This window comes from Polaromonas sp. AER18D-145, assembly GCF_002379095.1.
In the GTDB taxonomy this organism is placed as follows: domain Bacteria; phylum Pseudomonadota; class Gammaproteobacteria; order Burkholderiales; family Burkholderiaceae_C; genus Polaromonas.
Genome location: NZ_NBZV01000024.1, coordinates 1 through 55038, shown reverse-complemented (window position 1 = coordinate 55038; position 55038 = coordinate 1). Strand labels below are relative to the sequence as shown.

General features: G+C 63.5%; 58 protein-coding genes, 1 tRNA gene and 2 pseudogenes. 39 read left to right on the top strand and 22 right to left on the bottom strand.

Annotation, left to right across the window (positions count from 1 at the left end; genetic code table 11):
• Window positions 1-9: 9 nt before the first annotated feature.
• The 6 genes from hsdR to B7G52_RS13220 all read right to left on the bottom strand — a co-directional run bounded on the left by hsdR (window position 10) and on the right by B7G52_RS13220 (window position 7074).
• Window positions 10-2436 (bottom strand): EcoAI/FtnUII family type I restriction enzme subunit R, encoded by a 2427-nt coding sequence (gene hsdR / locus B7G52_RS13245; RefSeq protein WP_096698041.1) that lies wholly within the window; start codon window positions 2434-2436, stop codon window positions 10-12.
• The gene (gene fic, locus B7G52_RS13240) at window positions 2433-3554 is read right to left on the bottom strand and encodes a protein adenylyltransferase Fic (RefSeq protein ID WP_096698040.1); all 1122 of its coding nucleotides are present in this window, start codon (window positions 3552-3554) and stop codon (window positions 2433-2435) included. The genes hsdR and fic overlap by 4 nt, the downstream gene beginning before the upstream one ends.
• Window positions 3555-3827: 273 nt before the next feature.
• Window positions 3828-4145: a type II toxin-antitoxin system RelE/ParE family toxin gene (locus B7G52_RS13235; protein ID WP_096698039.1), complete on the bottom strand. Its 318-nt coding sequence runs from the start codon at window positions 4143-4145 to the stop codon at window positions 3828-3830.
• Window positions 4142-4423, bottom strand: a complete 282-nt coding sequence (locus B7G52_RS13230; RefSeq protein WP_096698038.1) for a YlcI/YnfO family protein — start codon at window positions 4421-4423, stop codon at window positions 4142-4144. Before B7G52_RS13230 ends, B7G52_RS13235 begins: the two co-directional genes overlap by 4 nt.
• 81 nt (window positions 4424-4504) lie before the next feature.
• Complete coding sequence (locus B7G52_RS24135) at window positions 4505-5605, bottom strand: restriction endonuclease subunit S (protein ID WP_240523447.1); 1101 nt, start codon at window positions 5603-5605, stop codon at window positions 4505-4507.
• Window positions 5606-5616: 11 nt separating this feature from the next.
• Window positions 5617-7074: an N-6 DNA methylase gene (locus B7G52_RS13220; RefSeq protein ID WP_096698056.1), complete on the bottom strand. Its 1458-nt coding sequence runs from the start codon at window positions 7072-7074 to the stop codon at window positions 5617-5619.
• A gap of 416 nt (window positions 7075-7490) precedes the next feature.
• On the opposite strand from B7G52_RS13220, the gene B7G52_RS13215 reads away from it, so the two are divergent.
• Window positions 7491-7566: transfer RNA gene (locus tag B7G52_RS13215), tRNA-Arg, on the top strand.
• A gap of 55 nt (window positions 7567-7621) precedes the next feature.
• Here the strand turns inward: B7G52_RS13215 and B7G52_RS13210 are convergent.
• The 6 genes from B7G52_RS13210 to B7G52_RS13185 form a co-directional block, all read right to left on the bottom strand.
• Window positions 7622-8863, bottom strand: coding sequence for a VWA domain-containing protein (locus tag B7G52_RS13210; RefSeq protein WP_096698036.1), 1242 nt, complete (start codon window positions 8861-8863; stop codon window positions 7622-7624).
• Window positions 8864-8865: 2 nt separating this feature from the next.
• The gene (locus B7G52_RS13205; protein ID WP_170954767.1) at window positions 8866-9159 is read right to left on the bottom strand and encodes a type II toxin-antitoxin system RelE/ParE family toxin; all 294 of its coding nucleotides are present in this window, start codon (window positions 9157-9159) and stop codon (window positions 8866-8868) included.
• Window positions 9156-9371, bottom strand: a complete 216-nt coding sequence (locus B7G52_RS13200; protein ID WP_096698034.1) for an addiction module protein — start codon at window positions 9369-9371, stop codon at window positions 9156-9158. Before B7G52_RS13200 ends, B7G52_RS13205 begins: the two co-directional genes overlap by 4 nt.
• A gap of 95 nt (window positions 9372-9466) precedes the next feature.
• Complete coding sequence (locus B7G52_RS13195; RefSeq protein ID WP_096698033.1) at window positions 9467-10063, bottom strand: GNAT family N-acetyltransferase; 597 nt, start codon at window positions 10061-10063, stop codon at window positions 9467-9469.
• Window positions 10060-10299, bottom strand: a complete 240-nt coding sequence (locus tag B7G52_RS13190) for a hypothetical protein (RefSeq protein WP_096666585.1) — start codon at window positions 10297-10299, stop codon at window positions 10060-10062. The genes B7G52_RS13195 and B7G52_RS13190 overlap by 4 nt, the downstream gene beginning before the upstream one ends.
• A gap of 7 nt (window positions 10300-10306) precedes the next feature.
• Complete coding sequence (locus B7G52_RS13185; RefSeq protein WP_096698032.1) at window positions 10307-11149, bottom strand: MoxR family ATPase; 843 nt, start codon at window positions 11147-11149, stop codon at window positions 10307-10309.
• 135 nt (window positions 11150-11284) lie between these two features.
• Between B7G52_RS13185 and B7G52_RS13180 the strand changes: the two genes are divergently transcribed.
• Window positions 11285-11950: a cytochrome c gene (locus tag B7G52_RS13180; RefSeq protein ID WP_096698031.1), complete on the top strand. Its 666-nt coding sequence runs from the start codon at window positions 11285-11287 to the stop codon at window positions 11948-11950.
• Between the two features lie 313 nt (window positions 11951-12263).
• Here the strand turns inward: B7G52_RS13180 and B7G52_RS13175 are convergent, their stop codons facing one another.
• On the bottom strand, window positions 12264-12698 hold the full coding sequence (locus tag B7G52_RS13175) for a DUF1841 family protein (RefSeq protein ID WP_096698030.1): 435 nt from the start codon (window positions 12696-12698) through the stop codon (window positions 12264-12266).
• Between the two features lie 178 nt (window positions 12699-12876).
• On the opposite strand from B7G52_RS13175, the gene B7G52_RS13170 reads away from it, so the two are divergent.
• Window positions 12877-13098 (top strand): hypothetical protein, encoded by a 222-nt coding sequence (locus B7G52_RS13170; protein ID WP_096698029.1) that lies wholly within the window; start codon window positions 12877-12879, stop codon window positions 13096-13098.
• 235 nt (window positions 13099-13333) lie between these two features.
• On the opposite strand, the gene B7G52_RS13165 is transcribed toward B7G52_RS13170, so the two are convergent.
• Complete coding sequence (locus tag B7G52_RS13165) at window positions 13334-14152, bottom strand: IclR family transcriptional regulator (protein WP_096698028.1); 819 nt, start codon at window positions 14150-14152, stop codon at window positions 13334-13336.
• A gap of 93 nt (window positions 14153-14245) precedes the next feature.
• On the opposite strand from B7G52_RS13165, the gene B7G52_RS13160 reads away from it, so the two are divergent.
• The 3 genes from B7G52_RS13160 to pcaF all read left to right on the top strand — a co-directional run bounded on the left by B7G52_RS13160 (window position 14246) and on the right by pcaF (window position 16937).
• A complete protein-coding gene (locus B7G52_RS13160) occupies window positions 14246-14962 on the top strand; it encodes a 3-oxoacid CoA-transferase subunit A (RefSeq protein ID WP_096698027.1) in 717 nt (238 codons plus the stop codon).
• Between the two features lies 1 nt (window position 14963).
• The gene (locus tag B7G52_RS13155; RefSeq protein ID WP_096698026.1) at window positions 14964-15611 is read left to right on the top strand and encodes a 3-oxoacid CoA-transferase subunit B; all 648 of its coding nucleotides are present in this window, start codon (window positions 14964-14966) and stop codon (window positions 15609-15611) included.
• Between the two features lie 120 nt (window positions 15612-15731).
• Window positions 15732-16937, top strand: a complete 1206-nt coding sequence (pcaF, locus tag B7G52_RS13150; RefSeq protein WP_096698025.1) for a 3-oxoadipyl-CoA thiolase — start codon at window positions 15732-15734, stop codon at window positions 16935-16937.
• Between the two features lie 89 nt (window positions 16938-17026).
• On the opposite strand, the gene B7G52_RS13145 is transcribed toward pcaF, so the two are convergent.
• Window positions 17027-17671, bottom strand: a complete 645-nt coding sequence (locus B7G52_RS13145; RefSeq protein WP_096698024.1) for a trimeric intracellular cation channel family protein — start codon at window positions 17669-17671, stop codon at window positions 17027-17029.
• 98 nt (window positions 17672-17769) lie between these two features.
• Here B7G52_RS13145 and B7G52_RS13140 point away from each other — a divergent pair, with 98 nt between their 5' ends.
• The 12 genes from B7G52_RS13140 (at window position 17770) to B7G52_RS13085 (ending at window position 30425) form a co-directional block, all read left to right on the top strand.
• Window positions 17770-18738, top strand: coding sequence for an NAD(P)-dependent oxidoreductase (locus B7G52_RS13140; RefSeq protein ID WP_256387728.1), 969 nt, complete (start codon window positions 17770-17772; stop codon window positions 18736-18738).
• 112 nt (window positions 18739-18850) lie between these two features.
• Complete coding sequence (locus tag B7G52_RS13135) at window positions 18851-20197, top strand: amidohydrolase family protein (protein WP_096698022.1); 1347 nt, start codon at window positions 18851-18853, stop codon at window positions 20195-20197.
• Between the two features lie 65 nt (window positions 20198-20262).
• Window positions 20263-21243, top strand: coding sequence for a tripartite tricarboxylate transporter substrate binding protein (locus B7G52_RS13130; protein WP_240523446.1), 981 nt, complete (start codon window positions 20263-20265; stop codon window positions 21241-21243).
• A complete protein-coding gene (locus tag B7G52_RS13125; protein ID WP_096698021.1) occupies window positions 21243-22130 on the top strand; it encodes an NAD(P)-dependent oxidoreductase in 888 nt (295 codons plus the stop codon). Before B7G52_RS13130 ends, B7G52_RS13125 begins: the two co-directional genes overlap by 1 nt.
• Window positions 22127-23188, top strand: a complete 1062-nt coding sequence (locus tag B7G52_RS13120) for a maleylacetate reductase (RefSeq protein ID WP_096698020.1) — start codon at window positions 22127-22129, stop codon at window positions 23186-23188. Before B7G52_RS13125 ends, B7G52_RS13120 begins: the two co-directional genes overlap by 4 nt.
• 228 nt (window positions 23189-23416) lie before the next feature.
• Window positions 23417-24379: a LysR family transcriptional regulator gene (locus tag B7G52_RS13115; protein WP_096698019.1), complete on the top strand. Its 963-nt coding sequence runs from the start codon at window positions 23417-23419 to the stop codon at window positions 24377-24379.
• A 105-nt stretch (window positions 24380-24484) separates the two neighbouring features.
• Entirely contained in the window at window positions 24485-25132 is a 648-nt protein-coding gene (locus tag B7G52_RS13110; protein ID WP_096698018.1) for a DUF4286 family protein, read from the top strand.
• A 19-nt stretch (window positions 25133-25151) separates the two neighbouring features.
• Entirely contained in the window at window positions 25152-26129 is a 978-nt protein-coding gene (locus B7G52_RS13105) for a TRAP transporter substrate-binding protein (RefSeq protein ID WP_096698017.1), read from the top strand.
• A gap of 6 nt (window positions 26130-26135) precedes the next feature.
• Entirely contained in the window at window positions 26136-26639 is a 504-nt protein-coding gene (locus B7G52_RS13100; protein WP_096698016.1) for a TRAP transporter small permease, read from the top strand.
• Between the two features lies 1 nt (window position 26640).
• Window positions 26641-27939 carry a TRAP transporter large permease gene (locus tag B7G52_RS13095; protein ID WP_096698015.1) on the top strand — a complete coding sequence of 433 codons (1299 nt, stop codon included), beginning with the start codon at window positions 26641-26643 and terminating at the stop codon, window positions 27937-27939.
• Window positions 27940-27960: 21 nt separating this feature from the next.
• Entirely contained in the window at window positions 27961-29325 is a 1365-nt protein-coding gene (locus B7G52_RS13090; protein ID WP_096698014.1) for an amidase, read from the top strand.
• Window positions 29326-29375: 50 nt separating this feature from the next.
• Window positions 29376-30425, top strand: a complete 1050-nt coding sequence (locus tag B7G52_RS13085) for an SDR family oxidoreductase (RefSeq protein ID WP_096698013.1) — start codon at window positions 29376-29378, stop codon at window positions 30423-30425.
• A gap of 126 nt (window positions 30426-30551) precedes the next feature.
• On the opposite strand, the pseudogene B7G52_RS13080 reads toward B7G52_RS13085, so the two are convergent.
• Window positions 30552-30716: pseudogene (locus tag B7G52_RS13080) on the bottom strand (LysR family transcriptional regulator); the annotation flags it as partial.
• An 11-nt stretch (window positions 30717-30727) separates the two neighbouring features.
• Here B7G52_RS13080 and B7G52_RS13075 point away from each other — a divergent pair.
• Complete coding sequence (locus B7G52_RS13075; protein WP_096698012.1) at window positions 30728-31069, top strand: hypothetical protein; 342 nt, start codon at window positions 30728-30730, stop codon at window positions 31067-31069.
• 104 nt (window positions 31070-31173) lie between these two features.
• Here B7G52_RS13075 and B7G52_RS13070 read toward each other — a convergent pair whose 3' ends face one another.
• Both B7G52_RS13070 and B7G52_RS13065 read right to left on the bottom strand, forming a co-directional pair.
• The gene (locus B7G52_RS13070) at window positions 31174-32844 is read right to left on the bottom strand and encodes an FAD-dependent oxidoreductase (protein WP_096698011.1); all 1671 of its coding nucleotides are present in this window, start codon (window positions 32842-32844) and stop codon (window positions 31174-31176) included.
• Window position 32845: 1 nt separating this feature from the next.
• Complete coding sequence (locus B7G52_RS13065; RefSeq protein ID WP_096698054.1) at window positions 32846-33775, bottom strand: LysR family transcriptional regulator; 930 nt, start codon at window positions 33773-33775, stop codon at window positions 32846-32848.
• Window positions 33776-33981: 206 nt separating this feature from the next.
• Between B7G52_RS13065 and B7G52_RS13060 the strand changes: the two genes are divergently transcribed.
• Genes B7G52_RS13060 through B7G52_RS13035 form a run of 6 tightly spaced genes read left to right on the top strand, consistent with a single transcriptional unit; the run spans window position 33982 to window position 37725 of the window.
• Window positions 33982-34812 (top strand): intradiol ring-cleavage dioxygenase, encoded by an 831-nt coding sequence (locus tag B7G52_RS13060; protein WP_096698010.1) that lies wholly within the window; start codon window positions 33982-33984, stop codon window positions 34810-34812.
• A 1-nt stretch (window position 34813) separates the two neighbouring features.
• Entirely contained in the window at window positions 34814-35113 is a 300-nt protein-coding gene (locus tag B7G52_RS13055; RefSeq protein WP_096698009.1) for a YciI family protein, read from the top strand.
• Window positions 35110-35463 carry a Dabb family protein gene (locus tag B7G52_RS13050; RefSeq protein ID WP_096698008.1) on the top strand — a complete coding sequence of 118 codons (354 nt, stop codon included), beginning with the start codon at window positions 35110-35112 and terminating at the stop codon, window positions 35461-35463. The genes B7G52_RS13055 and B7G52_RS13050 overlap by 4 nt, the downstream gene beginning before the upstream one ends.
• Window positions 35456-36085, top strand: a complete 630-nt coding sequence (locus tag B7G52_RS13045) for a nuclear transport factor 2 family protein (RefSeq protein ID WP_096698007.1) — start codon at window positions 35456-35458, stop codon at window positions 36083-36085. The genes B7G52_RS13050 and B7G52_RS13045 overlap by 8 nt, the downstream gene beginning before the upstream one ends.
• Window positions 36086-36089: 4 nt before the next feature.
• Window positions 36090-37106 (top strand): tripartite tricarboxylate transporter substrate binding protein, encoded by a 1017-nt coding sequence (locus B7G52_RS13040; protein ID WP_170954766.1) that lies wholly within the window; start codon window positions 36090-36092, stop codon window positions 37104-37106.
• Between the two features lie 34 nt (window positions 37107-37140).
• Window positions 37141-37725, top strand: a complete 585-nt coding sequence (locus B7G52_RS13035; RefSeq protein ID WP_096698005.1) for a malonic semialdehyde reductase — start codon at window positions 37141-37143, stop codon at window positions 37723-37725.
• 16 nt (window positions 37726-37741) lie between these two features.
• On the opposite strand, the gene B7G52_RS13030 is transcribed toward B7G52_RS13035, so the two are convergent.
• Window positions 37742-38623, bottom strand: a complete 882-nt coding sequence (locus B7G52_RS13030) for a LysR substrate-binding domain-containing protein (RefSeq protein ID WP_096698004.1) — start codon at window positions 38621-38623, stop codon at window positions 37742-37744.
• Window positions 38624-38778: 155 nt separating this feature from the next.
• Here B7G52_RS13030 and B7G52_RS13025 point away from each other — a divergent pair, with 155 nt between their 5' ends.
• From B7G52_RS13025 to B7G52_RS12965, 13 genes are all read left to right on the top strand, one after another.
• Window positions 38779-39672 carry a dioxygenase gene (locus tag B7G52_RS13025; RefSeq protein ID WP_096698003.1) on the top strand — a complete coding sequence of 298 codons (894 nt, stop codon included), beginning with the start codon at window positions 38779-38781 and terminating at the stop codon, window positions 39670-39672.
• 33 nt (window positions 39673-39705) lie between these two features.
• Entirely contained in the window at window positions 39706-40509 is an 804-nt protein-coding gene (locus B7G52_RS13020) for a citryl-CoA lyase (protein WP_096698002.1), read from the top strand.
• Window positions 40506-41675: a CaiB/BaiF CoA-transferase family protein gene (locus B7G52_RS13015; protein WP_096698001.1), complete on the top strand. Its 1170-nt coding sequence runs from the start codon at window positions 40506-40508 to the stop codon at window positions 41673-41675. Before B7G52_RS13020 ends, B7G52_RS13015 begins: the two co-directional genes overlap by 4 nt.
• A complete protein-coding gene (locus B7G52_RS13010) occupies window positions 41672-42688 on the top strand; it encodes a tripartite tricarboxylate transporter substrate binding protein (protein ID WP_096698000.1) in 1017 nt (338 codons plus the stop codon). The genes B7G52_RS13015 and B7G52_RS13010 overlap by 4 nt, the downstream gene beginning before the upstream one ends.
• A gap of 49 nt (window positions 42689-42737) precedes the next feature.
• Window positions 42738-43940: an amino acid ABC transporter substrate-binding protein gene (locus B7G52_RS13005; RefSeq protein ID WP_096697999.1), complete on the top strand. Its 1203-nt coding sequence runs from the start codon at window positions 42738-42740 to the stop codon at window positions 43938-43940.
• A gap of 15 nt (window positions 43941-43955) precedes the next feature.
• Window positions 43956-44813 (top strand): branched-chain amino acid ABC transporter permease, encoded by an 858-nt coding sequence (locus tag B7G52_RS13000; protein WP_096697998.1) that lies wholly within the window; start codon window positions 43956-43958, stop codon window positions 44811-44813.
• Window positions 44814-44904: 91 nt separating this feature from the next.
• Complete coding sequence (locus tag B7G52_RS12995) at window positions 44905-46641, top strand: branched-chain amino acid ABC transporter ATP-binding protein/permease (protein ID WP_096697997.1); 1737 nt, start codon at window positions 44905-44907, stop codon at window positions 46639-46641.
• Window positions 46634-47350: an ABC transporter ATP-binding protein gene (locus tag B7G52_RS12990; RefSeq protein ID WP_096697996.1), complete on the top strand. Its 717-nt coding sequence runs from the start codon at window positions 46634-46636 to the stop codon at window positions 47348-47350. The genes B7G52_RS12995 and B7G52_RS12990 overlap by 8 nt, the downstream gene beginning before the upstream one ends.
• A gap of 180 nt (window positions 47351-47530) precedes the next feature.
• Entirely contained in the window at window positions 47531-48286 is a 756-nt protein-coding gene (locus tag B7G52_RS12985) for a sulfite exporter TauE/SafE family protein (protein WP_096697995.1), read from the top strand.
• 173 nt (window positions 48287-48459) lie between these two features.
• The gene (locus tag B7G52_RS12980) at window positions 48460-49347 is read left to right on the top strand and encodes an adenylate/guanylate cyclase domain-containing protein (protein ID WP_096698053.1); all 888 of its coding nucleotides are present in this window, start codon (window positions 48460-48462) and stop codon (window positions 49345-49347) included.
• A 61-nt stretch (window positions 49348-49408) separates the two neighbouring features.
• Window positions 49409-51346 carry a serine/threonine-protein kinase gene (locus tag B7G52_RS24385; RefSeq protein ID WP_096697994.1) on the top strand — a complete coding sequence of 646 codons (1938 nt, stop codon included), beginning with the start codon at window positions 49409-49411 and terminating at the stop codon, window positions 51344-51346.
• Between the two features lie 250 nt (window positions 51347-51596).
• A complete protein-coding gene (locus B7G52_RS12970) occupies window positions 51597-52214 on the top strand; it encodes a ParA family protein (protein WP_096697993.1) in 618 nt (205 codons plus the stop codon).
• A gap of 73 nt (window positions 52215-52287) precedes the next feature.
• Window positions 52288-52743, top strand: a complete 456-nt coding sequence (locus tag B7G52_RS12965; protein WP_096666684.1) for a MaoC family dehydratase — start codon at window positions 52288-52290, stop codon at window positions 52741-52743.
• A gap of 101 nt (window positions 52744-52844) precedes the next feature.
• On the opposite strand, the gene B7G52_RS12960 is transcribed toward B7G52_RS12965, so the two are convergent.
• The gene (locus B7G52_RS12960; protein WP_240523445.1) at window positions 52845-53129 is read right to left on the bottom strand and encodes a DUF4148 domain-containing protein; all 285 of its coding nucleotides are present in this window, start codon (window positions 53127-53129) and stop codon (window positions 52845-52847) included.
• A gap of 203 nt (window positions 53130-53332) precedes the next feature.
• Between B7G52_RS12960 and B7G52_RS12955 the strand changes: the two genes are divergently transcribed.
• The gene (locus B7G52_RS12955; RefSeq protein WP_096697992.1) at window positions 53333-54262 is read left to right on the top strand and encodes a LysR family transcriptional regulator; all 930 of its coding nucleotides are present in this window, start codon (window positions 53333-53335) and stop codon (window positions 54260-54262) included.
• Here the strand turns inward: B7G52_RS12955 and B7G52_RS12950 are convergent.
• Window positions 54249-54560: a hypothetical protein gene (locus B7G52_RS12950; protein WP_096697991.1), complete on the bottom strand. Its 312-nt coding sequence runs from the start codon at window positions 54558-54560 to the stop codon at window positions 54249-54251. The genes B7G52_RS12955 and B7G52_RS12950 overlap by 14 nt on opposite strands.
• 292 nt (window positions 54561-54852) lie before the next feature.
• Window positions 54853-55038: pseudogene (locus B7G52_RS12945) on the bottom strand (DUF4148 domain-containing protein); the annotation flags it as partial.

Genomic DNA, 55038 nt, shown 5'->3' with positions numbered 1-55038 from the left:
AGTAGCGACTCACTGGCTGGCGCTGTCTCGCTGGTACAGGTGCTTTTGAAACCCCACAAAAACCTGCCTGATCTGCTCCGGGTTGCCTAGGTCTTTGACTGCATCTGCGATCGCGTTGTTGTAGCGCAGCCGCAGCAGCGGTGAGAGTTTTTCGGTGTCCAGTTCGTCCACACCCTGTTGCACATATTGGGTCAACACAAAATCCACAAAGGCCTGTTGCCTGGTATTGAACTGCTTGTGGGTTGCCACCGTTGCCCTGTTGGCGCGCACCGTTCGGGTTTCCGTCGCCGTGGCAAAGGCGACATAGGCGAGCACATCGAACAAATCGCTCTTGTCCGCTTCGATGATTTTTTGCATCTCGGCCAATGGCGCGCGGCTGAAACCTTTATCTGCCAGGCCCTCCAGAAGCGCCTTGCGGGTGCCTGGGTCACTCCAGATGGCGCGCAGCTCGTCTTCATCCTTGAAAAAATCCGGCAACACGCCGAACAGGCTTTCCATGAACTGCGCGGCCGACAGCGGTATGCCGTCCGGTCCCCAGAAGCTGGTGGCCACCATGCTCTGGATGTTGCGCACCTTGCCGTCCGCCAGCTTGACCTTGATCTTCTGGGGGCGCGGCGGCGGCGGTGAGCCGGGCGGAGGCGGTTCGCCAACGCCGTTGTTGCCTGGCTCGCGAGGCAACTTCGGCGGCGGCGCGGTGGGCTCAATCGGTTCCCCATCCCACTCCGGGTCAGAGAACAACTGGTGCGCCTTCACGAAGTCGTAAATCGTGAAGTAGTCCTTGCCTTCGTACAGGCGCGTGCCACGACCGATGATCTGCTTGAACTCAATCATGGAGTTGACGGGCCGCATCAGCACGATGTTGCGCACATTGCGTGCGTCCACGCCGGTCGAAAGTTTTTGCGAGGTTGTCAGGACGGTCGGAATCGTCTTTTCGTTGTCCTGAAACTCGCGCAGGTGCTGCTCGCCCAGCGCGCCGTCGTTGGCGGTCACGCGCTGGCAGTAATTGGGGTTGCCACTGGTGTTGTTCTGGTTGATCAGGTCGCGCACCGCCAGCGCATGGTCTTGCGTGGCACAAAACACAAGGGTCTTTTCGCGCTGGTCAATCATGCCCATCAGCTTCTTGACGCGGTACTCCTCGCGCTGCCGGATCTCGATGATGCGGTTGAAGTCCGTCTCCATGTAACGCTTGCCGGATTCGATCTGGCCTTCCACCAGCGTGTCGTCGGCGGTGTACACATATTCATCCAGCGTGGTCGCAATCTGCACCACCTTGAAAGGCGTCAGGAAACCATCGTTCACGCCTTCCTTGAGCGAATACACATACACCGGCTCACCGAAGTAGGCATAGGTGTCCACGTTGTCCCGCCGCTTGGGCGTGGCCGTCAGCCCCAGTTGCACGGCGGGAGAAAAGTACTCCAAAATGGCGCGCCAGTTGCCCTCATCTTTGGCGCCGCCCCGGTGGCATTCGTCAATGATGATCAGGTCAAAGAAGTCGGGCGGGTAGTCGCCAAAGTAAAACCCCCGTTCGGGCTGAGCTTGTCGAAGCCCCCCATCAGGCGACCCTTCGACTCCTTCGGCGACGCTCAGGACAGTCTCGGGGCGGCCCGAGGCAGAAGCACCGCTCATGAAAGTCTGGAAGATGGTGAAGAAGATGCTGCCGTTCTTCGGCACCTTGCCCTTTTTGCGGATGTCTGCCGGGTCAATGCGCACCAGCGCGTCGTCATCAAAGGCTGAAAACGAGTTGTAGGCCTGGTCGGCCAGGATGTTGCGGTCGGCCAGAAACAGGATGCGCGGCCGGCGGGTGGGTTCTGCATCGCTCTTCCAGTCCTTGAGGTTCCAGCGGCTGTGAAACAGCTTCCAGGCCAGCTGGAAGGCAATGAAGGTTTTGCCCGTGCCGGTCGCCAACGTCAGCAGGATGCGCTCCTGCCCCTTGGCTATCGCCTCCAGCACATTGTGGATGGCGTTGTCCTGGTAGTAGCGTGCGCCCCAGGTGCCGCCCCTGTCTTCAAACGGCACGGCGGCAAAGCGGTTGCGCCAGGCGTTCTGCTCGGCAAAGGTCAAAGCCCACAGCGCATCGGGCGCAGGGTAAGCCGCCACGTCGCCCTCTTTGCCGGTGGCCATGTCGATGCCGTAAATGACCTGCCCGTTGGTCGCGTAGCTGTGCCGCACCGCCAGCTTGCCGGCATAACTCTTGGCCTGCGCCACGCCTTCGGTGTGCGGCTTGCCCCAGGCCTTGGCTTCAATCACCGCGAGTTTGGTGTTGCGGTAAACCAGCACATAGTCGGCAATCTCGGGCTTGGCGCGCACGCCGCCGCCCTGCAGCCGCCCCTCGGTGATGCGAAACTCGCGCCGCACCACGCTGCCCTCGACCACGCCCCAACCCGCGGCAGTCAGCGCAGGGTCGATGTGCTCGGCGCGGGTTTCGGCTTCATTCATGGGGGCATCACGTAGGGGGCGAAGTCATTGCTGTCTCGCGTGAGCAACTGCATCAGCTTGGGGTGGATAAAAAGCTTTTCCTTGGCCTCGGCGTTTTCAATCAGCACGCCAATGTCAACCAGTTGCTTCAAATACTGCGAGGCGGTCTGGCGCTTGGCAATGCCTGCCTCTGTCAGATTGGTGATGCGGCAATAAGGCAGTTCAAAAATCAGGCTTACCAGCTCGTGGCTGTAAATCTTGGGCAGGCGGTGTTTGACGTAAGCCGTGGTGTGCTCGGTCAGCGCGCGCATGGCGGCTATCTTGGCGGTGGTCCACACCGCCGTTTCTTCAATGCCCTTGAGGATGTAAATAATCCACGGCTCCCAGGCCTGCTCGCGCGTCACCTGCAGCAGCAGGCGGTAGTAGTCGGCCTTGTTCTTGATGATGTAGCGGCTCAAGTAAAGGATAGGCAGCGTGAGCAGGTTTTCTTCAATCAGGTACAGGCTGTTGATGATGCGCCCGGTGCGGCCATTGCCGTCGGTGAACGGGTGGATCGCCTCAAACTGATAGTGACCCACTGCCATGCGGATCAGCGGGTCATGCTCCACCTCGTTGTGCAGGTAGCGCTCCCAGTTGCCCAGCAGGTCACGCAGCACGCCTTCACCCTCGGGCGGCGTGTACACAATCTCGCCCGTGGCACCGTTGGAAAGCCGCGTACCCGGTGTGCGCCGCACCGACATTTGCACAGCCTTGATGTGGGTGCAGATGTCTTCGACCGTGCGCGTGCTCAGCGGGTACTGCCCCAGCGCGCCAAAACCTTGCAGTAGCGCGCGGCTGTAGCGCAGCGCCTCTTTGGTGGCCGGGTCGGCATGTTCTTCGTTGCGCTGGTGTTGAAACAGCTTGTCTGCCGTGGTGACGATGTTCTCAATCTCCGAGCTGGCCCGCGACTCCAGCAAGGGCAGGGTGTTGATCAGCACCGCCTGGTTGGGAATCAGTTGCGCCGCCTGCTTCAGTTCCGCCAGCGCCGCCCGCGCCGCAATGCACTGCTTGAGCACCGCCCGCGTCTCCAGTTCTGCGCCGGGTGGCAGCGGCGGCAGCGTGTTGTAGGGCTGGTCAGCCTTCCAGAGTACGGCACTCATGTTCAAGTTTTATGATTTTTTCGACATAACCTTGGGTTTTGGGCAGTTTATGTCGATGACATCGACACGTCAACCAGTTGTGTCGAGATTTATCAAATAAATCGACGCATTTTGACTGTGTGTCGATTGTTCGCCCTGTTTCAGCAGATTTTGTGTATAGAAAATCGTAATTTTTTATCACGTTGATGCCGATATGTCTAAAAACAGCGGTTTTTGATCACACCCACATCGGCGACGAACATTGGAGTGGCTGTCATCCATGGAAAACGGCGTTCAGTGGTAATCGTCTTCACGTTGGTGGCGGATGGCACCAATGATGATGGTCTGGCTGTCCACAATCTCGAACAAGGCCACATAGCCAGTTCGGCCAAACGGAATAATCAGTTCACGGATAAAAGAGCTGCTCCCTGCCTTGCGACAGGCAAACGGCGATGAGGCCAGAAAGGCCATGCCGTCCTTGATCGCCTGCACGGCCCTGTCGGGGATATCCAGGTCGCCTGTTTCACTGTCGAGTTCACGTTGCAGCGCGAAGTCAAACAGTTGCTCCAGGTCAAGGGCCGCGGCTTCACTGAACTGGACCGTGTAGGTCATCCGCCGCGTTGCGCCCTGGCCTGCCTGGCTGCAGCCAGCCTGGCCTCCAGCCTGGCAACCACCGTCTCAGCGGGAATGCCGCCGCCGTCGCGTTTGGTCGCCTCGATGGCGGCAATGCCCCGCCGGACAAACTCTGCCTGGTTCTTGCGCCTGGCGACGGTGGCACGAACCGCGTTCTCCACAAATTGCGACAGCGATTCGCCTTGCTCAAGCACACCTTCGAGTTCGAGCCTGAAATCAGGTGCAACACGGATGGGAGGGAGTGTGGCTGTTTTCATGGATTTATTGTATTGCAATTGCTATGCAAATCGCAACTTCCATCGAACTGACAAGGAATCCTTGTCAGTTGCCAATCACCTTCACAGCGCGCCGCTGAACGCCTGGTGCAGCAGCGACTTTTTCAGCTCGGCCAGGGCGGCGAGCTTTTGCTGGTAGATGGATTCGAGGCGTTGGGTTTCTATCGAAAGCTCTTCAATGCGGGCGACTAACTTGCGGAGTATTGGCAGCGGTGGAATTGGCAGTTTGAATCTACTTAGCACTTCTCCAGTGAAGTGCTGAATACCTGTCCCCGAAAAGTGCTGCTTAAGCAATCCACTTTTATCCTGCCAATACAAGAAGTACACAAACCACTTGTTGTGATCTGGCTCATGGAATCTGACTCTATGAAGCGCCTTCTGGAAATAGATGGGGTCCTCCCCATCCCAAATTGCAGCGCGTCCTGGATAACCGCCTTCGCAAATTAGCACATCGCCTTTGACCGCCGTGTATCTGGCAGCCTCAGCTTCGAGAAATCGCATCTCCAAAATGTCGGATAGGTCGAATGCGAACCAACGCACATTGATGTTCCTCAGGTAGGGCTGAAGATCACCTTTGTTTTTTACCTTATCGAGCATTTTCCCCAGTGAATGCTTGGCAAGGACGCTAATCGTCTTTTCTTCCCACCCATCGCCCCGCTCTGAAAAAACGGATTGCAGATGGCTTTCAAACAGCGCACGGGCATTCTGGAGGTTCCTTTCGGCGTTGGCTTTGGCGGTGGCGATGCCGTCAAACGCTTCGTCGAGGATGGCGACGATGCGCTGTTGTTCCTTAACGTCCGACGGAACACTCACCATCTCTCCATGCACATCATTCCTGTTTAGCGTGGGAACTCCAGTTCCACCGGAATATTTCTTCAGATCAAATTTGTGCAGCAGATGAAATACAAAACGCGGATCATTGCCGTGAAAGTCCTTGATATAAAGCGTCGTATTCAAGGGCCAGAAGTCTTCTTCGATAAAAAAAACATTGCCGATACTTCCGCTTCGACCAGTCACCACGCCCGGCCCGACAACAGGTGCCTCACTATGGGTATCGCTTATCCCGCTAGAACTTACTAGAGGAAACTTTCCCGGTATCCGATCTTGTGTTGGCAGATCAAAGCCACGCTGAAGAGTACAAACCTCCCCAAGCGGTCTAGTCACCCACCCTGTCCTCACGACACCATGCCTCGGATCAATGCAAGCACTTCTGCACTTTCAACATCGAGAGCTGCAATCTCGTCCATGATGTCTTGCGGGCTGCGATGCCCTACCTCATCGCCGCCATTGGGACTCTTCACCGACAGATCAAAAGTTTTCGCACTAATCGCCGCCACATCCACCGACCACGACTGCGCCGAATCCGCAAACCGTTTCTGCAACTCCACAAACTGGATCATGTCCTTGTCATTGAGCGGATTGGTCTTGCCCATGTTGCGCCCTGGGTCCAGCTGGTAATACCAGACCTTGCGCGTAGGCGCGCCCTTCACAAAAAACAGCACCACGGTTTTCACGCCCGCGCCCTGAAAGGTGCCGCCGGGGCAGTCGAGCACGGTGTGCAGGTTGCAGCTTTCCAGCAGCAGCTTGCGCAGGCTGATACTGGCGTTGTCGGTGTTGCTTAAAAAGGTGTTCTTGATGACGATGGCGCCGCGGCCGCCGGCTTTCAGAATCTTGATGAAGTGCTGCAGAAACAAAAAGGCGGTTTCACCGGTCTTGATGGGGAAGTTCTGCTGCACTTCCTTGCGCTCCTTGCCGCCAAACGGTGGGTTCGCGAGGACTATCTCGTAGCGGTCTTTCTCCTGTATGTCGTCGTTATGCAAAGCCAGCGTGTTGGCATGGACGATGTTGGGCGCTTCGATGCCGTGCAGGATCATGTTCATGATCGCAATCACGTAGGCCAGGCTTTTTTTCTCTTTGCCGTAAAAGGTTTTGGTCTGCAGCGTGCGGTGGTCTTTGGTACTCAGGTTGGGTTTGGCGCTCAGGTAGTCAAAGGCCTCGCACAAAAAACCGGCCGAGCCGACGGCGCCGTCATAAATGCGCTCGCCGATTTGCGGCGCGGTCACCTGGATCATGGCGCGAATCAGCGGGCGCGGCGTGTAGTACTCGCCGCCGTTGCGCCCGGCGTTGCCCATGTTCTTGATCTTGGCCTCGTACAGGTGCGAAAGCTCGTGCTTTTCCTGCTGCGAGCCAAAGCGCAGCTCATCAACCCGGTCAATCACCTCGCGCAGGTTGTAGCCGCTCTGGATGCGGTTCTTGATTTCGCCAAAAATCTCGCCGATCTTGTACTCAATCGTGTCCGGCCCGGTGGCGCGCTGCTTGAAGCCATGCAGGTAGGGAAACAGCTTGCCGTTGACAAACTCGATCAGGTCGGGGCCGACCAGGGCGGCGTTGTGGTCCAGCTTGCCGTCGGGCGTTTTGGGTGCGGCCCAGTTTTCCCAGCGGTAGTCGGCGTCGAGAATGGCTTTGTATTTCTTGCCGTCGAGCGCGGCCTCTACGGCCTTGTCGGTTTCCAGCGCAGCCAGGTACTTGAGGAAAAGCAGCCAGGAGGATTGCTCGGTGTAGTCGAGTTCGCTGGTGCAGCCCGCATCCTTGTGCAGGATGTCGTCGATATTCTTGAAAGTCTGTTCAAACATGCCCGGAATCTTCTGAATCGGGATGCAAACCATCCCGGTGCGGGGAGGTTACAGGAAAAAAGGGGGTTGCCGACCGGGCTGGGCTCTGTGACGGTGAAAACGGTTTGTCAGGTCATTCTTGCAAGTGTTTTTGGCCTCCAGCCCTTATTTCGCTTACGCAAGCAGCTATCAAATGAGTAGCAATTTCAGGCTTCCATTAAGACTTCATGACGAAACAACTGACTGGCGTTCGCCCTGAGCTTGTCGAAGGGCCCTTCGTCGAGCTCAGGACAGGCTTCGACAGGCTCAGCCCGAACGGGGGTGTCACGAATTACGAAAAAATCAGCAGTTGATTGACAAGACGCCGGAACCGCTTGTTTGCAACCTCCTGGCACTGGGCGAACAGCCTCACAGCCATCTTGTTAAACTACGCGTCTGCCTTTGTAGCTCAGTGGATAGAGCGATCCCCTCCTAAGGGATAGGTCGCAGGTCCGATTCCTGCCAAGGGCACCATCTTTTCGCTGTTGTGACGATCAGGTGCTGAACGGCTATGCCGCTTCAGGCCGACTCACTTGGACAGCAGGCGCATCGCCTCTTCCAGCCCCTTGATGGTCAGTGGGTACATGCGCTGGTTCACCAGCTGCTGGATCACGCTGATGCTCTGGCGGTATTGCCAGACGCCTTGCGGCTCGGGGTTGATCCAGACAAATTTCGGGAAGGCGTTGGTCAACCGCTGCATCCACTCGGCGCCGGTTTCCTCGTTGTTGTATTCGACGCTGCCGCCCGGCTGCAGGATTTCGTAGGGGCTCATGGTCGCGTCGCCGACGAAGATCAGCTTGTAGTCCTTGTTGTACTTGCGGATGATGTCCCAGGTCGCAAACTTCTCGCTGAAGCGGCGCCGGTTGTTCTTCCACATGAAGTCATAGACGCAGTTGTGGAAGTAATAGAACTCGATGTGCTTGAACTCGGTCTTGGTGGCCGAGAACAGTTCTTCGACGCGGCTGATGTGTTCGTCCATGGTGCCGCCCACGTCCATCAGCAGCAGCACCTTCACGTTGTTGTGGCGCTCGGGCACCATCTTGATGTCCAGCCAGCCGGCGTTGGCCGCGGTGGAGCGTATGGTGTCGTCGAGGTCCAGCTCTTCCACATGGCCTTCACGCGCGAACTTGCGCAGGCGGCGCAGTGCGACCTTGATGTTGCGCGTGCCCAGCTCCTGCGTGTCGTCGTAGTCCTTGTAGGCGCGCTGGTCCCAGACTTTCACCGCGCTTTTGTTGCGGCTTTTTTCCTGGCCGATGCGTATGCCCTGCGGGTTGAAGCCGTTCGCGCCAAACGGCGAGGTGCCGCCGGTGCCTATCCACTTGCTGCCGCCTTCGTGGCGTTCCTTCTGCTCTTCAAAGCGCTTTTTCAGCGTCTCCATGAGCTCGTCCCAGCCCATTTTCTCGATCTTGGCCTTGTCTTCCGGGCTGAGCTCGAGCTCCAGGTTCTTGCGCAGCCACTCGAGCGGAATGTCCTTGGTGAAGTCGGCAATCATCTCCACACCCTTGAAGTAGGCCGCAAAGGCGCGGTCAAACTTGTCGTAGTGTTTTTCGTCCTTCACCAGCACGGTGCGGCTCAGGTAGTAGAAGTCGTCGATCTTCCAGGCGCCTTCGCCTGTGCGATTGTCCTCGCCTTCACCGACCTCGCCGTCCTCCCCCTTGCCGCTGTTGGGCCCGACCACGCCGGCCTGCAGCGCCTCGAGCAGCATCAGGTATTCCTTGACCGAGACCGGCAGCTTGGCCGAACGCAGGGTGTAGAAGAAGTCGATCAACATGGTTAATTTCCTGGCCAGCGCTCAGGGCTCTGACGAAAATGCAAACAGGAAAGAATGGAAATTTTCTCCCCGACAATTCGGTAGTGCAAGCCGTAAGGGAATTTGCGTAGTTTGGCACTGCGATAAGGTGCATTGGCCACGGGGTAGCGCTCGGGGTTTCGAGCCAGTGCTTCTTCTAACGCCGCAATGCTGCGCAAGAACTCTTCACCGAGCCCCGACTGTCTGGCCTCGTACCAATGGAAGGCAGCAAGCAAGTCATCTCTGGCGCTGGCTTCGAATACGACGGCAAATTTCACAAACGGACACCCAGGGACAAGGCAATGTCTTGCAGCGAAGTCCCCGAACCAGGGTGCGCATCTGCCCAGGTCGCGCGGCGGTCCAGTTCCGCCTTCAGGGCGTCACTCATAGGGGGCAGGAGTTCTTCATCAATGCTGTCCCACAAGTCTTCCACGAGTTGCAGTTTTTCGTGGACACCTAAGACCTCAATTTCTTTCAAAAGGGTGTTCATGGATAACTCCTTTGGACTTTCAATGGCTACCGATGATTATGAAACCATTCAATCCGAAGCGGGGCGGACGGTTCTCCGCTTCGCGGGGCGTTGTATCAGGTTCTCGGCTTGTCGAGCAGGTACAGCAGCTGCGCCTTGACCTCCGGCCACTCACCCGAGCGCAGGCTGTACATCACCGTGTCGCGGATGGTACCGTCGCGCCGCAGCGCGTGGCCGCGGATCACGCCGTCTTTTTTGGCGCCCAGGCGCTCGATGGCGCGCTGCGAGGCGAAGTTGAAATTGTCGGTGCGCCAGCCCACCACCTGGCAGCCCAGGGTCTCGAACGCGTGCGTGAGCATCAGCAGCTTGCAGGTGGTGTTGACATGGGTGCGCTGGCAGCGCGCGGCGTACCAGGTGTAGCCAATCTCCACGCGTTTCACGGCCGGTAAAATGTCGTGGTAACTGCTGCTGCCCAGCACCGTGCCGCTGGCGGCATCGCGCACCGCAAAGGCAAAGCGGTGGCCGGCGTCGCGAGCCTTGAGCGCGTCGTCGATGTAGGCGCGGGTCTGGTCCGGTTCGGGCACCGAGGTCACGCGCAGTTTCCAGAGTTCACCGTCGGCGGCCGCGGCGCGCAGGCCGGCTTCGTGGCCGAGTGCCAGCGGCACCAGCTCGACGCCGCGCCCGGAAAGAATGACGGCTTGCACAAAACTCATGTGTCTTTGCCCTGTTTTTTCGCCTGCGCACGGCGCCAGCGCCGCGCGATCTGCAGCCCCAGACCACCGCCCAGGCCGACCAGCACGATGCCGCCTATGGCGCTGTTGCCGTAACCGGCGGCAAAAATGTCCAGGCCGAAAAGGCGGCCCAGCCAGAAGCCGAGCAGCGCGCCGCCGACAAACCCGACAGCGTCGGACAGGCCTTCGACCAGGAGGTTGCGGTTGTCGCTTGCCATGGCTTGTCTAGCGGTTGTGGCGTTGCATGAACACCAGTTTTTCAAACAGCGTGACGTCCTGCTCGTTCTTGAGCAGCGCGCCCACCAGCGGCGGCACGGCGACCTTGTCTTCCTTGCTTTGCAGCGCTTCCAGCGGAATGTCTTCGGCCACCAGCAGCTTGAGCCAGTCCAGCAGTTCGCTGGTGGACGGCTTTTTCTTCAGGCCGGGCAGGTTGCGCACGTCGTAAAAGGTTTTCATGGCCGCGGCCAGAAGTTCTTTCTTGAGGCCGGGGAAGTGCACGTCGACGATCAGTTTCATCGTGTCGGCATCGGGGAACTTGATGTAGTGGAAAAAGCAGCGGCGCAAGAAGGCGTCGGGCAGTTCTTTTTCATTGTTCGAGGTGATGAAGACCAGCGGCCGGTGCTTGGCCTTGACCAGCTCGCGCGTCTCGTAGCAATAGAACTCCATGCGGTCGATCTCGCGCAGCAGGTCGTTCGGGAACTCGATGTCGGCCTTGTCGATCTCGTCGATCAGCAGCGCCACCGGCTCGTCGGCCGTGAAGGCCTGCCAGAGTACACCCTTGATGATGTAGTTGTGGATGTCCTTGACCTTTTCGTCGCCGAGCTGCGAGTCGCGCAGGCGCGACACTGCGTCGTATTCATACAGGCCCTGCTGCGCCTTGGTGGTGGACTTGATGTGCCATTGCAACAGCGGCAGTTTCAGGGCTTCGGCCACCTCCTCGGCCAGCATGGTCTTGCCGGTGCCGGGCTCGCCCTTGACCAGCAGGGGCTTTTTCAGAGTGGCGGATGCGTTGACGGCGAGCATCAGGTCCTGGGTGGCGACGTAGTTTTTGGAGCCTTGGAATTTCATGGTGGACAGGAGGTGTAAACGGGAAGAGGGGTGAATCTGCGGTGATTAAGCCGGGGCAGGACCGGGCCGGGGCAGGCACAGATATAATCAGCGGTTGTTTTTTATAACAAATTCTCACCTGATTGTGCGCGCAAAATGACCAAGCTGTTCACCACCTTATTCGCCCTGGCTGTCTCATTTGTGACGGTTTCCGCCCATTCCCAGGACATCAAGGGTGATGTCAAGGCCGGCGAAACCAAAAATGCCATGTGTATCGGCTGCCATGGCATCAAGGGTTACCAGGCCAGCTTCCCCGAGGTCTACAAAGTCCCCATGATTTCAGGCCAGAGCGTCAAGTACATTGACGCGGCCCTGCACGCCTATAAAAAAGGCGATCGCAAACACCCCACCATGCGCGGCATCGCCGAAACCTTGAGCGACCAGGACATTGCCGATCTGTCCGCGTATTACGCCCAGCATGGCGTGACCGAAGGCGCGGCCGCCGCAGCGCGCACCGCCAAAACGCCCAGCCCGGCGGTCGCTGCCTTGCTGGGCAAGGCCAATTGCGCGTCCTGCCACGGCGCCGACTTCAGCAAGCCGATCGACCCGTCTTACCCCAAGCTCGGCGGCCAGCATGCCGACTACCTGTTTGTGGCGCTCAAGGCCTACAAGGTCGAAAACAACAGAACCGTGGGTCGCGGCAACGCCATCATGGCCGGCATGGCCAAGCAGTACACCAACGCGGAACTCAAGCAGCTGGCCAACTACATGGCATCGGTCGAAGGTGACCTGAAGGTGGTTCCGCAGAGCAAGTTCCGTTGAGCTTGAGCCCCCACGCTTTTCACTGCGTGTAATGCGCTGCCCCCCGAGGGGGTTAATTTTCCTAGGGGCGGCCCGTCGGAAAATTGGCCGCTTCGCATTCACAAAAAAGCCGCTGATTTCAGCGGCTTTTTTTGTGGGCCAATGACCCGGACGGTGGTCGTGGGCCTCTTTCTTTTTTCAAGCAGGGGCCGCGGGTCCGGCCTTGGCCTGTCCTGAGCTTGCCGAAGGGCCGGCCCGCAGGCGCAGCGGCCCCCTCGGGGGGCATCCTTCGACAGGCTCAGGACGAACGGAAATCAGCGAGTAACCGTGGGGACTAATCTCTTGTGGCCTGGCGCTGCACGCAGGCGATGTAGGCGGCGCCGTCGGGCGGGCGGCCGGCGCGCTGGCTTTCCCAGACCATCTGGCCCAGGCAGTCCATGGCTTCATGGTGGGCGTCGTGCAGCGAATTGCGCCGGGCGGTCAGCAGCTCGACGGCCTGCCGGATACCGCGCGGCTGATCAATCGAACACTGCTCGCTGATCGACAGGTGCATGGACAGGTGGAGGAAGGGGTTGGTCTTGCCGCCTTCCACGTCGTACATCTTCTCCAGCGCCGCATTGGCATCGGCAAAGTCGGCGTGGTACTCGGGGTGCTCGTCGATCCACTGGCTTGCTATGATTTCAATAGCTTCCAGCGTTTGCCCTGAGCGGGCCTTGGCATAAACGGAACAAAAAAAACGACGGACGTCGGCTTGCGAAGGCGTGAACATGGCTCAAGCGTAGCATGGGGCCTGTGGTGGTCGCCGCTGTGGTGTTTTCGGGACGCGAAAAGGTCCGTCGGCAATGTCCTACGCGCCCTGGAGGGGCTTATCGCTTAGATTACGCTCACGGCAGCGTGATCCCGGCAAGCGCGCGCCGGCATACCCATCATCCGGCGAGGAGAATTTCATGAATGCAGTCAGAATCACAGGCATTGTCCTGATCGTGCTCGGCCTGGCCGGCTTTTTCACCGGCGGTTTCAGCTTCACCAAGGACACCACCAAAGCCAACATCGGCCCGCTCGAGCTGGTCGTCAAGGAAAAAGAGTCGGTCAATGTGCCCCAGTGGCTCAGCATTGGCGCAATTGTCCTGGGCGCCGTGGTGCTGGTGATGGGCTCGCGCAAGTCATAGCCCCCACGGTCGCTCTACTAGCGTGTAGCTTCCTGCCCCCCGAGGGGGCCGCTGCGCCTGCGGGCCGGCCCTTCGACCTCTTCGACGGAGCTCAGGACAGGCGGCTCAGGACAGGCCAAGGCCGGACCCGCGGCCCCGGCTGGTTTGACGCTCCTCACGTTCGTTCACCGCGTGTAACTTTCTGCCCCCAAGGGTGCGAATTTCCCTTGGAACATCCGGCGCGTGCCTGCCCTGCTCATCCCTTGCTCTGCACAGCCAGCAGGCGTGAAATCGTTTGCGCGGCAGCCAGCAGGGCCGGCAGCATGCTGTCCTGCATGGCCCTGGCGCTGGTCCGGTTGGCCTGGCCGCTGATGTTCAGGGCTGCCACCGTCTTGCCCTGCCGGTCCAGAATCGGCGCGGCCATGGACACCAGTCCTTCTTCCAGTTCCTGGTTCACCAGGCACCAGCCCTGCTTGCGCGTCTGCGCAATTTTCTGGCGCAGGGCGTCCAGGTCCGTCACCGTGTGCCGGGTGAGCGGCGCCAGCCCGGAGGCTTTCAGGCAGGCCATGGCTTCGTCTTCCGGCAGGCCGGCCATCAACACGCGGCCCATGGATGTGCAGTAGGCCGGCAGGCGCGAGCCGACCCCCAGCGTGATGCTCATGATCTTGTGGGTGGCGACACGCATCACATACACAATGTCCGTGCCTTCCAGCACCGCGGCAGAGCACGACTCCCCGACCTCCTTGGCCAGACCTTCCATCACCGGTTCGGCCAGGTTCCAGATCGGCATGGACGACAGGTAGGCGAAGCCCAGGTCCAGGATGCGCGGGGTCAGGGAGAAAAACTTGCCGTCGCTGACGACATACCCCAGCGTCTGCAGAGTCAGCAAAATGCGCCGTGCACCGGCGCGTGTCAATCCGCTGCGTGCCGCCACCTCGCTCAGCGTCTGCCGCGGCGACTGCGCACTGAAGGAGCGGATGACCTCCAGCCCGCGTGCAAAGGACTGGACATAACTGTCGCCCGGCGCGGGACCGGGCCGGCCATCAGGACCGGAAGGGGATGCAGCAATTGCCATGGGTGCGGAAATCTCCTAAAATTCATTATACGAACATTTGTTCTACATAAGAACAAATTCAAGACACGTGATTTTTCCGGTGGAGACCGCTTCATGATCAACAAGACAGCCCGGTCGGTGGCCGAGGCGCTGGCCGGTGTGCAGGACGGGGCCACCGTGCTGATCGGCGGTTTCGGCACCGCCGGCATCCCGAACGAACTGATTGACGGGCTGATTGCGCAGGGTGCAAAGGACCTGACCGTGGTCAACAACAACGCCGGCAATGCCGACACCGGTCTTGCCGCGCTGCTCAAGACCGGCCGCGTGCGCAAGATCATCTGCAGCTTTCCACGGCAGGCCGACAGCTACATTTTTGACGAGCTCTACCGCGCCGGCAAACTCGAGCTGGAACTGGTGCCACAGGGCAACCTGGCCGAGCGCCTGCGCGCGGCGGGTGCCGGCATAGGCGCGTTTTTTTCCCCGACCGGCTACGGCACCGAACTGGCAAAACATGCCGATGGTTCGCCCAAGGAAACCCGTGAAATCAATGGCCGGCACTACGTGCTGGAAATGCCGATCTACGGCGACGTGGCGCTGATCAAGGCCGAGCGCGGCGACCGCTGGGGCAACCTGGTGTACCGCAAGGCGGCGCGCAACTTTGGCCCGGTCATGGCGACGGCGGCCAAACACACGGTGGCGACTGTCCACGAGATCGTGGCGCTCGGCGCGCTGGACCCGGAACACATCGTGACCCCCGGCATCTTTGTGCACCGGATCGTGAAAATTGACCGTGTCGCCACGCAGGGCGGCGGCTTCAAACAGGCGGCCTGACATGACCTACCAGAAACGCAGCAAAGACCAGCTCGCCGCCCGCGTGGCGCGCGACATCCATGAAGGGGCCTACGTGAACCTGGGCATCGGCATGCCGACCCAGGTCGCCAACCACCTGCCCGAGGGGATCGAGGTCATCCTGCAGAGCGAGAACGGCATCCTCGGCATGGGGCCGGCGCCTGGCGAGGGTGACGAGGACTTCGACCTGATCAATGCTGGCAAGCAGCCGGTGACCCTGCTCAAGGGCGGCTCGTATTTTCACCATGCCGACAGCTTTGCGATGATGCGCGGCGGCCACCTGGACATCTGCGTGCTTGGTGCCTTCCAGGTGTCCGCCACCGGCGACCTGGCCAACTGGAGCACCGGCGAGCCCGGCGCCATTCCGGCCGTGGGCGGCGCCATGGACCTGGCCATCGGGGCCCGGCAGACCTGGGTCATGATGGACCTGCTGACCAAGAAGGGCGAGAGCAAGGTGGTCAAGACCTGCAGCTACCCGCTGACCGGCATTGGCTGCGTCAAACGCATCTACTCCGACCTGGCCACCCTGGAATGCACGCCGCAAGGCCTCCGGCTGGTGGACAAAGTCGAGGGGCTGGCGCACGACGAGTTGGAGAAGCTGGTCGGCCTGCCCATCGCCTTAAGTGCCTGATACTTCGCCTGATATTTTTATTCACCCGTTGACCGTTCGGGCTGAGCCTGTCGAAGCCTTTCCCAGAACCTACGCGCCAGCACTTCGACAGGCTCAGTGCGAACGGAAGAGAGAACCCTCATGACCCCTCAAGCTTTTATCTGCGACGCCATCCGCACCCCTTTCGGCCGTTACGGCGGCGCGCTCAGCAGCGTGCGCACCGACGACCTGGCCGCCGTGCCGCTCAAGGCGCTGATGGCGCGCAACCCGAATGTGGACTGGCTGGCCGTGACCGACGTGATTTACGGCTGCGTCAACCAGGCCGGTGAAGACAACCGCAACGTGGCGCACATGGCCACGCTGCTGGCCGGCCTGCCGCTGGAGCTGCCGGGCGCCACCATCAACCGTCTCTGCGGTTCGGGCATGGACGCGGTCGGCACGGCGGCCCGTGCCATCAAGGCCGGTGAGGCCCGCATGATGATTGCCGGTGGTGTGGAGAGCATGAGCCGCGCGCCGTTTGTGATGGCCAAGGCTGAAAGCGCCTTCAGCCGCGCCGCGCAGATGTACGACACCACGATTGGCTGGCGCTTCGTCAACAAGCTGATGAAGGAAAAATACGGCACGGACGCCATGCCGGAAACCGCTGAAAACGTGGCGGCCGAGTACAAGATCAGCCGCGAGGACCAGGACAAGATGGCGCTGGCCTCCCAGCTCAAGGCGGTGGCCGCGCAGAAGTCGGGTTTCTTCGACGCCGAGATCACGCCGGTCACCATCGCCCAGAAAAAAGGCGACCCGGTTGTAGTCAGCAAGGACGAACACCCGCGCGAAACCTCGCTGGAAGCGCTGGCCAAACTCAAGGGCGCGGTGCGGCCTGACGGCAGCGTCACGGCGGGCAATGCCTCGGGTGTCAACGACGGCGCCTGCGCGCTGCTGATCGCCAACGAAGAGGCCGCGAAGCAGAACGGCCTGACGCCGCGTGCGCGCATCGTCGGCATGGCGACGGCCGGCGTGCCGCCGCGCATCATGGGCATAGGCCCGGCCCCGGCCACCGAAAAAGTGCTGGCACTGACCGGCCTGAGCCTGGCGCAGATGGACGTGATCGAACTCAACGAGGCCTTTGCCGCCCAGGGCCTGGCGGTGTTGCGCCTGCTGGGCCTGCAGGACGACGACGTGCGTGTCAACCCGAACGGCGGCGCAATTGCGCTGGGCCATCCGCTGGGGGCCTCGGGTGCGCGCCTGGTGACCACGGCGGTCAACCAGCTGCACCGCACCGGCGGCCGTTACGCGCTGTGCACCATGTGTATCGGTGTCGGGCAGGGCATTGCGCTGGTGATCGAACGCGTTTGACGCGTTGAACTGAACCTTCAGGGCGGCAAGGCCGGGTCCACGGCGTTGCCCGGGGGTATCGTTTCTTGTGTGGACAGGCGAGCTGCGCTCTAGTGCCCGACCTGCCACAAGGGCAGGCGCCAGTCGCGCCACAGCGCCAGCAGGCGCAGGCCGGCGGTGATGGTCACCGTGCTGACCAGCGCGACCCATTCGGGCGCGCCGAGCGCGCTCAGTCCCAGGTACACCCAGCCGCCGACAAAAGCGCAGACCGCATAAGGCCGGTGGTCGCGAAACGCGCTGGGGATTTCGTTGCAGACGATGTCGCGCAGCACGCCACCGAACACGCCGGTGACGATGCCCATCAACACGCAGACCAGCGCCGGCATGCCGGCCCGGCTGGCCACGTCCACCCCCACCGCGGCGAACAGGCCCAGGCCCAGCGCATCGGGGATCTGCATGACGCGCTCGGTCGGCTCGAAATGGCGCTGGCGCATGAACAGCATCGCCGCCGTGCCCAGCGCCAGAATGCCCCAGACATACTCCACATGCCGGACCCAGAAGAAGGGCCGCTGGTCCAGCAGCAGGTCGCGCAGCGTGCCGCCGCCAAAAGCGGCCACAAACGCCACCACAAAGACGCCCACGGCATCGAGCCGGCTGCGCGCCGCCACCATGACCCCGGAGAGAGCAAAGGCCACGGTGGCCGACAGTTCCAGCGCGTGGCGCAGCCAGCTGCCCCAGGTGTTGATGTTTTCCATGGGGCGATTGTGCCGCGGCGGCCGCCGGCCGGGCGGGTGGCAGCCGTTTTCTCGCCCATGAAAAACTGATTTCCGCTGGGTTTCTTGAACCCCGGCAGGTGCTGCTGCACACTGGCCCGGGTCACAAGAAACAAGGAACAAGCATGGGCAAGCGCATCGGATGGATAGGTTTGGGACGCATGGGCGAGGCCATGGCCAAACGCCTGATCAAGGCCGGCCACGAGGTCAGTGTCTGGAACCGCACGGCTTCGAAGGCCGCGCCACTGGCGGACTACGGTGCCACCATCGTCGGCAGCAAGCAGGACCTGGCTTCCTGCGACATCGTCTTCACCATGGTCTCCACCACGGACGACTTGAAGCAGGTGCTGTTCGGCGAAGGCGGCCTGGTGGCGGGCACGGCCAAACCCAAGGTGGTGGTGGACAGTTCCTCGATCTCACAGGAGGGTTCGGCCGAGATCCGCACGCGGCTCGAAGCCATGGGGGTCGGCTACCTGTGTTCGCCGGTGTCCGGCAACGCCAAGGTGGCCAAGGCCGGCAAGCTGCTGCAGGTGGCCTCGGGTCCCAAGGCGCTGTACACCGAGGTCGAGCCCTACCTGCAGGCCATGGCCCGCAAGGTGATGTGGGTGGGCGAGGGGGAGCTGGCCCGCATCTGGAAGATCGCCCACAACACCATGTTCGGCGTGATCATCCAGAACCTGTGCGAAATCACGGTGCTGGCCGAAAAGGCCGGCATTCCGCGCCACATCTTTCTCGAGAGCATCAACGACTCGGTGCTCGGCTCCATGTACACCCGGTACAAGACGCCGATGCTGACCAACCTGACGTTTGACCAGGTGACCTTCACGCCCAAGCTGCTGCTCAAGGACATGGACCTCGGCCTCGGGGCCGCGCGGGCGCATGGCGTGGCCATGCCGGCTGCGGCGGCCACGCGCGAGTCGGTGGCACGTTTGGTCGGCCGCGGCCACGAGGACATCGACTTTGCCGTGCTGCTGGTGGAAACCGCGAAAGACGCCGGCCTGGAGCTGAAGCCGGAGAACGTCAAGATGAGCGACGGCCTGGAGAGCTGAGCATGGGCGCACCTTCCATACCGTTCGCCCTGAGCTTGGCCTGTCCTGAGCTCGCCGAAGGATCGAAGGGTTCGCCAGGCTTCGACAGGCTCAGCCCGAACGGAGGGTTGTTGTGAAACGCATCTTGATCCGCGGCGCCACCATCGTCACCATGGATGCGCAGGGCGACCTGCCCACCGGCGACATCCTCGTGACGGGCGACACCCTGACCGAGATCGCGCCGGCCATCCATGCCGATGATGCGCAACTGGTCGACGCCACCGGCCACATCATCATCCCGGGCCTGATCAATGCGCACATGCACACCTGGCAAACCGCCTTGCGCGGGCTGGCCGCCAACTGGACGCTGCTGGAGTATTTCCAGAAGATGCATGCGGGGCTGGCCACCGTGTTCACGCCCGACGATCTGTACATCGCCACGCTGGTCGGCTCACTGAACCAGCTCAACTGCGGCACCACCACGCTGGCCGACTGGTGCCACAACAACCCGACGCCGGCGCACAACGACGCGGCCATCAGCGGCCTGCTGGCGTCCGGCATACGCGCGGCTTTTTTCCATGGCACGCCCAAGCCCGACCCGCTGCCCGGGCAGGCACCGTTCTGGGAGGTGCCGCACCCGCGCGCCGAAATCGAGCGCCTGCTCAAGGCGCACCAGGGCCAGCCGCTGCTGAGCGTGCAGGCCGCCGTGCTGGGGCCGCACTATTCGACGCTGGAGGTGGCGCTGCATGATTTTTCCATGGTCAAAGACCTCGGCCTGATCGCCTCGCTGCACCAGGGCGGCGGGCCGGCGCGCACGCCGGACGGATGGGCAAAACTCGAGGCCGCCGGCCTGCTCGGCGACCACATCAACATCGTGCACGGCCATGCGCTGGACGATGTGCAGCTGCGGCGTTTCTGCGAGCTGGGCATGAGTTTTTCGGCCGCGGCAGAAAGCGAAATGAGCCAGGGCCACGGCCATCCGCTGACTGGCCGGCTGCGGGCGCTGGGTCGCGCCCCTTCACTGGGCGTGGACCTGGAAAGCGTGATGAGCGGCGACATGTTGACGCAGGCGCGCATCGCGCTGGGCATCCAGCGCTCGCTCGACAACGTGGCTTACCGTGAGACCTACGGCACCATTCCCTCGACCTCGACCATCACCACGCGCGAAGCGCTGTCCTGGGTGACGGTTGAAGGCGCGCGCATGCTCAAACAATCACACCGCATCGGTTCGCTGGCCGCCGGCAAGCAGGCCGACCTGGTGCTGATCCGCGCGACTGACCTCAACATGCAGCCGGTGCACGACCCGGTCAACTCGGTGGTGATGCAGACCTCGCTGGCCAACATCGACAGCGTGATGGTGGCCGGACGCTGGAAAAAACGCCACGGCCAGCTGCTGGGCGTGGACCTGGAGCCGCAGCTGGCGGCGTTGCAGGCCTCGGGACAAAAAATCGCGAAGGCGCTGTCGCTATCAAATAAATAGCTGACTGCATAAGTAATAAAAGGGCGGAGACCCGTTTTGACCATCAAACCAAGGAGACAAGCACCATGAAACGTTTCATCTTTTTCGCCATGAGCCTGCTGGCAGTGGGCAGCGCGCTGGCCCAGGCCACTTCGACAGGCTCAGGACAGGGCTACCCCAGCAAACCCATCAAATTCCTCGTGCCCTTCACGGCCGGCAGTGGCACCGACCTGATTGCCCGCAGCATCGCCGACACCATGAGCAAAAGCATGGGCCAGCCCATCGTGATCGAGAACAAACCCGGCGCCGGCGGCACCATTGCCGCGGGCCAGGTGGCCAAGGGCGAGGCCGACGGTTACACCGTGCTGGTGCATTCGTCGGGCCATGCGCTGAACCCGGCGATCTACAGCACCATCGGCTACGACACCGTGAAGGACCTCACCGGCATCACGCCGCTGGCGGCCCTGCCCAACGTGCTGGTGGTCAACCCGGCCAAGGGCTGGAAGTCGGTGGCCGATCTCGTGGCTGCCGCCCGGGCCAAACCCGGCCAGCTCAACTACGCTTCGGCCGGCGTCGGCAGCGCGACCCACCTCAACGCGGAAAAATTTCGCCTGCAGGCCGGCATCGAGGCCCTGCATGTGCCTTACAAGGGCACGCCGGAGGCCATGACCAACGTCATCGGCGGCAGCAACGACTGGTTTTTCGCGCCGCTGGCCTCGGCCCTGCCGTTGGTCAAGGACGGCAAGCTGCAGGCGCTGGCCGTCAGCACACCGGCGCGTTCGCCCGCGCTGCCGCAGGTGCCGACCACGGTCGAGGCCGGTGTGGCGGGTTCCGACTACACCTTCTGGGTCGGCATGATTGTGGCCAGCGCCACGCCCGCGCCTGTCGTCAAACGCCTGCATGAGGAAGCCCTCAAAGCCATGGCCCATCCCGAGGTCAAGGAGCGCATGAACAAGCTGGGTGCCGAACCCTTCCCACTGTCGGTCGAGGCCTTCAACGCCTTCATCAAGACCGAGGTGGACGCCGCCGCGCGCATCGCCAAGGCGGCCGGTCTCAAGGGCCAGTGATGACGCTGGTGCATGTCGCCGGTGTCGGAAAGATGGGCCTGCCGATGGCCGGGCACTTCCACGCGGCTGGCCAGGCGGTGACGGTCAGCGACCCCAGCGAGGCGCGCCTGCAGCTGGCGCGCAGCCACGGCCTGCAGGTGGCCGATGCCGGCGCCGCGATGGCGCGCGCCGACATCATTGTTTCCTCGCTGCCCAACGACGCCGCCCTGCGCCAGGTGGGCGCCCAGGTGGCGGCTGCCGCGCGGCGCGGCGCGATCTACGTGGACACCAGCACGGTGTCGCAGCAGGCGTCGGCCGAAGTCGCGCAGGTGCTGGCGGCGGCCGGGGTGCCCTACCTGCGCACCACGCTCTCGGGCAACAACAAGATGGCCGAGGCGGCCCAGCTCACGGTGATGGCGTCCGGGCCGCGCGCCGCTTATGACAGCGTGTTGCCCTTGCTCAAGACCCTGGGGCCGAACCAGTTTTACCTCGGCGAGGCCGAGCAGGCGCGCCTGATGAAGCTGGTGGTCAACCTGATGATTGCGCAGACCAGTGCCATGCTGGCCGAAGCCCTGACCCTGGGCCGCAAGGGCGGGCTGGCCTGGGGCGACATGTGGCAGGTGCTGGGCGCCAGCGCGGTGGCCTCGCCCATCGTCAAGGCGAAATCGGCGCAACTCTCGCAGCGCGATTTCACGCCGACCTTCACGGTCGAGCAGATGATCAAGGACCTGACGCTGATTCTGGGCGCCGGCGCCGACAGCCATGTGCCCTTGCCGCAGACGGCGCTCACCTACCAACTCATGCAGGCGGCGCTGGCCCAGGGCGACGGCCAGGACGACTACGCGGCCATCATCAAGACGGTCGAGCGCAGCGCCGGTTTGCCGGCGGACGGACAGGAGGACGTTTGAAAAACTTTGTCTACAACGCGCAGGCGGCCCGTGTGGTCTTCGGCGCCGGCAGCCTGCAGCACCTGGGCCGCGAAATCGAGGCACTCGGCGCACGCAAGGCGCTGGTGCTGTCCACGCCTGAGCAGCGCGCCTCGGCCGAGATGATTGCCGCCCTGCTGGGGCCGCGTGCCGCCGGCGTGTTTGACCGGGCCGTCATGCATGTGCCGATGGAGACCGCACGCGAAGCCCGCGAGCTGGCCCGCCGGCTCGGCGCCGACTGCGCCGTCGCGATTGGCGGCGGCTCCACCACCGGGCTGGGCAAGGCGATTGCCCTCGATTCCGGCCTGCCGATTCTGGCGATCCCCACCACCTATGCCGGCTCCGAGATGACTTCCATTTACGGCATCACCGAAGCCGGACTGAAAAAGACCGGCAAGGATGCCCGCGTGTTGCCGCGCACCGTCATCTATGACCCCGAGCTGACCCTGAGCCTGCCGGTCCGCATGAGCGTGACCAGCGGCATCAACGCGTTGGCCCACGCGGCCGAGGGCCTGTATGCGGTGGACAGCAACCCCATCATGGATCTGATGGCCAAGGAAGGCATCACCGCCATGGGGCGGGCGCTGCCAGCTATCAAAAAAGAAGCGATGGATATCACCGCCCGCAGCGACGCGTTGTACGGCGCCTGGCTGTGCGGCACCGTGCTGGGCAATGTCGGCATGGCGCTGCACCACAAGCTGTGCCACACCTTGGGCGGCAGTTTCAACCTGCCGCATGCCGACACCCACACCATCGTGCTGCCGCACGCGCTGGCCTACAACGCGGCCGCGGCGCCGCAGGCCATGCAGGCCATCGCGCAGGCGCTCCAGGGCCGCAGTGCAGCACAGGCGGTGTTCGACCTGGCGCAGAACAACGGCGCGCCGGTGGCGCTGCGTGACATCGGCATGAAGGCGTCCGACCTCGACCGGGCCTGTGACATCGCCATGCAGAACCAGTACCCGAACCCGCGGCCGCTGGAGCGCGCTGCGATCCGCCAGTTGCTGCAGGATGCGTTTGAGGGCGTCCGGCCCCGGGCGTGAAGAGCGGGGGTGTGCATGTCTTCAATGCGTCCATTGCGTCCGCCGATTGTTTTAGACCTGCTCTGACCTGCCGGGCTGGCGACCGGAGACAACGGCGCACCGCGCCGGCAGGCCCATGAACACATGTTTGCAGGGCCAGTGCTGTGCGCAAGGCTTGCGCTGCATCACCTGCCGCCCGCGGACCCGCCAGCCCACGTGGGTTGTTCCGCCTTGCCTTAAACTGACGGAATGAATCTTCGATTTCTGGAAACATTTGTATGGCTTGCAAAGCTTCGCAATTTCCGATTAACCGCAGAAAAACTTCACACCACACAGGCCGCGGTCTCCAGCCGCATCGCGACGCTGGAGCAGGAGCTGGGCGTTCGCTTGTTCGATCGGGGCGACCGCGAAGTCACGTTGACGCTGGAAGGCAGCAAGGCGCTGGTCTACGCTGATCGCCTCGTGCGGACCACGCACGACATGCTTGAGAGCATGAAAGACCGGGCGCTGTATACCGGCGTTGTTCGGATCGGCGTGATCGAGTCCATCATTCATTCCTGGTTTCCCGAATTGATGGCACGCATTCACCGCGTCTATCCTCAGCTGGAAGTGGAATTGGCTGGCGACACGACGATCCGGTTGATCGAGCAGTTCACCAAGGGCAATCTTGACCTGATTCTGCAGACCGATCCCGTGCTCGGGGTTGATGTACAAAACATGCCGCTGTGCGACTTCCCGATGCGCTGGTTCGGTGCGACTGGCCTTAACCTTCATGGTGACGTGCTGACGCTGTCCGACATTGCAACGTTCCCCATCCTGAGCTTCTCACGCAATTCGGGTCCGCACAGATTTCTCGAGCGGCTGTTCGACGACCAGGTCGGCAAACCGGTCCGCATCAATTGCATGACCTCGGTTTCGGCCATGGTTCGACTGGTGGTCGATGGTTTTGGCCTGGCCATGATTCCGCCTGCAATCATCCAGCGTGAACTGGCCAACGGTGATGTGCGCCTCCTGCAAATCGACACCGAGATGCCGAACATGTCGCTCGTCTGTTCCTACCGATCGGGGCCGGAGACGCCGCTGTTTCAGCAGATCGCGGCGGTAGCGCAACAAACTGCGCAGGATTTCGCCCGGGGTTTACCTGGAGATGTTGCACGCATGCCCGCGGCCGATGTGGCCGCCGATCCCTGGACCATTTCCACGCGCCCCTAGGCTCATAAATTAAATTGATGGATGCTCGTCAATATTACTTGTTGGATTTGCACATCATGTTGGATGAAACTATGTCGAATAGTCAACATGATCTTCTGATCCCATATGAACACTGACAAGACACGGGGCCTCCTCTGCATCTGGACCAACATCGAGCCAGAGCACGATCTGGACTTCAACCGCTGGTATGACCGCGAACATATGCAGGAGCGTGTGGCCATCCCCGGCTTCCAGAGTGCGCGCCGTTTTGGTGCCATCGGCGACTGTCCACGCCCCTATCTGGCGCTCTATTACACCGACAGCCTGGATATTTTTCAGTCGGAGCCCTATCGTCGCGCCTTTGCCAACCAGACCGCCTGGTCGCTTGAAAACTTCACGCGGATGCGAGGCACGCAACGCCGCGTGGGCCAGTTGACCCTGGAAGCGGGCGCTGGAGAGGGCGGTGCGCTGGCGCTTTTTGTGGTGCCAGAAGCCACGCTGCGGCAGCCAGGCGTCAAAGCGCGACTGCAGCAGATGTTGACCGCCCTGACCGGGCAGGACCACGTTATTCGCACGACGCTGCTCGAAACCGATGCCGGCCTGTCCACCCCGGTCACCGCGGATGCGGTGGCTGCACCGTCGGATGCGCTCGTGATGGTGGAGGCGACCCGCGCCACGGCTGCCCACCACCATGCGCTGGCCTTGTCCGAATCCCTGGGACTGCCCCCGGGTGAGGTCTATTCGTTCCAGTCGCTTTGGCGATTGGCTTCCTGATTTTTTTCTGGAGAGTCCCATGACCCTGAACCGCCGCTACCTCTTATCCGCCCTGGCCGCCGCCTGCATGAGCCTGTCATCGGCCCACGCAGCAGACCGCTGGAACATGTCCGTCGAGCAACCCGACGGCAACTACATCTCGGCCGTCGCGCGCGAGTTCGCTGCTGACGTGGCCAAGGCCACCGGCGGCGAACTCGAAATCAAGACCCATTCCAATTCGTCGCTCTTCAAGCGGCCCGACCTCAAGCGTGCCGTGCAAACCGGCCAGGTGCAGGTCGGCGACGTGCTCATCTCGGTGCTCGGCAATGAAGATCCCATCTTCGAAGTCGATGCCGTGCCCCTGCTGGCGCGCGACTTCGACAGCGCCTGGAAACTCTGGAAGGCCAGCCGCGCCGGCATGGAGTCGCGGCTGCAGAAGCAGGGCATCAAGCTGCTCTACAGCGTGCCATGGCCGCCTCAGGGCATCTACACCAAGGTGCCTGTCACGCAGATGGCCCAGTTCAAGGGCATGAAGTTTCGTGCCTACAACGCCGCGACCTCACGTCTGGTCGAGCTGATGGGCGCTTCGCCCACGACCGTTAATTCGGGCGACGTTCCGCAGGCCTTCGGGACCGGTTTGATCGAGGCGATGATCACTTCTCCCGCTACCGGGGTGGATTCGCAGGCCTGGGATTTCTCCAAGTACTACTACGACGTCCAGGCCTTCATTCCCAAAAACGTGACCATGGTCAACGCACGCGCGTTTGAACGGTTGCCGCCCGCTTCGCAGAAAGCCGTGCTTGAGGCTGCTGAACGCGCCGAAAAAAGGGGCTGGGACATGGCGCGCAAGCAAACCAGCGAATTGACCCAGACACTCGCGAAGAACGGCATGATCGTGGGCACCACACCGCCAGCGATTGAAGTCGAGCTCACCAAGATTGGTGCCGTGATGGCCGCGGACTGGGTCAAAAAAGCTGGCGCTGACGGCAAGGCCGTGATCGATCAGGCCAAGCGCTAAGCCGCGATGAAGGCACTGCACCGTTTGTACCTGGCTTCGGGACTGTTGTCGGCGGCTTCGCTGATTCTGATCTGCACCATGATCCTGGCCCAGGTGGTGGCCCGCAACCTGGGCTCGACGGTGCGTGACGCCGATGAGTTCGCGGCCTGGGCCATGGCCGCCGCGGGCTTCTTCGGCCTGCCCTATGCCCTGCACTGCGGCTCCCACATCCGGGTGTCCGCCGTGGCGCGGTTTGTGCCGCCATCACTGCATCACGCGATGGAAGTGCTGGCCAGCATGATCGGGCTCTGCCTGGCCCTGTACCTGGCCTGGTATTGCTCGGCCTTCGTGCTGGAAAGCTATCGATTCAACGAGTTGTCGCAAGGCCTGGTGCCGGTGCCGCTGTGGCTGCCGCAGCTGCCAATGGCACTGGGCTCGACGCTGCTGGCCGTGGCCTTCGGCGAGCGGCTGCTGTGCGTGCTGCGGCATCAACAGTTTGAAATCGGCGACGGCGAAGAACGGAGCGAATGACATGACCACGATTGCAATCGTATTGATCGGGGCCTTGTTCCTGCTGCTGGCAATGGGGGTGTGGGTGGCGCCCGCGCTGCTGGCCGTCGGCATCATCGGCATGGAGCTGTTCACTGACGCGCCGGGCGGCGCCATCCTGGCGACCACCAGTTGGGCCTCGAGCGCCAGCTGGACGATGACGGCGCTGCCGCTGTTCATCTGGATGGGGGAGATCCTGTTTCGCACCAAGCTGTCGGACGACATGTTCGCGGGATTGGCGCCATGGGTGGAGCGCCTGCCCGGCCGCCTGCTCCACGTCAATGTGCTGGGCTGCGGCATCTTCGCCGCGGTGAGCGGTTCGTCGGCGGCCACGGCTGCGACCATCGGCCGGATCTCGCTGCCCGAGCTCAAGTCGCGCGGTTATCCCGAATCGATCTCGATCGGTTCGCTCGCTGGCGCCGGTACGCTGGGGCTCCTGATTCCGCCGTCCATCATCATGATCGTTTATGGCGTGGCGGCGCAGGTGTCGGTGGCCCGACTTTTCATCGCCGGCGTCCTGCCCGGCCTGCTGCTGATGGCGCTGTTTTCGGGCTACATCATCTTCTGGTCGCTGTTGAACAAGGACAAGATCCCGGCCGCCGGCCTGGCGATGCGCTTCGCCCAGAAGGTCTACGCCACGCGCCGGTTGATCCCGGTGGTCCTGCTGATCATCGGTGTGATCGGCTCCATCTACGCGGGCTTGGCCACCGCCACTGAAGCCGCAGCCATCGGCGTGGTGGGCGCGCTGCTGATCGCCGGTTTCTCCGGCATGCTAAACCGGGCGACCTTCCTGGACAGCCTGCTCGGCGCGGTGCGCACCTCGACGATGATCTTTTTCATCCTGCTCGGCGCCGCCTTCCTGACGTCCGCGATGAGCTTTACCGGTTTGCCGGCGGCGCTGGCCGACTGGATCGCGGCGATGCAACTGCCGGCCTGGGCGCTGCTGGTTGCGCTCACGGTCTTCTTCATCATCCTGGGCTGCTTCCTGGACGGCATTTCCATCGTGTTGCTGACCACCTCGGTGATTCTTCCGGCGGTGCAGGCCGCCGGCATCGACATGCTCTGGTTCGGTATCTACATCGTGCTGGTGGTCGAAATGGCGCAGATCACGCCACCGGTGGGCTTCAACCTGTTCGTGGTGCAAAACCTCACCGGCAAGGACATCTTCACCGTGGCCAAGGCCAGCTTCCCGTTCTTCCTGCTGATGGTGGTCGCCACCGTTCTCATCACGATGTTTCCCGAGATCGTGCTGAGCCTGCCCCAGGCCATGACGGCTCGTTGAGCCTGTTGCCGAGAACGATCCATGTCCCTTCTTCCGAAAACGCTGGGCTACTGGCGCGCTGAGCTTGACAGCGGCCGCATCAGCAGCCGCGATCTCACCGAACAGGCGCTGGACGCCGCCATCACCTCCAGCGAAGCGTCAAGCACGTTTGTTGCGGTGCATGCCGCCACGGCCCGAGCCACGGCCAATGCGATCGATGCCCTGCGTGCGGCGAAAGTTCCGCTGCCGCCTCTGGCCGGCATACCGATATCGGTCAAGGACCTGTTCGACGAGGCCGGGCAGATCACGCGTGCCGGATCGCGTGTGCTGAACGGGGCAGCACCAGCAACAACTGATAGCGTCGTGGTGCAGCGCCTGCGCGCGGCCGGAGCCGTGGTCATTGGCCGCACCAACATGACGGAGTTTGCATACTCGGGCCTGGGGCTGAACCCGCATTACGGCACACCCCGCAACCCCTGGGACCGGGCGACCGGACGCATCCCCGGCGGGTCCTCGTCGGGTGCCGCGGTGTCGGTGACCGATGGCATGGCCGCCGCAGCGATTGGCACGGACACCGGCGGTTCAGTGCGCATTCCGTCGGCCTTGTGTGGCCTGACCGGCTTCAAGCCGACCGCGCAACGCGTGCCGACCGAGGGGGTTCTGCCGCTGTCCTTCACGCTGGACTCGATCGGACCGCTTGCGCGCAGCGTGGCGTGTTGTGCGCAACTCGACGCGGTTCTTTCTGCGCGTGCTGGCGCCGCGCTTCGTCCGGCCTCACTTGCCGACCGGTGCATCGCGGTGCCGCGAACGCTGGTTTTCGAGGGCATGGATGCCACGGTGGCCGCCGCGTTCGACGCCGCCTGTCGTACCCTGTCCGCGGCGGGGGCACACTTGGTGGAGATCGACATGCCCGAGTTCGCCGAGCTGGGACATATCAACCGCCTTGGCGGCTTTATTGCGGCCGAGGCCTGGGCCTGGCATGCGCGTCTGCTCCAGACGGGTGAAGCCGAGTACGACCCGCGGGTCTCGGTGCGCATACGGCGCGGCGCCGCGATGACAGCAGCCGACTACCTGACGCTGCTGGGGGATCGGCGCCGCTGGATTGCCGGCGTGCATCAGCGCCTTCTGGACGCGAACAGTGACACCCTGCTCATGCCGACCGTGCCCGTTGTGGCCCCGCCGATCGCGCTGTTGCAGGACAGCGAGGAGCTTTATGGGGCCACCAACCTGCTCATGCTGCGCAACCCGACGCTCATCAATTTCCTCGACGGGTGTGCATTGAGCCTGCCCTGTCACAAGCCCGGCGAGGCACCGGTCGGCCTGATGCTTGCCGGCGTGCATGGCCAGGACGAGCGGCTGCTCAGCCTCGGTGCCGCCGTCGAGGTCGCGCTCGCACGGGGCACCTGAAGCCGCTAAGCGCCGGGCGTCGTCCACCGCTAAATCGCAAGGAGAATTTCATGACAGAGAAAATTGCCGTCATCCTCGGCGGCACTGGCATGGTCGGCGCCAACATGGCGCAATTGCTGGATCAGCAAGGCGGGTGGGATGTGACCATTGTGTCGCGCCGACCACCTCAGTTTGAGACCCGGGCGCGCCATGTGGCGTGTGACATGAGCGACCCGGCGGATTGCGAGGCCCAACTCAGCCAGCTGACGGACACAAGCCATATTTTCTGGACCGGCCACGCGACGGGGACCCGCTGGGTGGACAAAGTGGCCAGGGACACCGACCTGTTTCGCAATGCCATGACTGCCATTGAAGCAGCGGCGGGCCGGCTCAAGCATGTGTGCCTGCTGCAAGGCTCGAAGTACTACGGTCGCCACCTGGGGCCTTTCAAAACGCCGGCGAAGGAAAGTGATGCACGCCACTTCCCGCCCAACTTTTATTACACGCAGGAAGACTTCTTGAAAGAGCTTGCGCACGGCAAGCGCTGGACCTTCTCCCTGATGCGCCCGCACATCGTCTGTGGTTATGCCCGCACCGACATCAACCTGCCAAAACCGATTGCGGTTTATGCCACGCTCTGCAAGAAGCTGGGGTTGCCGCTGCGTTTTCCCGGGCCGGAAGCTGCATACCGGGCCGTGCATTGCGCCAGCGATGTAGAACTGCTCAACAAAGGCATGTTGTGGGCCGCCACCACGCCTGGCGCGGCCAACGAGGCGTTCAACATGGTCAATGGCGACCACTTCCGTTGGCAGTACCTGTGGCCGCGGATTGCAGATTATTTTGGAATGGAGGCTGGTGGCGTGCAGCAGATCGATCTTGAAACCATGATGGCCGACAAGGAAGACCTGTGGAACGAGATCGTGCGTGAACACAATCTCTTGCCGACACCTTTTTCCGAGGCGGCCAGCTGGGCGTTCGCCAACTATGCCTTTGCCCCGACCTGGGACATCATGCTTGACAACACCAAGGCGCGAAAGCACGGGTTTCAGGAGTTCGTCGATTCGGAAGACATGTTCATCCGGATTTTCGACAGCTTCCGCCGCCAGCGCTTTATTCCGTAAGGTTGCCGACAGCAGGCATCGGCGGTTCGGCGGAACCAGAACTTGCCAAAAACTTTTGGCGGTTGAGGGTGGCGCGGATACCGGGGGGTTGCGCCGCCGGCCAATTTCAGCTCATGCCCTCAACCCTCAATACACCCCAAATCGCCCGGTCCACTTGCGCTCGTAGTCCTGCTTGGCGAAGTGTTCGGCGACGAAGTCGATGAAGGTGCGCACCTTGGCCGACAGGTGTTTGCGGCTGGGGTAGGCCAGGTTGATGGTCAGGCGCGGCAGGTTCCACTCGTCTCGCCGCGGACTTTTCAGCCGTGGATGTGGCCGATGCCCGCGTCAGCAAGCTGCCAGCATTTCTGCCTGAGACCGACCGATTTTTCCCCGACAACACTTTCGACATGCGGCGCGCCCTGGTCGTTCATGCAGAGGGGATGGAGCGCGCGGCAAAAAATGCACAGGGCCGCGCGCCGCGTGACAAGGCCTACACCCTGTCGGCCGAACTGTTGTTGATGCAGCACACCTGCCACTGGTACCGCCACTCCAAGGCGGTCGCCTCTGCCCGCATGCTGGCCCGGCACCAGACGCCGTACCAGCAACTGCTGGCGTCCGTGGACCCGGAGACACGGCAGGCTTACCTTGCGGTGATAGGCCGGTGAACAGGCGGGGTCCTGCTTGGATTTTCAGTCAAATCGAGCGCCAGCCCGCATCGGACGGGCGCAAACAGCTATCAAATCAGGAGCTGTTGGGCTGTTGGCGCTTGTCAGAAGGTGCCGGCGGCATGCCCGGTCGCTTGTTTCAGCACCTGCAGGGCCTGCCGGCCATCACTGCCGCGCCAGGCCACGATCTGGTCCGGACGGATCAGGGCCAGCGGCGCTTCGTACAGCGCCAGCAGCGCCTCTGACGGCTGCAGCACCACTTTCAGGTCCAGGCCCAGCGCTGCCGCTGCGCCCACAAAACCGCGGGTGTCGGGCGCATCCGGCCCCAGGGCCAGCAGCGTCCATTCGAAGTTGAAACTGTCGTACAGCGAGGCGCCGTTCGCCAGCCAGGCGTGCGGCGCGCGGCCACCGGGGCTGGCGCTGGGCTGGTAGTGGCCGGCTTCGTCCGGCGGCGGTGTGCTGCCGTCCTTCACGATCAGAGGCGAGCCGTCGTAACGCCCGCCAAAGGTGACGCCGGGAATGTTGAACTCCAGGCGCACGTGCTTGTTCAGGTAGCTGGAGGCGCGTTCGCGCTCGGCCTGCCCCTCGGCATTTTCCTGCTCCAGCAGGCCGGTGGCACGGAAGCTGCCGACCGAATCGGCAAACCGCCGGGCATAGGCGGTGTTGCGTTCGGCCAGCGCTTGGCGCTCCGGGCCGTAACTGTCCAGCAACTGTGGCGGCGCCTGGCCGCGCACCACGGCGGCCAGTTTCCAGCCCAGGTTGACGGCGTCTTCCACCGCGGTGTTGTAGCCGAGGCCGCCGGTCGGCGTGAACAGGTGGGCCGCGTCGCCGCCTATGAACACCCGCCCGCGCTGAAAGCTCTGCGCCACCAGCGAATGCCCCGCGGTCCAGGTGCCGACCGACAACACCTCGATGGCCACATGCACGCCCATGGCTTCATCGACAATCCGCTGCGCGTCGGCGGCGGTCCAGGCCTCGGCATCTTCGCCCTCGTGCACGGCGGCGTGAAAGGCAAACTCCGACTGGCCGTCCACCGAGGCCATGAAGGCGCGGCGCTGCGAATTGACCGACACATACATCCAGGCGCGGGTGTGAGGGAACACAGTGTAAAAATCCGGCGCGCGCAGGTACACCGCAAACATCTTGCCACCCATGAACTCGCGTTTGACGCCGCTGGCGCCGTCCCAGGTGATGCCCAGCGTGCTGCGCACCAGGCTGCGCGGGCCGTCGGCGCCGACCAGGTACGCGGCTTGCACGTCCAGGGCTTGCCCGCCGGCGGTGGCGCGCACCTGCGCCTGCACGTGGCTGCCGCGGTCCTCGAAACTTTCAAGGCCCCAGCCGTAACGCACATCAATGCCGGGCAGGGCTTCGGCGTGGCGGCGCAAGGTGGCTTCAACAAACTTCTGCGACACGCGGTGCGGCAGCTCGGCCGCGCTCCAGGAGCCGCTCATGGCCTTGATGTTTTTCACCGCCTGCGCGGCCGTGGGCAGCTGCAGGCGCGCCAGCTCATGGCCGGTGTAACGCGTGAAGTAGGCAATGTCGGTCGGGTGGTCCTCAGGCAGGCCCTGGGCGCGGATCTCGCCGGCAAAACCCAGGCGGCGAAAATGCTCCATGGTGCGCGCCTGCGTGGCGTTGGCCTGCGGGTTGAAGGCGGTGCCCGGTTTGGGGTCCACCAGCAGGCAGGACACGCCGCGCCGCCCGAGTTCGTTGGCCAGCATCAGGCCGCAGGGGCCGCCGCCGGCGATCAGGACGTCGGTATGCAGAACGCCGCCCATGTCAGTACACGCCGAAGCGCCCGGTCCACTTGCGCTCGTAGTCCTGCTTGGCGAAGTGTTCGGCGACGAAGTCGATGAAGGTGCGCACCTTGGCCGACAGGTGTTTGCGGCTGGGGTAGGCCAGGTTGATGGTCAGGCGCGGCAGGTCCCATTCGTCGAGCACCGGCACCAGGCGGCCGGCCACGATGTCGCTGTAGACGATGTAGCTGGGTTGCACCAGGATGCCCAGCCCGTCGAGGGCCGCGGTGCGCAGGATCTGGCCGTCGTTCGATTCCAGCAGGCCCTTGACCGTGACGGTGGTGGTTTCGTCGTCGCGGGTGAAGCGCAGCTCGTTCGGGTTGTTGGCGTAGGTGTAGATCAGCAGCTTGTGTTTGTGCAGGTCTTCCAGGGTTTTCGGAAAACCGTGCTGCGCAAAATAACGCGGCGACGCCGCCAGGATGCGCCGGGTCTCCGCCAGGCGGCGTATCGTGATGTTGGAGTCGGGCTCGATCTCGCGCGTGCGGATGGCCACGTCGATGTTGTTGTCGATGATGTCCAGGTAGCGGTTGGCGGCCTCGACGTGCACGGTCACATTGGGGTAACGCTGGGTGTATTCGCGCAGCAGCGGCGCCACGTGGTGCAGCGAAAACGACAGCGAGGCCGTGATGCGCAGCATGCCGGTCGGGTTCAGCGCCGTGGCGTTGACCGCCGACTCGGCGTCCTTCAGGTCGGACAGGATGGTTTTGGCGCGGCTGAAAAACTCCTGGCCGGTGTCGGTGAGGTAGAGCCGGCGCGTGTTGCGCTCCACCAGCCGGGCGCCCAGGCGCTCTTCCAGCGCCGACAGGTGCCGGCTCGCGGCCGCATTGGACAGGTCCAGCGCTTCGGCGGCGCGGCTCAGGCTGCCGGTTTCGGCCACCTGCACAAACAGTTCAATCTCCGTCCAGCGATCCAAGCCATGTCTCCTGCAGTTGCCGTCTTGGGTTTTTTTTGGGCCGCCTGCATTGTGGCCCAGCCTCACCAGCCTTTTTTCCACCGCGCGGAAAAGTCATTTGCACCAGCCCGCTTTTGTTCCGGGACGCCCCAGCCTACATTTAGCGCCAGAGAGTCCACGAAGGAAAGTATGCACGTCCACGCTCCCGTTTTTCGGCAAATCCGGCCATGCGCAACCTGAACCAGGACACCATCACCCAGGCGGTGCTCGCCCGTTTTGCGGGCACGCCCGATGCGCGCCTGAAGGAGCTCATGACCAGCCTGGTGCAGCACCTGCACGCCTTTGCGCGCGAGGTGAAGCTGACCGAAGCCGAGTGGCTCGCCGGCATCGAATTCCTGACGGCGACTGGCCAGAAGTGCGACGCCAAGCGCCAGGAGTTCATCCTGCTCAGCGACACGCTGGGCCTGTCCATGCTGACCGTCGCCATGAACAACGACAAGCCGCAGGGCTGCACCGAGGCCACGGTATTCGGTCCCTTTCATGTCGAGGGCGCACCGCATTTCGACAATGGCGCCGATGTGGCCAACGGCGCGGTGGGCGAGCCCTGCGTGGTGCGCGGCAGGGTGCTGGGCCTGGGCGGCGAGGCGGTGGCCGGCGCCGAAATCGAGGTCTGGCAGGCCGACGCCGCGGGCAACTACGACGTGCAGTACGCCGACCTGGACAAGTTCCAGGCGCGTGGCGTGCTCCGGGCCGGTGCCGACGGCAGTTTCAACTTCAGGACCATCGTGGCCGAGCCTTACCCGATTCCCGCCGACGGGCCGGTGGGCGACATGCTGCGCGCGACCAGGTGCCACCCCTGGCGGCCGGCGCACCTGCATTTCATGATCAAGGCCCCGGGTTATGAAACGCTGGTGACCCATGTGTTTCGCAATGGGGACCCTTACCTCGACTCCGATGCGGTGTTCGGCGTGCGCCAGTCGCTGGTGGCCGACTGGGTCAAGCAGCCCGACGGTGTGTACCGCCTTGATTTCGGTTTTGTCCTCAACCCGGCCTCATGACGTGATCTACATTTTTTCCCTGATCGACAAGCCCGACAGCGGCGCGCTGCGCCAGCGCATCCGGCCCGAACACAAGGCCTACCTGGCCGCCATGGCGGAGCGCATCGCCTTTGCCGGGCCGCTGGTCAGCGACGATGGCCAGACCATGCTGGGCAGCCTGCTGGCGATCGAGTTCGACGCGCGCGATGCGGCGCACGCCTGGCTCGCCGAAGAACCCTTTACCCGCGCGGGCCTGTATGCGAGCACCAGCATCCATGCCTTCGTGAACCTGTGGCCGCAGAAAGCCGGGTTCCCCGCATGATCAAACACATCGTCATGTGGAACATCCGCGGCGACACGCCCGAGGCCAAGGCGGCCGGCATCGCCAAGCTGCAGCGCAGTTTTGAAAGCCTGCGCGGGCAGATTCCAGGCCTCACGCACCTGGAAATCGGTGTGGATGCCAGCCAGGTTGATTACGCCTGCGATGTGGTGCTTTATTCGGAGTTCGACAGCCAGGCGGCGCTCGATGCCTATGCCCGCCACCCCGAACACCTGCGCGTGAAGGGCGAACTCGCCGATCTGCGCATCGCGCGCCACCAAGTCGACTATGAAGGTCCGCCCGGCCCCCGGCCGGGGGCCAGCCCACATCACCAGGAGACAGTCAATGAATGACAACAGGAACAGTGACATGGACAGCGAGCTGCTGATCCGGCAGATGGTCGAGCGCTGGGCCGTCTGGCGCGATGCCGGCGACTGGGATCGTTTTGCCACCGTGTGGCACCCCGAAGGCGTGATGATGGCGACCTGGTTCCAGGGACCGTTCGCGGACTTCATCCGCGTGACGAAAGAGGGCTGGGCCAAGGGGGTCAGCATCCTGCATTTTCTCGGCGGCTCGGCCGTGGAGGTCGCGGGCGAGCGGGCCATCGCGCAGACCAAGATGACGATTTCCCAGCGCGGCATGGTGGAGGGCGCGGACGGCCCGGTGCTCTGCGACGTGGTCTGCACCGGCCGCTTTTATGACTTCGTGGAAAAGCACGAAGGGCGGTGGAAACTGCTGCACCGCCAGCCGATTTACGAAAAAGACCGCATCGACCCGGTGGACGCCTCGGCCAGCCTGAAGCTTGATGCGCAGGCGTTGGCCGCTTTCCCGGAGGGCTACCGCCACCTGGCCTATATCCAGACGCGGATTGGCTACACCGTCAAGCTCGACATGCCCATGCTCAAGGGCCCGGTGGTCGACGAGCTGTACCGTCGCGGCGCACGCTGGCTGGCCGGCGGACCCCTGGAGCGCTGACATCGTGAAAACATCCATCTTCTCTTTCAGCGTGAGCGTGATTCCGGCGCCGCTGCGATTTGTGGCAGCAGCCTTGCTGCTTGCTGCCGCTTCCCTGCCGCTGGCGCACGCCCAGTCTGGCACTTACCCGACCAAGGTGGTCAAGGTGGTGGTGCCGCAGCCGCCGGGCGGCGGCTTCGACTTTGTCGGCCGCCTGCTGGCCGATCGCCTGGGCAAGCAGGTGGGGCAGAGCGTCGTAGTGGAAAACAAGCCGGGTTCGGGCACGCTGGTCGGCACCGACTTCGTGGCCAAGTCGGCACCCGACGGCTACACCCTGCTGGTCGGCTCGGTCTCCAACCTGGCGCTCAATCCCGGCCTGTACCCCAACCTGCCGTATGACAGCCTGAAGGACTTCGAGCCGCTCGGCCTGGCCGTGGCCTACAGCTACACGCTGATGGCACGCAAGGACTTGCCGCTGGCCTCGCTCCAGGATGTGGTGGCTTTTGCCCGGGCCCATCCGCGCCAGCTGACCTACGCCTCGGCCGGCAACGGCTCGGGCCAGCATGTGCTGGCTGCGGCGCTGTGGCATCTGGCTGGTGTGGAGATCACGCATGTGCCCTACCGCGGCGCTCAGGCGGCTTACCAGGACTTGCTGGGCGGGCGGGTGGACCTGTTTTTTGACCTGTCGCCCACGGCGCGTGTGCAGGTGGATGCCGGCACGGTCAGGGCGCTGGCCGTGTCGGGCGCCGCCCGCAATCCCATGCATCCGGCGGTGCCGACGCTCCACGAAACCGGCACGGCGGCGCTGGAGCTGGAGTCCTGGTTCGGCTACTTCGCGCCGGCGAAAACGCCGCCCGAGGTGCTGGCCCGCCTGCGCAGCGATCTGGCCAAAGTGATTGCCGCGCCTGACGTGACGGAGGCCTTCCGCAAGGCCGGCGGCAAACCCATGAGCCTGGACACGGCTGACACCCGCGCCCTGGTACAGCGTGATGTCGCGCGCTGGACCCGGCTGATCCGCGATGCCGGCATCAAAGCCGAGTGATCTTCTCCATTTTTGAACCATTGAAAGCGAACCCATGAAAATTGCCCCCGAGTGCCTCGACCAGTTGTTCCTCAAGGCACGCACCGCCAATGGATTTCTCGACAAGCCGGTGGCGCTGTCCCTGCTGCGCGAGGTCTACGACATTGCAAAGATGGGCGCCACCTCGATGAACACCCAGCCGACGCGGTATGTGTTCCTGATCTCGCCCGAGTCGCGCGCGCGCCTGCTGCCGGCCCTGTCGCCCGGCAACCTCGACAAGACAAGGGCGGCCCCGGTGACCGTGATCGTGGCCAACGACACCAGGTTCTATGAACACATGCCCCAGGTCTGGCACAAGCCGGGCGCGAAGGAAAACTTCGAGGGCAACAAGGCCCTCGCCGAAGGCACGGCCACGCGCAACGGCACGCTCGGCGGCGGCTACTTCATGATGGCGGCACGTGCCCTGGGCCTGGACTGCGGACCGATGAGCGGTGTGGACCTGGCAAAGGTCAATGCGGAGTTTTTTGCCGACGGTCGCCTGCAGGCCAACTTCCTGATCAACCTCGGCTACGGCGACGACAGCCAGCTGTTCGACCGCAATCCGCGGCTTTCCTTTGAGCAGGCATGCACGGTGCTGTAAACCAGCGTTGCCGCTGTCAGGTGGCCGGGCTGGCCGCCCGCCGGATGATGTCTGCGAAGTGTTTGATCGTGGGGGAGCGTGTGGCCCCTTTTTTCCAGAGCATGCCGGGTGTGCGTATCGGCGTCGGATCTTCCAGCGGCACCACGCGCAGGTCGGCCGAGGGTGTGACGGCCGTCTCCGCAATGATGCCGGCCAGCCCGGTCTGGCGGATCAGCTCGATCATCGGTGCGATGGAGTTGAGTTGCGCCGCCACCAGCGGCTCGGCGCCGGCTGCTTCGAAACAGTCGTCCAGCAGTTTGCGCGTCAGGAACTGGGACGGCAGCAGGACCATGCGCACATGATGCAGTTCGACCATGCGCACGCGCCGACGTGTCGCCAGCGGGTGCGAACTGGCCACCACCAGGCGCAGCTCCTCGTTGTAGAGCGGCTCGAACCACAGGTCGGTGCCCTCGGGGCGGTAGGACACGGCCAGGTCCAGGTGACCCGAGGCCAGGCGCCGGGCAATCATGTCGGCCGACAGTTCTTCGACCGTCACCTGGATGCCCGGGTAGTGGTGCAGAAAGGTGGACACGCACAGCGGCACCATGCGTGTGTTGAAGCTCGGCGTGGTGCCCAGGCGAATGCTGCCGGTCAGGGTTTCGGCATTGCTGCGCAGGGCCTGGACGGCGCGGTCGATTTGCCCCAGGGCCGGGGTCAGGTGGCTGCGCAGGATTTCGCCGGCCTCGGTCATCCGGACTTTTTTGCTGCTGCGGTCAAACAACACGACGCCGAGTTCGTCTTCGAGCTGCCGGATCTGGTGCGACAGCGTCGACTGGGTGACGTGCAGGCGCTCGGCGGCACGTGTGAAATTCAGGGTTTCGGCGACGGCATCGAAGTAGCGGACGTGGCGCAGTTCCATGAAAAAAGCTCCGTTTTTATCATTGATGGCATCGATGATAACGGTGGAAATTAATCACTTCCGGAGCGGGGCGTGAGGTCCTAGACTGACGCTGCTTTTCCAATGCCCAGCCCCAGGGTTAACGACTCAGGGTAAACGATTAAAGGAGACAAGACATGGCGCAACTTGAAGCACAGGACCTGGCGCAGGCCGTGGTGGACCGCATGGACGACTGCCAGGACGCGCGGTTCAAGCAGGTCATGACCTCCCTGGTGAAACACGCACACGCCTTCGTGCAGGACGTGCAGCTCACCCCCGACGAATGGATGACCGCCATCCAGTTCCTCACCGCCACCGGCAAGATGTGTGACGACAAGCGCCAGGAGTTCATCCTGCTGTCCGACACGCTGGGCATTTCCATGCTGGTGGTGGCGATCGAGCAGGCCAAGGGCGCCGCGGCGCACAAGGCACGCAGCGGCGTCGATGCACCGACCGAAGCGACGGTGCAGGGCCCGTTCTACTGGGAAGGCGCGCCCGAGCTGCCGCTGGGCGCCGACATCGGCGCAGGCAACCCGGGCGAGCCCTGTTATTACCACGGCCGCGTGACCGACCTGGCCGGCCAGCCCCTTGCCAACTGCGCGGTGGACGTGTGGTCGGGCGACGGCGATGGTTTTTACGACATGCAAAAGGGCGCGGACGCGGGCATGGCCCTGCGCGCGCGTTTTCACACCGATGCGGACGGCAACTATCGCTTCTGGTCCATCAAGCCTTCGTTTTATCCCGTGCCCGACGATGGCCCGGTGGGCGGCATGCTGCACCGCATGGGCCGCCACCCGAACCGGCCCGGCCACATGCACATGATGCTGACCGCGCCCGGCCACGAACGCCTGACCACACACATCTTCGTGTCCGACAGCCCCTACATCGACTCGGATGCCGTGTTCGGCGTGCGCAACAGCCTGATCGTGGACTTCGATGCACACCCGGCCGGCCAGGCACCCGACGGCCGCATCCTCGACAAACCTTTCCACAGCGCGAAGTACGACTTCCGGCTGGTGGCCAGCGCCTGAGCCCCGCGCACTTTTCTTGACTGGAGAAATGATTTGAAAATCGGCAAGGCCACCGTGCCCCGTTCTGCGATCTGCACCTCGAACGAAAACACCATCGTTGTTCGCGGCGCGGATCTCGCGCATGAACTGATCGGACAGATCAACTTCGGCGACTACTTCTTCCTGCTGGTGACCGGGCGCCGCGCCGACGCCGCCACCAGCGCCGTGCTCAACGCCACCCTGGTGGCCATCGCCGAACACGGCCTGGTGCCCAGCGTGCAGGCCGCGCGCATGACGCTGGCGGCCGCACCCGACGCGATGCAGGGCGCGGTGGCGGCCGGCATCCTGGGCTCGGGCTCGGTGATCCTGGGCGCCTCCGAAACGGCGGGCCGCCTGTATCTCGAGGTCGAGAAGGAAGCGGCCCGGCACAACGGCGACCTCCGGGCGGCGGCCCGTGTGGTGGTGGCCGACCTGCGCGCGCGCAAGCAGGCCATTGCCGGTTATGGCCACCCGGAGCACAAGGCGCGCGATCCGCGTGTGGGCAAGCTGTTCGAGGTGTCGGCCCGGGCCGGCGGCGGCCAGCGTTACGTCGAAATCGCCCAGGCCGTGGAAGCCGTGATTCCCGAGATCGTTGGCAAGGAGCTCAAGCTCAATGTCTCGGGCGCCATTCCCGCGGTGCTGCTGGGTGTGGGTTTCCCGGTCAATGCGCTCAAGGGTGTGCCCATGCTGGCGCGCACCGCGAGCCTGATCGCGCACCTGAACGAAGAGCTCAGCGACCCCATCGGTTTTGCGCTGTCCTACCAGGCCACGCGGGAGCTGGAATACACCGGCGAGATGCCGGCGGAGCGCCAGGCATGAGCAAGGTTCTCGCAGGCGTGCGTGTGGTCGAACACGGCACCTTCATCACGGGGCCGGCAGCGTCCATGCTGCTGGCCGACCTCGGTGCCGACGTGGTCAAGGTCGAGCTGCCGGGCACGGGTGATCCTTTCCGGGCGTTCAAGGACGGCCTGTACAGCCCGCATTTCCAGACCTACAACCGCAACAAGCGCAGCATCACGCTCAACACCAAGCAGGCCGGTGACCTGGCGCAGTTCGATGCGCTGGTCAAGGAAGCCGATGTCTACATCCAGAACTTCCGGCCCGGCGTGGCCGAGCAGATCGGCGTTGGCGAGGAGCGGCTGCGCAAGCTCAATCCGCGGCTGATCTATTGCTCCATCAGTGGTTTTGGTGCCACCGGGCCCTCATCACATCGACCGACCTATGACACCGTCGCCCAGGCCGTCAGCGGCTTCCTGGGCCTGCTGGTCAACCCGAAGGATCCGCGCGTGCTGGGCCCGGCCATGGCCGATTCCCTGACCGGCTTCTACGCGGCCTACGGCATTCTCGGGGCGCTGCATGAACGCCACGCCACCGGCGTGGGCCGCAAGGTGGAAGTCTCCATGTTCGAAGCCATGACGCACTTCAACCTCGACGCCTTCCAGCACCTGTTTTCCGCCAATGAAGTCATGGGCCCGTTCAGCCGGCCCAGCGTTTCGCAGTCGTATGTGATGAAGTGTTCGGACGACAAATGGATTGCCTTGCACATGTCCTCGCCGCCGAAGTTCTGGCAGGGCCTGGCCGCGGCAATGGAGAAGCCGGACATCTTTGATGACGCGCGTTTTGCCACGCGCGAGGCCCGCATTGCGCACCAGGAAGACATGATCGCCGTGCTGGGCCCGATCTTCGCCCAGCGCGACCGCGCGGAATGGTGCCGCCGCCTGGAAGCCGGGGACGTGCCGCATGCGCCCATGTACACCACGGCCGAGGTGCCCGACGATCCGCAGGCCAGGCATCTGCAGCTGTTTGTCGAAACCGAGCACCCGGTGGTCGGAACCTTTCGCACCGTGCGTTCGCCCGTCTCTTTCGATGGCGAACGCGCCCTCGAAGTCACCGCACCGCCCTTGCTGGGCGAGCACAACGCAGAACTTCGCGGCGGCTGGACCCCGCGCGCCGCGACAACACCCCAACCGGAAACCCGCGCATGACCTCTTCTTCCATCCCTTCCCTGCACCCGCGCCTGGCCCGGCGCACGCTGCTGGCTGCCGCCTGCACACTGGGCCTGGCCGCCCTGGGCCTGAGCCCGGCGGCCGTGCTGGCACAGGACTATCCGTCACGGCCCGTCAAGCTGATCGTGCCTTTCGGCCCGGGCACCACGACGGACATCATTTCCCGCGTCATTGGCGAAGCCCTGGCCAAACCCCTGGGGCAAGCGGTCATTGTTGAAAACCGCGCCGGCGCCGGCGGTGCCATCGGCTCCGACCTGGTGGCCAAGTCGCCGGCGGACGGCTACACCCTGGTGATGGGCACGGTGGGCACACACGCGATCAATGCCACGCTGTACAAAAAGCTGCCGTACGACCCGCTCAAGGATTTCGCACCCGTCGCCTTCGCCGGCTACACGCCGACGCTGCTGGTGGTGGCTGCCAACTCGCCGTTCAAGTCGGTGAAAGACCTCGCGGCCCAGGCGGCCAAGCCGGGCGGTGTGAGTTTTGCCTCGGCCGGCAACGGCACCTCGGGCCACCTGGCCGGCGAACTGCTCAAGGCCAGGCTGGGCGGCGAGATGGTGCATGTGCCCTACAAGGAAGGGGGCCTGGCGATGTCCGACGTGATGGGCGGGCAGGTGCAGTTCATGTTCTACCACCCGGCGGCCGTGCTGCCCCACATCAAGGCCGGCAAGCTGCGTGCGCTGGGGGCCTCCAGTGCGAAGCGCAGCGCCGCCGCGCCGGACGTGCCGGCTATCGCAGAGCAGGGTGCTGGCGACTTTGACCTGGTGGCCTGGTTCATGATCTACGCGCCCGCCGCCACCCCTGCGCCTGTCCTGGCCCGGCTGCGCGATGCCGCCGCCCAGGCCATGGCCAGCAGCGACGTTGTGGCCAAGCTTGGCGCGCAGGGTCTGGAGCTGCGCAGCATGAAGCCCGATGAGCTGGCCGCCTTCGGCCGGACGGAAATTTCAAAATGGTCTGAACTGGTCAAGCGCTCAGGCGCGCAGGTCGACTGAGTCCCGAGTTTTTCCGCGTCCTTACCTATAAATCAACAGGAGACAAACCATGAAACTTTTCAACCGATTTTTGTCCGCCGTTGCTGCGGCAGGAGCCGTCAGCATGCTGGCGATGCCTGCCGCCGCCCAGGCCCCCGCGCCCTTGCGCATCGGCAGCACGCTGGCGCTGACCGGACCGCTGGCCACCACCGCGCTGACACACAAGCTGGCAGGCGAAATCTATGTGGACCAGCTCAACGCCAGGGGCGGCCTGCTGGGGCGCAAGGTGGAATGGATTGTCAAGGACGACCAGTCCAAGCCGGAGCTGGCCCGCACCCTGTATGAGCAGCTCGTGACCTCGGACAAGGTGGACCTGCTGATGGGGCCTTACGCGACCGGGGCGATTCTCTCGGCCATGGGCGTGGCCCAGCGTTATAACAAGGTGCTGGTGCACCACACGTTCGGCATTCCGGCGCTGGCCAAATACGAGATGGCGTTTCCGGCCTGGTCGCTGGGGTCGGACCCCGGCACGACGGTGCCGAACTCGGTGTTCGACGCGCTGGCCGCATCGCCCAAGCCGCCCAAGACGGTCGCCTTCGTCACCAGCAAGTTTCCGTCCATCCACTTCATGTCGCTGGGCGCCCGGGAAGTTGCCAAGAAACGCGGCCTGCAGGAGGTGCTGTTTCTCGAATGGGACTTCGGCAACCGCGATTTCGGACCGATTGCCGCGCGTGTCAAGGACGCCAAGCCGGACCTCGTCTGGGTCGGCGACATCGGCCTGGAGGGCAACATGCTGCTCGACGCGATGAAAAAAATCGACTACGTGCCGCCGCTTCATTTCCATACCTATCCAGCGCCTGGCCCCATGACCAAGTCGCCCGATGGAAAAAACGCGCTGTCACTGACGATCTTCGAAGAGCACGCACCGTTCACCGCCAATCCCGTTGCGGCCGAATTTGTCAAACTGTTCAACGAACGCGCCACCAAGGCCAACCTGCCTGACACCTCGGTGGAGGTGCAGGCTGCGGCTTCGTACTCGGCCTGGCAGATCCTGGAAGCCGGCGTGCGCGGCGCCAACAGCTTTGACGACAAGGCGATTGGCGCCTGGCTGCGCAAGAACCGGGTGGAGACCATCCACGGCCGCCTGCGTTTTGACGGCCCCGGCAACTACGGCGACGACCTGATGAAGATCAAGCAGGTGCAAAACGGCAAGTGGGTCGTGGTGCATCCGGCGCAGTTCGCCCCTGGCGGCGTCAAGCTGCAAGTCAACTGACGCCGCGAGCCGCAGATGAGTTTTCCGAGTTTCAACCTGCTCGCCCAGTCCATCCTCTCGGGGATCTTCATCGGCGGCCTGTACGGCCTGATCGGGCTCGGGTTGGGCCTGACCTGGGGCCTGCTGCGCCAGATCAACCTGGCCCACTTCGGCCTGGTGTTCCTGGCCGCCTACATGAGTTACCACATGGCCACGGTGTGGCATGTGGACCCGCTGCTGACGCTGCTGATCCTGCCGCCGCTGTTTTTCCTGTTCGGCGTGGGCATGCAATGGGTGTTGTCGCGTTTTGCGATCTCGCCCTTCAATTCGCTGCTGGTTACCTTCGGCATCACGGTGGTGATGGAAAGCGTGATCCAGGCGATCTGGACGGCGGATTTCCGCCGTCTCGAGACACACTACAACGACCAGAAGTTCACCCTCGGCTCGCTCTACATTCCGGTGCCTGAGCTGGTGACGCTGGTGGTGGCGGTGAGCCTGTCGCTGCTGATCTGGGCGGCCATGCGCTATACCGACCTCGGCAAGGCACTGCGTGCCATGGCCGAGGACGGACCGATTGCCGCGGCCTTCGGCATCAACCAGAAAGGCATGTCGCTGATGCTGGCCGGGATCTGCGCCGCGCTGGCGGCCGTCGCCGGCATCTGCCTGGCCCTGACCTTCACGCTCACGCCCTCGCAGATTTTTGCCTGGGTCGGCGTGGTTTTTGCGGCGGTCATGCTCGGTGGCCTGGGCAGCGCGCTCGGGCCACTGGTGGCCGGCATCATCATCGGTGTCAGCGAGGCCATCACCATGGCGGTCGCCGCGCCTTCGTGGGCGCCCATCGTGAGCTTTTCGCTGCTGATCGTGATGCTGCTGTTTCGTCCCGGCAAGCTATGACCCCCACGCTCGCCACTTCGTGTGTTTCGCTGCCCCCACAGGGGGCTGAACTGCGCTTGGGGCGGCCCGGCGCTCCATTCGGATCCAAACAATGAACAAAACAGTCATCGGCATCCTGGCCGCGGGTGCCCTGCTGGCCAGCGTGCCCTGGCTCGGCGTGCCGGCCTTCTACGAGTCCTTTCTCTACCTGCTCTGCCACTGGATGATCCTGGCCTTGTCCTGGAACATCCTCTCGGGGTATTCGGGCTACTTCTCCTTCGGTCATGGTGCTTTTTTCGGCATCGGCATGTACACCTCCGCCGGGCTGGCGGCCAACCTGAACTGGCCGTTTCTCTGGACCCTGCCCGCGGCCGCGCTGCTGGCGGCCCTGCTGGGCATGGCGCTGGGCGCCGTGGTGTTCCGGGTCAAGTCCGTGCGCGGCGAGCTGTTTGCGCTGCTGACGCTGGCCATCACCTTCGTGGTGGGCACCATCGTGCTCAATACGCGCATTGACGGCGGCCCGGGCATTTACCTCAATTCGGTGGCAATCCCGGCGATCGGCCCGACGGCGTCGTCGTCGATCTACCTGATGGCCCTCATGGGTGCCGTCGCGACACTGCTGATCTCCTACCGCATCCAGGCGTCCCGGCTCGGCATGGGCCTGTTTGCGATTCATGACGACGAAGACGTGGCCGAGGTGATGGGCGTGCCGACCTTTCGCTACAAGCTGCTGGCGTTCGGCATCTCGTGTGCGCTGGCTGGCCTGGCCGGTGGCATCCACGCGTTGTTTGTGTCTTACGTGACGGCCGGCGAAACCTTCACCATCGTGGTGCCGCTGACGGTGGTGCTGATGAGTGTGCTGGGCGGCACGCGCCACTGGGCCGGACCGGCCGTCGGCGCCGTTGCGATCACCTGCCTGATGTACTTCTTCACGGCGGGCAACAACCCGATTGCCGGCAAGGCCGCCGTGGGCGTTATCCTGGTGCTGGTGATCCTGTTCATGCCGAACGGCATTCTGGGTTTCTTTCTCAAGCGTACGGCGGGCAAGCGGTCGGTTCCGCCGGCGCCTGCGGTGCTGGCCGCCGCTGCCCCCGAGGCCGCGGCGGCACCGGCCGCCTCCGGCAAGGTGCTGCTGGACGTGCAGAACCTGTCCAAGGCCTTCAAGGGCGTACAGGCCCTCGACGGCGTGAGCCTGCAGGTGCATGAAGGTGAAATTCTCGGCCTGCTCGGCCCCAACGGGTCCGGCAAATCGACCTTCATCAACGTGGTGAGCGGGCATTTCCCGGCGACCGGCGGACAGATGTTTTTTGAAGGCCGCCAGCTCGCCGGGCTGGAGGCCCACAGCATTGCGCAGGCCGGCATCGCGCGCACTTACCAGATCCCCCGGCCATTTGCCCATTTGACCGTGCTGCAAAACGTGGCCCTGGTGGCGATGTTTGGCGGCGCGGCGCTGAACCACGAGCAGGCCACGCAGGAAGCCTGGAAGTGGCTGGAATTCACCGGCCTGCAGGACAAGGCCGATGCCCTGCCCGATGACCTGAACCTGCACCAGCGCAAGTTTCTCGAGCTGACCCGGGCGCTGGCCTCGCGGCCCCGCCTGGTGCTGCTCGACGAGGTGCTCTCCGGCCTGACACCGGGCGAAATCAACGAGGCGATTGCGCTGATCCGCAAGATCAGGGACCGCGGCGCCACCATTGTGTTTGTCGAGCACGTCATGCGCGCGGTGATGGCGCTGGCCGACCGCGTCGCCGTGCTCAACTACGGCAAGCTCATCGCCGTCGGCCCGGCCCAGGAAGTGATGCAAAACAGCGAAGTGGTCAGCGCTTACCTGGGGACACCCCATGCTTGAAGTCAACAATATTTCTGTCAATTACGGCGCTGCACCGGCCCTGTGGGGCGTCTCGCTGGAAGTTCAGCCCGGCGAGTTGGTGTGTGTGGTCGGCCCCAACGGCGCGGGAAAAACCACGCTGATCAATGCCATTGCAGGCATGCACCGGGTACGTGAAGGCAGCCTGCGTTTCAACGGACGGGACATCACCGAGCTGGCCAGCCACCGGTTTTGCGAGGCCGGCATTGCCATCGTGCCAGAGGGCCGCAGGCTGTTCACCCAGATGACGGTGCTGGACAACCTGGAGCTGGGCAGTTTCATTGCATCGGCCAAGGCGCATCGCAAGGCCTCGCTGGAGCATGTGCTGTCGCTGTTTCCGGTGCTCAAGGTCAAGCTGGACAGCCCCGCGGGGTCGCTCTCGGGCGGCCAGCAGCAGATGGTGGCGATTGGCCGTGCCCTGATGGCGCGGCCGGGCTTGCTGCTGCTTGACGAGCCGTCCCTGGGCCTGGCGCCGCTGATCGTGATGGACATGTTCCGCATCATCCGCCAGATCAATGCGCAGGGCACCTCGGTGCTGCTGGTGGAGCAGAACGTGGCCATGGCCATGGAGCTGGCCAAACGCGCCTATGTGATGGAGGAGGGCCGCATCGTTGCACAGGGCGAGGCCAGCGAGCTGCTGACACGGCCGGAAATCCAGAAAGCCTACCTGGGCCTGGAAACGCACGAGTGAACTTGCAGACTCGCGGTCGGGCGGTGCTCCTGAAACAATAGCTGCTGGCGCCCGTCCCTCAAGGGTTGGTGGCCTATTTCGTGCATCAACACCGGTTCGCTGCCGAGCTGTCGGTGGTGCAGCCTGGCGGCGCCAGCACCCTTGCAGGCCTGATAATCGGCAGCTTTTGCCTGCAAACCCGTGACCTTTCCTCTCATCACTGACCCCTTCTTCTACGCCGTGGCGGTTCCCGCCGTGCTTTTGCTGGGGGTCAGCAAAAGCGGGTTCGGGGCGGGTTTCGGCTCGCTGGCCGTGCCCATGATGGCGCTGGCGGTGACCGTGCCGCAGGCGGCGGCCATCCTGATGCCGGTGCTGCTGCTGATGGACTTGCTCGGCATGGCGGCTTTCCGCAAGGACTTCGACCTCAAATTGCTGAAGTTCCTGGTGCCTTTCGGCCTGGTGGGCACGCTGGTCGGCGCCCTGTTGTTCAGCCTGCTCGACGGCAAGGTCGTGGCCAGCATCGTGGGTTTTTTCACCTTGCTGTTTCTGGCGCAGCGCCTGCTGTTCCCGCCCCGACCCGACAGCCCGCCGCCGCCGAAGTGGCTGGGGGCGCTGTTGACCGCGACCTCGGGTTTCACCAGTTTTGTGGCCCATGCCGGCGGCCCGCCCATCAGCGCCTATGTCATTCCCCTGCGCCTGAGCCCGCTCAAATTCACCGCCACCCTGGCGTTTTTCTTCTTTGTGATCAACCTCTCCAAGTGGATTCCCTATGCCTGGCTGGGGCTGCTCGACCTGCGCAACATGGCGACCTCGCTGGTCCTGCTGCCGCTGGCGCCTGTGGGCGTCTGGGCCGGCGTGCGCATGGCCAGGCGCATCAGCCAGGTGCTGTTTTACCGGGTGCTGTATGGCGGCATGTTCCTCACCGGCTGCAAGCTGCTCTGGGACGGTTTGCGCTGATACCCGGGCTCCACCGCCCTGCGGGTGGCGTGTGTCGCCGGTAAAAACTGCACACGCGGGATCTGGTGATTTTCTGTAAAAATCGCCAATATGAGAACAAAAGGTTACGTGTTACCGTTTGACACCGTTTGCGTGCCGCTTTGTTCTGCCCTCCGGTTTTCCAGAATGTTTTCATGACCACCGTCGTTTTTGCCGATCTCGTCGGCAGCACCAGCATGTTCGAGCGGTTGGGGGATGAAACCGCCTCGCGTTTTGTCACGCAGCTGGTCGGCGCCCTGAGCCAAGTCTTTGAGCAGCACAGCGGCCGGGTCGTCAAGCTGCTCGGCGACGGTCTGTTTGTCGTGTTTCCGCAGGAGGGCGACGCGCTGGCCGCCTGTGTCAGCATCCAGAAACGCTTCCTCGACAAACCCATCCGGCCCGGCGGCACTGGCGCGCCGGTGCAGATGCAGATGGGCATGGAGTCGGGCGAGGTGATCGAGATCGACGGCGACTGCTTTGGCGATACCGTCAATTCGGCGGCGCGGCTGGCCGACTTGGCTGGCGCCGCACAAATTCTCACCACGCAGAACGTCTGGGCGGCCCTGGGGCCTGTGCAGCGGGCCTCATTGCGCAGCTTGGGGCCCATGCACCTGCGCGGCAAGGCGGAAGCCAGCCTGGTGTACCGGGTGGAATGGCAAAGCGGCCGCGACGACGATGCCACCATGATGGGCCGCTCGATGGCTGCCGACGCCGGGCCGCTGGTGCTCGAGCTGGTGGCCGGCGCGCAGGCCGTGCAGGTCAACGCCGGCAGCGCCAGGATGTCCATCGGCCGGGGGGCCGGCGCGTCGCTGGCCCTGAACGATCCGCGGGTGTCCCGCATGCACGCCACGCTGGAGTGGCGCGGCGGGCAGTTCGTGCTCAGCGACGCGTCAAGTTATGGCACCTGGGTCTACTTTGGCAACCAGAACGAGGCGGTGGTGTTGCGCCGCACCGAGTGTTATCTGGTCGGCAGCGGACAGATCAGCGCCGGGTGCGAACGCAAGGAAGGCAGCCCGCTGATCAACTTTTCCATCAGCAGCTGACCGGCCGCCGATAGAATTGCTGTTTCCAAACGTATCCAACTGGTCATCCCCCCTTTACCCCATGAGCCTCAACAAGCTGGGACGCTACGACATCATTCGCGTGCTGGGCAGGGGCGCGATGGGGCTGGTCTACGAGGCGCGCGACCCCAATCTGGACCGCCGCGTGGCGATCAAGACCATCAAGGTGGAAAACCTGTCCGAAGAGGCCGCTGCAGATTACGAAGCGCGTTTTCGCACCGAGGCGCATTCGGCCGCCCGCCTGCAGCACCCCAATATCGTCAGTGTGTATGACTCGGACCGCCATGGCGACATGGCCTTTCTGGTCATGGAGTTCATCCAGGGCGAAGACCTCAAACACCACCTGGACGGGGGCCGGCGTTATTCGCTGGAGGACACGCTGCGCATGGTCCGGGACCTGTTGTCTGCGCTGGACTATGCACACCGGCAGAGCATCGTGCACCGCGACATCAAGCCGGCCAACCTGCTGATCGAGGCTGATGGCCGGGTCAAACTCACTGATTTCGGTGTGGCCCGCATCCAGGATTCCGGCGAAGCCACACGCACCCAGGGAACCATCGTGGGTACCCTCAAATACATGTCGCCCGAGCAGGTGCAGGGCCTGCCAATCGATGCGCGGGCCGACCTGTTTGCGGCCGGGGTGGTGCTGTACCAGCTGCTCACGGGCAAGCGGCCCTTCGACGGCGACACCGACTTTGCGATCATCCAGCAGATCGTGGGCCACACCCCGGCCGCGCCCAGCAGTTTCAACACGCTTTTGCCGGCCGCCATCGACGCGGTGGTGGCGCGGGCACTGGCCAAAAAACGCGACCAGCGTTTCGCGACCGCGCAGGAATTTTCGGCTGCGCTGCAGGAAGCCAGCGGCCATGCATCGGACCCGACCATTGTGCCGCCCGTGAGCCCGTCCTGCGCGCGCGCGGGCACGGCCACCGACACCGGCCGCTCACGCGCGGGCGGCTCCACCGTCAAGCTCAGCACGACCGGCACCGACACCGGCTCGACCGTGACGCAGGAGCTTGAGCTGGTCTACTGGAAGGACATCAAGGACTCCGAGGACCTGGAAGACCTGAAAGGGTTTCTCGACAGGTTTCCCTCTGGCATTTACGCCGATCTCGCGCGCCGGCGCCTGCGCAAGCTGGGCGACACGGTGGAGGCTGATGGCTCTGGAGCCGGTATCGAATCCACCGCCACGGAGGCTTTTACCGAAGAGGCCAGCGAATGGACCCGGCTGCAGGCTTCCCATACCCGTTTGGCCCCGATCCCGGCCTCGAACCCCCCGCTTGATCCTCCTGCGGGTATGCCGGCCACGCCCGACGCCCACGACGCCGAAGTGACCCAGGTGGGGTTGGCGACGGTGCCGCTTCACAACCCGGTGCCGGACAAGGCGCTGGCAGCCGCGCCTGTGCCATCAGTGGCTAACCCGACCCCGGCCCGGGACGAGGCCCAAGCCTCCGCGCCCGTCGCGCCGGCCGCATCCGGCGCGCCGCCAGCGGGGCGCTCCAAAATGCCGCTGGTCGTGCTGGCCGGCGTGGCGGTGCTGGTGCTGGCCGGCGTCGGGTTCAAGGGCTTCTCCGGGGAACCGGCGCCGGTGGTTGCGGCGCCCGCCGGCGCAGCGCCTGTCAGCCCGGTTGCGCGATTTCCGGAGCTTTCACCTTCCGCCAAGGCGGGCGCAGAGCCTGCCGCCGTCAATCCATCAGCCAAACGCGCCACCCCGGTGCGCACGGACAAGCCGGCGCCATCCAGGCCGGCCGCGGCGGACGGCGGGACGGGCGCTGCTGTGGCAGCCGCCGCGCCGGCACCTGCGGCTGCCACAGCGCGGTCGTCCAGTCCGGCGCAAGCCTGTGAAGGCCGTGTGTTGCTTGGTTACCAGATCTGCATGAACGAACAATGCGCCAAACCTGCCTACAGCAGGCATCCGGTCTGCGTCGAACGGCGCACGATGGAAAAGCTGCGCCGGGAGGCGCAGGACCAGCGCAATTGAGGCGTTTTGAAGAGGCCGCCCGCCAGCCCGCATCGCCGCGCCCCTCTTTTTGCTATAAAAACCGGAGCTATCTGCGCCCATTTATCAAGGGAGGAAGAGGGATTTGACTGAAATCACGGGGAAGCACGCCGGGCACGGCGGCAGCGCGGGCGGGAAGGGGGACCGGCCCATGGCACCCGGACGTCCCGTCCCCGGTTTGGCCGATGTGTTGCGAGCCGTTACCATAGTGTCAAAATTCCGGGAGATTCGCATGCCTGTGGTTGTGATTGCCAATCCGAAGGGCGGCGTCGGTAAAACGACGCTGTCGACCAATGTTGCGGGTTATTTCGCCAGCCAGGGCCATGCGGTCATGCTCGGCGATGCAGACCGCCAGCAGTCGTCCCGCCTCTGGCTGGGCTTGCGGCCGCCCGCAGCCCGGCCGATCTCGACCTGGGATGTCAGCGCCGACCTGATTGTCAAACCGCCCAAAGGCACGAGCCACGTGGTGCTCGACACGCCCGCCGGCCTGCACGGCTGGCGCTTCAACGATGTCCTCAAGCTGGCCGACAAGGTGATCGTGCCGCTTCAGCCCAGCGTGTTTGATATTTTTGCCACGCGCAGCTTTCTGGACCAGCTCGCCGAACACCGCCACGCCGGCAAGATGCAGGTCGGCATCGTCGGCATGCGCGTCGATGCCCGCACCATCGCGGCTGACAAGCTGCGTGCTTTTGTCGAGGGCCTGGGTTTGCCGGTGCTCGGTTATGTGCGTGATACCCAGAACTACATTCATCTGGCAGCCCGTGGCCTGACCGTGTTCGACGTCGCCCCGGGCCGGGTGGAAAAAGACCTGCAGCAGTGGCAGGGCATCTGTCACTGGCTGGACCAGTGACAGCGGCGCTTCCGGGGCCGGCCGTGTCGCTGGCTGGACAGGCCGCCATCGGTGCGGACGTTAAAGTCCGGGCATGAAAACCTTCCAGACCCTCTCCGAACTCGCGGCCTGTGTCGGCCAGGAAGTCGCTGTCAGCGACTGGCTGACCATCACCCAGGAGCAGGTCAACCTGTTTGCCGAAGCTACCGGCGATCATCAGTGGATCCATGTGGACCCGGAAAAAGCCAGGGCGGGCCCGTTCGGCGGGCCGATTGCGCACGGCTTCCTGACCCTGTCGCTGCTGCCCAAATTTTTTGAATCGTCCCTGGAGATCGTTCAATCCCGCATGGGGGTAAATTACGGGCTCAACCGGGTGCGTTTCACGGCGCCGGTGCCTGTTGGCAGCCGCTTGCGCGCCCGCCTGAAGCTGCTGGCCTGCGAGCCGATTGACAACGAGGGGCAGCAGATGACCTGGGAAGTGACGGTCGAGCGGGAAGGTGCGACCAGGCCGGTGTGTGTGGCCGAGTCCCTGGTGCGGCGCTACCCGTGACGGGCCCACAGGCCCGAACCGCCTGATCCACGAAAAAAGCCCGCTGCAGTCATGCAGCGGGCTTTTTTTCGGGAGCTGCAGGGTCCTCCCAGGTGGCAGGCTTACATGTAGCCGATTTCGCCCTGCGGGATTTCCCCGTTGCGCAATGCCGCGATGGCTTTGGCACGCACGGCGCTGCGCTCCAGACCGGAGTTGGTCACGCCGACAAAGCCGGTGCCGCCATTGCTGATCTTCACCGGGGTGAGCGCTTCAGCCCGGACTTCGGCAACGGAACGGGTGGAGTTGAACTGGACGGCAAATTGCGAGCCGTCAGCCTCGTCGGCATGGGCGCCGAAAGCGGCCAGGGTGGAAAAAGCGGCGACAGCAAACAGTTGGGTGGTTTTCATGATGAATCCTTTCAGGGTTGGTACAGAGTTCCGGCCAGGGTGGGCTTCATCATTCCCATCTTGTCCAGTCTCGGTGAGTCGGTTTGTGCTCATCGATGGGTTGAACTTTACGCCTGCTTCGATCAATTTAAAACTACATAGTCATCAATTAACCATTTCAGTAATTGAAACAATAAAGTATTCGACATACAATCTGTTGCACTATGGATCGTTTCAGTTCAATGAAGGTGTTCCAGCGTGTGATCGACGAGGGCGGCTTCGCGTCGGCGGCGCGCTCCCTCGACATGTCGCCCGCTGGCGTCACGCGCATGGTGGCGGCCCTGGAAGAACACCTGGGCGTACGCCTGCTGCAGCGCACGACACGCAAGCTGGCGCTCACTGACGCAGGCGAGGCTTACCTGCTGCGGGTTCGCAGCATCCTGCACGAGGTGGAGGACGCCGAGTCGGCGGCGGCTGAACACACGCGCGAATTGCAGGGCACGCTTCATGTGCTGGCGACGCCGGTACTGGCCTCGTATTTCCTGTCACCGCGCATTGCCACCTGGCATGCGCGTCACCCCGGGGTGCTGCTGGACCTGCAGATCGACCCCTTTCCCCAGCCGCGCATCGAGGAGTTTGACGTGACCTTCCTGGTGGTGGACGAGGGTTTTGACGGTGACATCGTGGCCCGGCCGCTGGCCACGACCGACTGGATCGCCTGCGCGTCGCCCGACTATCTGCTGCGCGCCAGCACACCGGATTCGCCGGAACAGTTGCGTGGCCACACTTACCTGAAATTCCAGTGGCCGCAGAACTCCGGTCACTATGGCCGGCAAACGCGCCTGCAACCGGTTGGGGGCGGCGACGCCGTCGAGGTGGACCTCAGGCCTGCACTGCAAACCACAAGCTTTGACGTGTTGCTGCGCGCGGCACTCGATGGCGCCGGCATCACCTTCCTGTCGCGCTTGCTGGTGGCCTCGCACCTCGAACGCGGTTCGCTGGTGCACCTTTTGCCGGACTGGGTGTTTGGGCGCTTCACGATTTATGCGGCGCTGCCCACGCGCAAGTTCATGCCGTCGCGGACCCGGGCCTTCCTGGATTTTCTGGCCGAGTTTGGTCTGCGGGACGAAACCGGTCGTCCTAGATCGGGGTGAGTTGGGCAGCAGGCAGCCAGCCACTGAAAATGCCCAGCAGGGCGTTGATGCGCCTGGCGGCTTCAGCCTGGTCGCGTGCGCGCGAGATGCACTGGTACAGGTCACTGCGCAACAGCCAGAGATCGGCCGGAGTATGGGCCGTGTTGATCCTGAAAATGATGCGCTGCGCGTCAACGCTCTTGCAGTCATGCAGGATTTGGTGCATCTGATGCCGGATCTGCTCAAGCGGCATCCGCTCCGTCGTGTCGGGCGCGGCAGGAGGTGGCCGCATCGCGGCAAAAATGGAGGTGAGAGCCATGGGGACCTGTGGATTCCTGAGGTCGGATAAACCGCAGGGGGAGGGCGAGGGAAACGCTGACGAACCGGATTGCGGCCATCGAGCGTAAGCGTGCTAACGAATTCTAGGGGATTACCCTGTGATTGAGTAGGTCGGCCGCCCTAACTAACCCGTTGTGACATTTGCCGCAACGCACGGTCAGCAAGGCGCCGGGCGCGACTTGCGGCGGTTTCCGGAACAAAAAAACCGCCCGGAGGAAGCCCCCCGTGCGGTTCTGGATGGGCCTGGCCGAAACCCGGCCAGCGTGCAGCTATTACAGGTAAGTGGCTTCGCCGCGCGGGATCTGGCCTAGGCGGACAGCGTCGGCCGCTTGTGCCCGCACGGTGGCGCGGTCGGTCGAGGACTGCGCGGTGGCCGCCACGCGCGAGCCGGCAGGCTCCTGGCTGTGGGTTTTCACTTTGGCGGCGGCTTCGGCCTGGACTTCGGCCACGGAGCGGGT

Bases quoted from the DNA above. Each gene is read 5' to 3' on its own strand.
- hsdR (WP_096698041.1), bottom strand. From the start codon at position 2,436: ATGAATGAAGCCGAAACCCGCGCCGAGCACATCGACCCTGCGCTGACT.
- fic (WP_096698040.1), bottom strand. From the start codon at position 3,554: ATGAGTGCCGTACTCTGGAAGGCTGACCAGCCCTACAACACGCTGCCG.
- B7G52_RS13235 (WP_096698039.1), bottom strand. From the start codon at position 4,145: ATGACCTACACGGTCCAGTTCAGTGAAGCCGCGGCCCTTGACCTGGAG.
- B7G52_RS13230 (WP_096698038.1), bottom strand. From the start codon at position 4,423: ATGAAAACAGCCACACTCCCTCCCATCCGTGTTGCACCTGATTTCAGG.
- B7G52_RS13220 (WP_096698056.1), bottom strand. From the start codon at position 7,074: ATGTTTGAACAGACTTTCAAGAATATCGACGACATCCTGCACAAGGAT.
- B7G52_RS13210 (WP_096698036.1), bottom strand. From the start codon at position 8,863: ATGTTGATCGACTTCTTCTACACCCTGCGTTCGGCCAAGCTGCCGGTC.
- B7G52_RS13200 (WP_096698034.1), bottom strand. From the start codon at position 9,371: ATGAACACCCTTTTGAAAGAAATTGAGGTCTTAGGTGTCCACGAAAAA.
- B7G52_RS13195 (WP_096698033.1), bottom strand. From the start codon at position 10,063: ATGAGTTTTGTGCAAGCCGTCATTCTTTCCGGGCGCGGCGTCGAGCTG.
- B7G52_RS13190 (WP_096666585.1), bottom strand. From the start codon at position 10,299: ATGGCAAGCGACAACCGCAACCTCCTGGTCGAAGGCCTGTCCGACGCT.
- B7G52_RS13185 (WP_096698032.1), bottom strand. From the start codon at position 11,149: ATGAAATTCCAAGGCTCCAAAAACTACGTCGCCACCCAGGACCTGATG.
- B7G52_RS13180 (WP_096698031.1), top strand. From the start codon at position 11,285: ATGACCAAGCTGTTCACCACCTTATTCGCCCTGGCTGTCTCATTTGTG.
- B7G52_RS13175 (WP_096698030.1), bottom strand. From the start codon at position 12,698: ATGTTCACGCCTTCGCAAGCCGACGTCCGTCGTTTTTTTTGTTCCGTT.
- B7G52_RS13170 (WP_096698029.1), top strand. From the start codon at position 12,877: ATGAATGCAGTCAGAATCACAGGCATTGTCCTGATCGTGCTCGGCCTG.
- B7G52_RS13165 (WP_096698028.1), bottom strand. From the start codon at position 14,152: ATGGCAATTGCTGCATCCCCTTCCGGTCCTGATGGCCGGCCCGGTCCC.
- B7G52_RS13160 (WP_096698027.1), top strand. From the start codon at position 14,246: ATGATCAACAAGACAGCCCGGTCGGTGGCCGAGGCGCTGGCCGGTGTG.
- B7G52_RS13155 (WP_096698026.1), top strand. From the start codon at position 14,964: ATGACCTACCAGAAACGCAGCAAAGACCAGCTCGCCGCCCGCGTGGCG.
- pcaF (WP_096698025.1), top strand. From the start codon at position 15,732: ATGACCCCTCAAGCTTTTATCTGCGACGCCATCCGCACCCCTTTCGGC.
- B7G52_RS13145 (WP_096698024.1), bottom strand. From the start codon at position 17,671: ATGGAAAACATCAACACCTGGGGCAGCTGGCTGCGCCACGCGCTGGAA.
- B7G52_RS13130 (WP_240523446.1), top strand. From the start codon at position 20,263: ATGAAACGTTTCATCTTTTTCGCCATGAGCCTGCTGGCAGTGGGCAGC.
- B7G52_RS13125 (WP_096698021.1), top strand. From the start codon at position 21,243: ATGACGCTGGTGCATGTCGCCGGTGTCGGAAAGATGGGCCTGCCGATG.
- B7G52_RS13115 (WP_096698019.1), top strand. From the start codon at position 23,417: ATGAATCTTCGATTTCTGGAAACATTTGTATGGCTTGCAAAGCTTCGC.
- B7G52_RS13110 (WP_096698018.1), top strand. From the start codon at position 24,485: ATGAACACTGACAAGACACGGGGCCTCCTCTGCATCTGGACCAACATC.
- B7G52_RS13105 (WP_096698017.1), top strand. From the start codon at position 25,152: ATGACCCTGAACCGCCGCTACCTCTTATCCGCCCTGGCCGCCGCCTGC.
- B7G52_RS13100 (WP_096698016.1), top strand. From the start codon at position 26,136: ATGAAGGCACTGCACCGTTTGTACCTGGCTTCGGGACTGTTGTCGGCG.
- B7G52_RS13095 (WP_096698015.1), top strand. From the start codon at position 26,641: ATGACCACGATTGCAATCGTATTGATCGGGGCCTTGTTCCTGCTGCTG.
- B7G52_RS13090 (WP_096698014.1), top strand. From the start codon at position 27,961: ATGTCCCTTCTTCCGAAAACGCTGGGCTACTGGCGCGCTGAGCTTGAC.
- B7G52_RS13085 (WP_096698013.1), top strand. From the start codon at position 29,376: ATGACAGAGAAAATTGCCGTCATCCTCGGCGGCACTGGCATGGTCGGC.
- B7G52_RS13070 (WP_096698011.1), bottom strand. From the start codon at position 32,844: ATGGGCGGCGTTCTGCATACCGACGTCCTGATCGCCGGCGGCGGCCCC.
- B7G52_RS13060 (WP_096698010.1), top strand. From the start codon at position 33,982: ATGCGCAACCTGAACCAGGACACCATCACCCAGGCGGTGCTCGCCCGT.
- B7G52_RS13050 (WP_096698008.1), top strand. From the start codon at position 35,110: ATGATCAAACACATCGTCATGTGGAACATCCGCGGCGACACGCCCGAG.
- B7G52_RS13045 (WP_096698007.1), top strand. From the start codon at position 35,456: ATGAATGACAACAGGAACAGTGACATGGACAGCGAGCTGCTGATCCGG.
- B7G52_RS13035 (WP_096698005.1), top strand. From the start codon at position 37,141: ATGAAAATTGCCCCCGAGTGCCTCGACCAGTTGTTCCTCAAGGCACGC.
- B7G52_RS13030 (WP_096698004.1), bottom strand. From the start codon at position 38,623: ATGGAACTGCGCCACGTCCGCTACTTCGATGCCGTCGCCGAAACCCTG.
- B7G52_RS13025 (WP_096698003.1), top strand. From the start codon at position 38,779: ATGGCGCAACTTGAAGCACAGGACCTGGCGCAGGCCGTGGTGGACCGC.
- B7G52_RS13015 (WP_096698001.1), top strand. From the start codon at position 40,506: ATGAGCAAGGTTCTCGCAGGCGTGCGTGTGGTCGAACACGGCACCTTC.
- B7G52_RS13010 (WP_096698000.1), top strand. From the start codon at position 41,672: ATGACCTCTTCTTCCATCCCTTCCCTGCACCCGCGCCTGGCCCGGCGC.
- B7G52_RS13005 (WP_096697999.1), top strand. From the start codon at position 42,738: ATGAAACTTTTCAACCGATTTTTGTCCGCCGTTGCTGCGGCAGGAGCC.
- B7G52_RS13000 (WP_096697998.1), top strand. From the start codon at position 43,956: ATGAGTTTTCCGAGTTTCAACCTGCTCGCCCAGTCCATCCTCTCGGGG.
- B7G52_RS12995 (WP_096697997.1), top strand. From the start codon at position 44,905: ATGAACAAAACAGTCATCGGCATCCTGGCCGCGGGTGCCCTGCTGGCC.
- B7G52_RS12990 (WP_096697996.1), top strand. From the start codon at position 46,634: ATGCTTGAAGTCAACAATATTTCTGTCAATTACGGCGCTGCACCGGCC.
- B7G52_RS12980 (WP_096698053.1), top strand. From the start codon at position 48,460: ATGACCACCGTCGTTTTTGCCGATCTCGTCGGCAGCACCAGCATGTTC.
- B7G52_RS24385 (WP_096697994.1), top strand. From the start codon at position 49,409: ATGAGCCTCAACAAGCTGGGACGCTACGACATCATTCGCGTGCTGGGC.
- B7G52_RS12970 (WP_096697993.1), top strand. From the start codon at position 51,597: ATGCCTGTGGTTGTGATTGCCAATCCGAAGGGCGGCGTCGGTAAAACG.
- B7G52_RS12965 (WP_096666684.1), top strand. From the start codon at position 52,288: ATGAAAACCTTCCAGACCCTCTCCGAACTCGCGGCCTGTGTCGGCCAG.
- B7G52_RS12960 (WP_240523445.1), bottom strand. From the start codon at position 53,129: ATGAAAACCACCCAACTGTTTGCTGTCGCCGCTTTTTCCACCCTGGCC.
- B7G52_RS12955 (WP_096697992.1), top strand. From the start codon at position 53,333: ATGGATCGTTTCAGTTCAATGAAGGTGTTCCAGCGTGTGATCGACGAG.
- B7G52_RS12950 (WP_096697991.1), bottom strand. From the start codon at position 54,560: ATGGCTCTCACCTCCATTTTTGCCGCGATGCGGCCACCTCCTGCCGCG.